Here is a 57671-nt window from a genome sequence, read left to right as displayed (position 1 = left end):
TAGATATGGATAGCAGTAATCTATTCAAAACAGTCTATAGGTTTTTGCTCCAACGATGCGCTGAAGGTGCTACATTGACTGTTGGAGGTCGAAGTTTGCGCCAATTCATTGGCATGCCTTTCGCGTTGTTTTGTCTTTGTAATGGTTGAAATCGGTTTATGTCTCCTTTTCGTGCCAATGAATTGACGCAAACTATGCATTACCTCATCTAAATAAATGTCCACAAAAGGTTGATGCGCAAGAATGAAATACGGATGATATGTCTTAAATTGATCTATACAGATCTATAACATTACATCATAACTAAAAGGCTATTATCCTCTGACTTTCCTTTGAGATGGTTCGTAGTACATTCAAAGTTCATTCGAAGTACATTCATCGATTCTGCTTTTTGAGTGAGAGAACATTGAATATACTTCCAGTGATATTCAAAAGAAGGCAGGGGATTGTAGTATGTTATTCGGGGGAAAGTGGCTTTAAAGGGAAGGTTTTCATTGATATTCGGTCATTTTTTCATCTAGGGTAGTGTAAATTAAACTCTGTCTGGGTTATTTCTGTAGTAATTTTAAATATATGCGTCCATATTTGTCACCATGAACTTATATAAATACAAAAAGCGACCTATTCCAAAGAGATAGATCGCTTTAATTATTATTTCTTTATTTTAATTTTAGATGTTATAATCGTCAGATAGTACCTCATTTTCCCAAACCTTAATGGCATAACTCTTTTTGTAGCCATTGGTTTTATCTTTGTAGTATAGCTCATAAGCTTTTACAAATCTAGGATACTCTCTGTATCTAACCTTTACATACTCCAGAGTGGACATTTTCAAGCATAATACTCCAATGGTTAGCCAAAATAGAGATAACTTCATTATACGAGTAAAAGGAGTTCTTTTGATTTTGAAACTGTATAGAAGGTTTGCAATTACTATTCCAATTTGAATGGTCATACCTGTAATGAGTGTCCATTTGTGTGGACTCCACAATTGAATAGAACGGAAGAGTCCGACAATGATCAATGAATAGCTGATTCCTGCTAATACGTCAAGTAAAAGCTTTGTCTTGTTCATATGTCTATATGCTCTTTTCGTAAAAATATATCTTAGGCTAATGTCTTTAAAGATCATCGCTCCCCACAGGGGATAAATACAAATTAATATAGCAGTTGGTATCGATATTTGAGAGTGATAAGGTATTATGTCATGCAATTTAAGAAATGTCATAATAAGAAATAGGACCCTTAAGACTGCCTCTAGTATTCTCATAGGTTTGGTGTTTGTTATAATGTGTTAAGTCATTTTTGAGATTTTAAATATATGATATTTTGTTAAAAAATGTGCTATTCTGTAACGTTATTTTGTTTAAACCTTGCTTTGAGTTAACATTCTCTTAAACAGGCTAAAGTTATGTTTAATAAACCTATTGTGTAGATATAAGGTATATATTTTTCTTCAACATAGTCGTAATGTAATGTTAAAACGATTGCATTATTATGTTTGTGATGGGTAAAATTCTAAAATTGAACAAGTTTTTAACGCATTTAGAATGAATGTGTTATAAAACATGTAGACCGCAAACGTTTGTGAAAACGTTTGCGGTTGTTTTTTTGATGCCTGTGGTTGCAACATTAATTTTTCTTTAAGAAAAAATGTTTCTTTTGTGAATATGAATTTAAAGTAAACCAAAAAACATCAAACTTTTTTTGTGAGTTGTTTGTTACTGTTTTCAATAAGAACCAGAATTTTAGTCAAATCAAAAAACACAATTTCATTTCAAAGACCCAGAGTTAAATAAGTTGTAGGATTATTATTAAGTAGTTGATAATTAGAACGAACAGAAAAGAGCTTCTTTTCTGAATAGGAATCTTTTGTGCTTTTTTTAAAGAAAAACTCAAGCCATATGAAAGTAAATAGTCTATTTAAATCTATGTTTTTCTTGCTGGTTGCACTTGTAAGTATAGGTGTTGCACAGGCCCAAGAAAAAATGATTACAGGATCGGTAGTCGATAAGTCTACCAGAGAGTTCCTCCCTGGAGTAACCATAGCGGTGGAAGGTACTGCAAGAGGTACTATCACTGATTTTGATGGTAACTTCACACTCAAAGTAAACCAAGGAGAAACATTAAGCATCTCCTATATTGGATATGCAACCCAAAAGGTTGTTGTTGGTTCTCAAACCAATATAGCCATCGAACTTGTAACAGATACTCAAGGATTGGATGAAGTCCTTATTATTGGTTATGGATCGGTTAAAAAAGAAGATGCAACAGGTGCTGTAGAAGCTGTATCATCTAAAGAATTTAATGCTGGTGCCATTTCTTCACCTCAAGACCTATTGGTTGGTAAAGCATCGGGAGTCCAGATTACTTCTACTGGAGGTGCTCCAGGAGCTGGTTCGACAATCCGTATTCGTGGAGGTTCATCGATGGCAGCATCTAATGATCCACTGATAGTAATTGATGGTGTGCCGATGGATACAGAAGGTGTTTCAGGTATGCAGAATCCTTTAAACTCTATTAATCCTGCAGATATTAAGACTTTTACGATTCTTAAGGATGCATCATCTACAGCTATTTATGGTTCAAGAGCATCTAATGGTGTAATCTTAATTACTACAAAAACAGGAAAGAAATCACAAGACATTAAGGTTACCTATAATGGTAATGTTTCTGTTGGTACTCCTTCATACAAAGTAGATGTAATGGATGGACCATCTTATAGCGAGTTTATTAAGAATACATATGGTGCAGATTCAAAAGCCTATTTGAATACGCAGACATATCCTAATCAGAATACCAATTGGCAAGATGAGATATATAGAACATCTGTAAGTACAGATCACAATGTAAGTTTGTCGGGTGGTGTGAAGAATTTACCATACCGTCTGTCTTTAGGTTATACTGACCAAAAAGGTATTGTGAAAACTTCATCTATGCAGAGAGAGACTGTAGGACTAAATTTGAACCCTAGTTTCTTTGAGGATCAATTGAAAGTGTCTGTTTCAGCAAAATATATGCATATTGATAATCGTTTCGCTAATGATGGAGCAGTGGGTAATGCAATTACTTATGATCCAACGAAACCTGTATATGATCCAAATTCAAAATATGGTGGATATACTACTACAATTGATACGAAAGGGAACCCCGTAACGATTGCGCCTAATAACCCTGTCGCTTTACTAGATCAAACGAACAATACGAGTAAAGTAGATCGAGGAATCATTAATGGTAAGTTCGACTATACTCCTCGTTTCTTTTCAGATTTGACTGCTACATTGAGTCTTGGTTTGGATGTTTCTAAATCGAAGGGTACAGATATCACTGATATCACAGCTGCTTGGTCTTCACCAAACGATCCTAATCGTGCTGGTTCATATAAGCCATATACTCAGAATAAAAATAATCAAACTTTAGATTTCTACCTAACATACAATAAGAGTTTAGAGGATCATACTTTTAAAGCGATGGGCGGATATTCATATCAAAAATTTAAAAGAGACGGTACTGATATTACATATAATGCAATGCAGAATAATATCGTTACTCCTGAAAATATTGATAAGAATCTTAACTATCTAATCTCTTTCTTCGGTAGAGTTGAGTATGCATTTAAGCATAAATATTTATTGAATGCGACTTTCCGTTCCGATGCAACATCAAAATTAAAAGAGTCAAATAGATGGGGTTATTTTCCTTCAGTAGGTTTTGCTTGGAAAATTAAAGAAGAGGCTTTCTTAAAAGATGTGGATCCTATTTCGTCGATGAAATTGAGATTGGGATGGGGACAAACAGGACAGCAAGGAGTCAAAGGTGATACTCCTTATTTAGGAACCTATACTGTCTCTAATGCAACTACTCAATATCCATGGGGTGGATCATATATCAACACACAGAGACCTAATGGTTATGATGAAGATCTTAAATGGGAAAGAACAACTACTTATAATGTAGGTCTTGATTTTGGTTTCTTTGAGGAGAAACTTTCAGGTTCATTTGAGTGGTATTATCGCGAGACAACAGACTTATTAAGTGAAGTTCCTGTTCCAGCAGGTGCTAATTTAACAAATCTTCTCTTGACAAATGTGGGTAATCTAACCAACCAAGGAGTTGAGTTTAATCTGTCTTATAATGCTATAACAACACAAGATTGGAACTGGAGAGTTGGTACCAATTTTACTTATAACCAGAATGAGATTACAAAGTTGACAAATAATGATGACCCATCTTTCTTAGGTAATGCGACTGGTGGTATTTCTGGAGGAACAGGTTCTACAATTCAAATGAATTCAGTAGGACATCCAACGAATTCATTCTTTGTTTATGAGCAAGTTTATGATGAGGATGGGCGTCCACTAGAGGGGGTTTATGTTGATCAAAACGGTGATCACCTGATAAATGATAATGACAAGATCCATAAAGGGCAAGCTGCACCAAAATGGATGGTTGGATTGAATACAAGTCTACAGTATAAGAATTGGGATTTCTCGATGTCTGGAAGATTTCAATTTGGTGCGTCGGTTTATAATAACAACGCATCTGCGAATGGTGTAAAACAAGATACGTATAATAGTGGAGGTAATTTCTTGTCTAACAGATTGCCAATAGCAGCAAATAGTTTTGATAAGGTTCAATATTGGTCATCTCATTATGTTGAGAATGCAGATTTCTTTAAACTTGATAATGTCTCATTGGGATATACATTTAACAATATTTCTAGAGCCATTTCAAGTATTAGGATAAATGCAACAGCCCAAAACTTGTTCATTATTTCTAATTACACTGGGGTAGATCCAGAAGTTACAACTATTAACTTGGATGGAACAACAAACGTTGGTATTGACAACAACTTCTATCCACGTTCTAGGACTTATATGTTAGGTGTTAATATTTCTTTCTAAACCTATTCTGATTATGAAGATTCAAAAGATAAAAAATATAGGATTAGGTATTCTTGCATCCACAACGATGTTATTTACATCGTGTCTGAATGACTTGGATGTGTTACCTCAAGATCCAGATAATGTTGTTGCACAACAGTTATATACAACAAAAACTGGCTACGAACAAGTGCTTGCCAAAGTGTACGCTGGATTATCATTAACAGGTCAGAAAGGGCCTGCAGGGGATGGTGATGTTGGTGGAATTGATGAAGGAACTTCATCTTACATTCGTAATCTATGGAATGCACAGGTTTTAGTTACAGATGAAGCAATATGTGCATGGGGTGATTTTGGTGTTTCGGAATTAAACAATCTAAAATTCTCTCCTGCCAACCCATTTATGGAAGGTCTATACTATCGTCTCTACAATGAGATTGCGATGAGTAATGAGTTTCTTCGTCAGTCTACAGATGCAAACCTAGATGCTAGAGGTCAGTCCAATATAAAGGATGATATTAAAGTGTATAGAGCAGAGGCTCGTTTTATTCGTGCTTACTCTTATTGGGTGTTGATGGATGTGTTTGGAAATGTTCCTTTTGTTACTGAAGAGATGGGCGTAGGTACGTATCTCCCTCAGCAGAAAATGAGAGGTGATCTTTATGATTGGTTGATCACTGAAGTAGAAGCTTTTACTCCTGACATGCTAGAGGCAATGACTGCTCCTTATGGTCGTGTGGATAAAGGTGCTGCTTGGATGTTGATGGCAAAGATTTATTTGAATGCCGAGGTTTATAAAGGCACTTCAGTTGCAGGAAATTGGGATAAAGTTGTTGAATATACTACGAAAGTAAATGACGCGTATACTTTCTATACTGGTTCATATAAGCACCTTTTTTATGCCGATAACAACAATGCAACAGTAAGAAGCGGTTTTATCTTTACTATTCCTTATGATGGTGATAAGATGCAGACTTATGGTGGAACGAACTTCCTAGCCTTTAGTGCTACAGGTGGCGAGATAGCTCCTGATGCAATAGGTCTAAGTGGAGGATGGGGTGGTAACCGTGCTCGTCCACAATTGATCGATCGATTTTCAACTGGAGATTTCAGAGGGTATGTAGAACCTAAGACATATAAAACAGTTCAACAGGATGGTAAGGATGTAGAAGTTGTAGATAAAGGTTTTGCAGGTATGTTCTTTGATTCTGGTAAAAAAGCAGTAGATAATCCTGCAAAATATTCTGATGGATATGGTGTAATGAAGTTTAGAAATATTGCACAAGATCCCACAAATAGTCCTTCCAATAAAGATTTCGTGACTACTGATTTTCCAATGTTCAGACTTGCTGATTCTTATTTGATGTATGCAGAGGCTGTTGTTCGTGGAGCCACGTTCGGTACAAGAACTAAAGCTTTAGAGTTGCTAAATAAGATCCGTACACGTGCTTATGGAGATGCTAGTGGGGCTGTTACAGATACAGATCTAAATACTGACTTTATCCTGGATGAAAGAGGACGTGAGTTGTTTTGGGAATGTTCAAGACGTACGGACTTAATTCGTTTCAATAAGTTTACCTCTTCTGATTATGTTTGGGAGTGGAAAGGTGGATCAAAATCAGGTTCTGGTGTAAATAGAAAATATAGACTATTTCCTCTTCCTGGTAAAGATGTTGGAGCAAATACTAATTTAAATCAGAATTCTGGCTACTAAAATCTTGATATAATGAGAAAGAATTTAATATATACTGTTTTTGCTGCATTGATGATCTTCTTCTCTTGCAGTAAAATTGATAGAAGCTTAACTCTAAATGAGGGTGTAGCTCCTGTTTTACAAAGCCCTACAGGTGAAGATAGAGAGTATGTTCTAACAGAAGAGAATCAGAATAATCCTTTTGAAACATTTATCTATACTGCAGCTGATTATGGTACTACTATCGCTGCTAAATATACAATAGAGGTGGATACACTTGGTGGAGACTTCTCGACTCCTGTTGCAAGTTCAACTTCGTCTACTCAATTGTTTCAAACGATAAGTACGAAAGATTTTAATCAGTTGGTTAATATTGCCTTGAAACGAACACCTGAAGTGCAGCATGATGTTCAAGTTCGAATGCGTGCTGAAGGTGAAGATCCAGGTGTGGAGATATTGTACTCTAATGTTGTTACACTTAAAGTAACACCTTATGATGCAACTATTCCTCCTCTATATATTGTAGGAAATGCTGTTTCGGAATGGGAACCATCAGATGGTGTCGAAATGCCTGCAACAGATGTTAATAAGTTCAAAGTTACTGTTGATATAAAAGGGTCTGATCAGAATGATGCTGCTAATAAACTTGCCTATGGATTCCGTTTCCTTTATCAAAATACTGCATGGGATCCAGGTTTATATTACAATAATGATAAAAATACTGGATTTGATGTAATAGAATCAATTCCTGCAGGAAGTGTATCAGGATTGGATAGTGGATTTAATGGTGATTTTAACTTCCAAGTAGCAGTTACTGGTAAGTATACTATCGAGATCAATCTTGATAATGACGGAAAGAAGACCATTAAGTTTACAAAAATTGAAGAGTAGTTTGTGACCATATATTTATTTGATTATGAAATACAGCAAGATATTATTAGGTGTGATGGCGATCTTATTCGCCTTTACATCTTGCGAAAATAAAGATGATGTGGGAACAGTAAAACCTATTACTGCTCCATTGATCCAGAACCCTGATGGTTCTGCTAGTTATGTGCTCGAAGAGGCAGATGCGAATGGCTCATTTGATACATTCCTGTGGACAGATGCATATTTAGGCGAAGGTTTAACACCAACATATGAATTGCAATTTGATTTAGGAACAGGTGATTTTTCTGATCCTAAGAAGATCTCTGATATAGATAAGAACTACTACTCTATAAAAGTTGGAGATATGAATCAGATGCTTCGTGAACTTGGAACTACTGCTGGGGTATTGAGTAATATTCAATGTCGAGTGGTGGCCAAATCAGGTGAAATGGTTCAAACCTCTACAGCAGTAAGCTTTTTGGTGAATAGATATATTTATCAAGATGAGATTATAACGATAGGTCTATATGGAACATCTGTTGGAGAACAAGAGTTCTTGCCAATGGTTCCAAATGTGGATAGAACACAATGGTCTATTATTACACCTCTAGAAGTAGGTAACTTTATTTTTAAAGATAACTCTTATAGACAGACTACTTATGGAGTTGATCCTGATAATGCAGGTATGACTATTGAGAATGGTGGTAATTCAATAACGACAGTAGCTAAAACATACCGAGTAACTTTTGATCTTACCACAAAAGCATACACTATTGAAGACTATACGTTCCCTGATAATTTATATGTTGTAGGTTCATGGAATAATTGGGTTAATAAGACAGTTGCAGGTCCTGGAGAGACATTGCCTGCACTTATGAGGAATGTAAAGATCGGAAACTATGAAGCTTACGTTTATTTTGCAGATAAAGGAGGATTTAAATTTATTACAGAATTAGGTTCTTGGGATACTCAATATGCAGATGATAGTAATAACCCTGCGAATGGTAATTTGACTTTAGGTGGTGGAGATATTCCTGTTGTAGCGGGTGGTATGATCCTTATCACTGCAGATCTAATTGGGATGAAGTGGACTACTACACAAACTAATTGGGGCGTAATTGGTGATGCAACTCCTGGGGGTTGGGACACTGATACTGATTTGGTTGTTGATGAAAACACACATCTTTTAAGTGTTACTCTTGATCTTACTGCAGGAGCAATAAAATTTAGAGCCAATGATGATTGGGCACTAAACTATGGAGATGCAGATATGAATGGTGAGTTAGATCAAGACAATGATAACAACATCACAATTACAGATGCAGGAAACTATACAATCACTGTAAACTTTAATCAGTATCCATATACTTACACGCTTGTCAAGAATTGATATCGTTTAGTTTAGTATATATGATTAATTGAAAATGGCGGTGGGGGAGTTCTCATCGCCATTTTTTATATAACCAATAATATAACTACATATGAAAAGAATTATACTATTAGTACTCTTATGGACAAGTATTGTAGGTGCAGGAGTTGCAGAGAATATTACTGATTTCTCTTTTACTACTGTTCCTGAAGAGTGTACATCAAATGCACCCATTACAATTCGTTTTGATGCCAAGAACTTCGATGTGGAATCAAAGTGGGGAGGTGCTTATGTTTGGATCTGGATTGATGGTGTTGGAAATCCATCAAACCAAGGAGATTGGAGTAATACGAATGATGCTTTTAAGATGACTAGAGAAGGTACTTCTTCTGTTTATACTTATACCTTCACTCCTACTACGCTATGGGCAGGAACAGATTTTAGTTCGATAAGTAGAATAGGATTCCTTGTGAAGGACAAATCAGGAAGTGGTAAAACCTCCGATTTATCAATCTCTTTTGCCGAGAATACGATAAGTGTTACAACTTCACCTGCTTCTTTTAATTCTGCTGATCAAGTGACATTGACAGTAGACACCAAAGGTCAAGATACGTTTGATGGTTGGGGGAATATCTACTTGTGGATTTGGCAAGAAGGTATGACTGGGGTTACGAATCCATCTGATCAAGGAACTTGGGGCGACACCAGTGAAAAGTATAAGATGGAGCATGTTCCAGGAACAACTAAATATAGATATACTTTTACTCCGACGGAGTTATGGCCAGGGATTCCAGGATCATTGATGTCTAAGCTAGGTGTGTTATTTAAAAAGAAGGATGGATCAAAGAGTTCGGATAACTTCTATTTTGATGTGACAAAAGGTGGCTTTATGCTTGATACGGAGGGATTAGATAACGGACAACAAATTTTAGAAGGTTCTACTCTATCGTTTACTTCAACGGCCACTGAATCCGCTTCATTATCCATATACATTGATAATATAAAAGTTAAAGAAGTTTCGGGTAATACAATTAGTTACGACTTTATTCCTAGTGGTGTGAAGTCAGGAACAATAGAGATTCAAGCTGCTAAAGGCGGACAAGTAATTAGCAATAAATTTACTTATTTATCTTATGGTGCAACGGTTTCAGAAGAACGTCCTGAAGGTGCTATTGCAGGGATCTCTTATCCTACAGCCACTTCGGCCAGGTTAGTGCTTTATGCCCCAAATAAACAGAATGTATTTGTTTTAGGAGATTTCAATACATGGGAGGTCTCTTCTCCTTATCAAATGAAAAGAGATGGAGATTACTATTGGTTAGATATCAATGGACTTACGTCAGGTGAAGAGTATGCATTCCAATATTTTATTGATGGAACGATTTTAGTTGCGGACCCTTATACCGATAAGATTCTTGACCCATGGAATGATCAGTACATTACGAATGAAACATATCCAGATTTAAAAGGGTATCCTGTAGGCAAGACAGAAGGCATTGTATCAGTATTGCAGCCTGGACAAACACCTTACAAGTGGAGTGTAAATGACTTTACTGTACCACAGTCGAGCAAGTTAATGATATATGAGTTATTAGTAAGAGATTTTGATTCAAAACATACTTACCAGGGGGTCTTAGATCATTTAGACTATCTGGAAAGCTTAAATGTGAATGTGATTGAATTGATGCCAGTGAATGAGTTCGATGGTAATAGCAGTTGGGGTTATAATCCGAACTTCTACTTTGCACCAGATAAATATTATGGTCCAAAGAATGATCTAAAACGTTTGGTGGATGAGTGTCATAAAAGAGGCATGGCTGTAGTGATTGACCTTGTATTAAATCACTCATGGGGTCAAAGTCCATTTTATCTTATGTATAAGAATGGAGATAAGCCTTCTAGTGATAACCCTTGGTATAATGTGGATCATAACTTTGAAAATCCTGATGCCCAATGGGGTGAAGATTTTAACCATGATAGCGAAGCTACAAGAGCTTTGGTGGATAGTATAAACAGTTATTGGATGTCTGAATATAAGATTGATGGTTTCCGTTTCGATTTTACGAAAGGTTTCTCCAATAACTACAAGCCAAATGATTCAGATCCATGGGGATCTAAGTATGATCAAGATCGAATTGATAACTTAGAACGGATGAGTAGTGAGATTTGGAAGCGAAATTCAGATGCTTTAGTTATATGTGAGCATTTAGCAGAGAACGCAGAGGATAAAGTGTTGGCTGATTATGGTATGTTACTTTGGGGTAATATGAATACTAGTGGATATAAATCATTAGAAGGAAATGGTGGTGATTTTACTGGTGCAGATTACAAGACTCGTGGATTTAGTAACATGAATCTTATTGCATATATGGAGAGTCATGATGAAGAGAGAATTGCATACAAAGCAGAGACTTATGGGGCTATAAATGGCAGTTACAATACTCGTGAGATTCCTACGATGTGTGAACGTTTACGTGCAAATGGAGCTCTATTCTTCTTAATTCCAGGCCCTAAGATGATGTGGCAATTTGGTGAAGTTGGATATGATTATTCTATTGATGAAAATGGAAGGACCGGAGAAAAGCCAATACGTTGGGATTATATTGGAGAGCTTAATAGAAATAAGGTTTATCAAGATTATGCACGCTTTGCTGAATTAAAAAGGAATGATGAGGTGTTTTCAACATCTGATTACGACTACTCATTAAACAATAAAGGTAAATATATTCGTCTACATTTAAATGGAAAAGAGGTTGTTATCGTTGGTAATTTTGATGTAAGTGCAAAGGGTATTACTGTGGATATCCCAACATCAGGAACTTGGCATAATATGGTGACTAAAGAGACGACTCAATTATCTGCTGGTAATAATAGTATTAATCTACAGCCCGGTGAGTATCGTATTCTATCAAATTATGATCCAGATACTAGTACTGGGATCTCTGATAAACTAGTGAATTCAGAAGTGAATGTTTATCCTATTCCTGCATCGGATCGACTATTTGTGGAGAGTAAATCTGATGTAATATCTTACCAAGTATATGACATATTAGGAAATAAAATGTCTTTTTCTGAAATAAAATATACATCGAATGAAGTGTGGAATATCCCATTAAATGGGTTTGATTCAGGGATATACTTCTTGGTGCTGGAATATAAAAATAAGAATATTGAGAAAGTCATGTTTATTGTTCGCTAAAAATGGTTATCTTTAATGAACTTAATGTATTGATACTTTCGATAGTGAGGGTATTGATATTTTAGTTGTGTGTTTATTTTCAGTTTATTAAGGGGTGTCTGCAGTTCTGTAGATCCCCTTTTTTATTGCTCTTCATTGTGATGTTCATTGTACAAAGTATTAAAATTTCAATTATGATCCGATATATACAAACGTTAACTGTAAATAAAAATATGTGATTGTATTTGTCTGTTTACTTCTTTTAGATATCTTTGTTAGGTTTGTGTTTTGAAAAAATACAAGCCTTTTCCGCGCCTGTCGAAAGCAGTTCCATACCACGTAAGTTAGGGGATTCCATCCGACAGATTCATTTTTTTTTTACAATAGAATGAAATACGATGTTATTATTGTGGGTGCAGGGCCCGCGGGGATTTTTGCGGCTTATGAAATAGTTAAGACGCGTAACGATTTGAAAATCTTGATGCTTGAAAAAGGACGAAATATCTACAAAAGGGTATGTCCTAAGCATCACAACGGAGGAACTTGTGTTCACTGTAAGCCATGTAGTATAACTACTGGTTGGGCTGGAGCAGGAGCTTACTCTGATGGTAAATTGTCTCTTTCTCATGAAGTGGGAGGACACCTTCCAGAATATATTGGAGTGGATGAGACACAAGAGATGATCAAATATGTTGATGATATATATCTTGAGATTGGTGCAGATTCTACTGTTGTAGGAGAGGTTGAAACACCAGAGATGAAAGAGGTTCGAAAGAGGTCTATTGATGCTAATCTTAAATTAGTGCATTGTCCTGTTCGACATCTTGGAACGGAAAGAACACAAGATCTATATCGAGAATTGTATGAAAGAGTTATTGCTTCTGGTTGTGTTGAAGTTCTGTTTAATACACCTGTTGAAAATTTGGTAATTGAAGACCATACGATTAAAGGAGTAACGACTCATGATGCTACGTTCTTTGGAGATTATGTGATTGCATCTGTTGGACGTGAAGGTTCTAATTGGTTGTTGTCAGAATGTGAAGCTCATAAAATATCAACAGAAGTTGGTATTGTTGATATCGGAGTTCGTGTAGAGTGTCGAAACGAGGTGATGCAAGAGATTAATGATAATTTCTATGAAGCCAAGATGATTCACTATACAAAGACCTATGATGATAAGGTGAGGACATTTTGTTCCAATCCAGGTGGTTTTGTTGCTTCGGAGTATTATGACAATGGCAAACTAGCAGTAGTGAATGGCCATAGTTATAAAGAACTGAAGAGCGATAATACTAATTTTGCATTATTGGTTTCACAGAAATTTACCGAGCCGTTTAGGTCTCCCATTGAGTTTGGAAAGCATATTGCTGCTTTGGGGAATATGTTGACAAACAATAAGCTATTAGTTCAACGTTTTGGGGATATCATTCGTGGACGTAGAACGACTAAAGAACGTTTATATAGGAATAACATTATTCCGACATTGAAAGATGCTGTACCAGGTGATTTAGGGCTAGTTTTACCTCATCGAATCTTAACAGATTTAATTGAGATGATTGAAGCTTTAGATAAAGTAACTCCAGGTTTAGCAAGTGATGAAACGCTACTTTATGGAACAGAAGTCAAGTTCTATTCAAATGTGATTAAGGTAAAGCCAACATTTGAAACAGAGAGTGTGAAAAACTTGTATGCTGCTGGTGATGGTGCAGGTATAACACGAGGTTTGATGCAAGCATCAGTAAATGGTGTGATGATTGCTCGTGAAATTTGTAAATTGAAAGGGTAACCCCCTTGCGGAGAGTTGTGAAATGGGTATCACTTCTCTCATGCGAAATGGGTAATTAAATATTGGATTAGAAACATGGTAAATCCCTGGCAGTTTTTTTACTGACCAGGGATTGCTATTTTACAACACTTTGTTATTTGTTAGAATCGATATAGAAAACCGAGTGTAAAATCTATATTGAAAGCACCATCATAGTTGTTAATTGTAACAAATGTCGGTCGTATGCTAAAGTCAATATCGAATGGTATCTTGTCGCTACTGTAGGTTATGCCTGCGATACCACCAAGGTTTAATAAGAATCCATAATCTTCATCAATATCCTTATTCCAAGATGCTCCTACTCCTGCTCCTGGTCCAACAAATAGCATGAATTCATCTGAAAGTGTTCCGGTGAACTCATAATATCCATCTACATGCCAACTTCCTGATTTTCCATCAAAGCGGAATGGCATGGTAATGTCGAGTCGATGACTCGTCCCTAAAGGTTTGATATATGTAATATCAAATCCTGATCCATAATTTATGCCTCCTCCTACTCTTACCCCCAATTGGGTTCCTTTGTTGAGAATATCTTGTCCAAATCCCACTAGAGGCAATAGAAATAAAAATAATAGTAATTTCTTCATAAGTGTCCGATTTAATTCTTAACTCTATAATACAAAAGGATTAAAGCGGTGAAATTGTTTAACTAATCATTTTATTTCTTATACTTATCTTGTGTTAAGTCACTTAATGCTTTAAACATTATTACTTAATCTAATGCTTGGGATATTCCGAATTTTGTTAATTTTGTGATTCTGAGATAAAATATTTATTGAGATGTTAGATAAAATCAAGTCGTTATATACTGAAATTGAGTCGCTTAAGGCTTCTTCAAAAGAGGAAGTAGAAGAAGTGCGTGTAAAGTATTTAAGTAAGAAAGGTCTTATAGGACAGCTCTTTGGTGATTTTAAGAATGTAGCTCCAGAACAGAAAAGAGAAGTGGGGGCAAAAATTAATGAGCTAAAAAGCTTTGCTACGACCAAAATTAATGATCTAAAAGAGTCTTTTGAGCAGTCGGATATGGGTGCGCAAGGAGCAGACTTAACTTTACCTGGTGATGCTTTCGAGATGGGAACACGTCATCCCTTAGCTATTGTTAGGAATGAGATTTTAGATATCTTTAATAGACTTGGTTTTACCATTAGTGAAGGGCCAGAAATTGAAGATGATTGGCATGTCTTTTCTGCATTGAACTTCCCAGAAGAGCATCCTGCTCGTGATATGCAGGATACATTTTTCATTGAGAAGAATCCAGATATCTTGCTACGTACACATACCTCTTCTGTTCAGGTACATGAGATGGAAGAACTGAATCCACCTATTAGAACAGTTACACCAGGTCGAGTATTCCGTAACGAAGCTATCTCAGCTCGTGCTCACTGTATGTTCCATCAGATTGAAGCACTTTATATTGATAAAGATGTTTCTTTTGCAGATTTGAAGCAAACGTTGATGTTCTTCGCGAGAGAACTATTTGGTGAGAAGACGGAGATTCGTTTACGCCCATCTTACTTCCCTTTTACTGAACCATCTGCTGAAATGGATGTTTCATGTTTGATCTGTGGAGGTAAAGGATGTAACGTGTGTAAAGGAACAGGTTGGTTAGAAATTCTTGGTTGTGGTATGGTTGACCCTAATGTGTTAGAGTCGTCAAATATCGATAGCAAGAAATACTCTGGTTTTGCATTGGGTATGGGTATTGAACGTATAGCAATGCTTAAATTTGGAGTAAATGATTTAAGACTTTATTTCGAGAATGATGTTCGTTTCTTAAAGCAATTTAAAGGGGCCAATTAATTCTTGAACACATAATACTCTATCAAAAAATAGATAAAAAGCTCACTACTCAAGTGGGCTTTTTTTATGTCTATATGTGATATAATCTTATAATTATTTTCTCGTCTCGAATCTCACCATCATTACTTTCTTTTTGTTAAAGTTAGTTGCAACCTTAGGGGCATTATGTTGTCCTAATGCTCTAAAAAAGATGATATATAAAGATTTAATATGACATATCTATATATGACAATATATGACACATGTAATTAGCCTTATTTGTTTATGCATTGATTTATACTGTTTTATGTATTAGTTGGTGAAGACATATAAGCCTTTTGCTTAAGAATTAGGCCAACTTAGATCATATAATCACTTTACTGTATAAGCAATGTAAAGGTATACTATGACATTCTGGTTGACAAAATGAATGTCATTCAGAAGTCTATTCGATTTTTATAGGTATTATATTATTGATATATAGTGTTTTGTGTGTTGTCATCATATGACACTAACCACGGTCTGTAGAAAAACTATTGATGGAATATTTGTAAAACAATAGATTTGTGTCAGTAAAGTTCTAGTAAAACGAAATGGTTAGAAACTAAGTTTTACGTCTGGAAGTTTTATCATTGGGATTTTAAAAGCCAATGGAATTTATCACTAAAAGAAATAAGGTAACAATATAATACTTTGAGAGATGGGGAAAAGGCAACGTAATTTAGCAATCGTATCACTTTTTGTAGCAGTCGTTGTTGTACTTGCAATAAAGTCTATATATACTGAAGTAAATATATCACAGCAGAAAGATGATGTCGTTAGTATTGCATCAACTGTGGAGGAGACGAGTACAACAAAGAGTCCTTGGGATGTAGAAACAGAAAAAAAGGTTGATCAATCAACTCAAAATATAAAAGAAACTTTAGGGAAAGTAGAGAAAAAAGAGAAGCACAATAGCAAAGATTCTGTTCAGGAATTGAAAATGTATTGTGTGTGTTCAGCTGATGGATGTCATAAATGTGTTGAGATCGAAGAGGCAACAAAATCAATGTATGCAGAAAATGAGAATGTGAATATTCAATTTACCACATTGAACATGAAAGACCGCTCAAACAAAGATTTTGTCGATCAAATGCAAATAAAAGATGAATCCGTTGTTTTAATTAAAGGATGGCGAAAAAAGAAAGTTAAATTGAGCAACTTCAAAGAAGGTGAAGAGTTAGAGAGTGAGGTAAAGAAAGTTGTTGACAATATTTAAGTGTTATTTTAGAGTAATTTCGTTCTCGTAATCCATTTAAAAGGGCTGTCTCTCTCGAGACGGCCCTTCTTATTTTTGGAATACTAATTACATGTTCATATTGCCACATTCATAACGGTTCTATTATTGACTTTATATTGGTTAGTTTGTCATCGCTAATAAGGTAAGAGGTGCTCTCTCTACCCCAATTTACAACAATATTTTGAGTGTCTTAGAAAGTACCAACATCAATATTTCATCGCAGTATCTGAATAAATGATCTTAAATAGTAAGTACTATAAGGCGAACTATTTAAAGTTCTTTTTGACTCTTTGATACCAACTATCTATGGACTTTTTATATTCCCAATTATTCTTTCCCATCTCCTCTACAAGCATATTATAATCTTTTGTATTGAGCTTGATACTTGCGATTTGTTTCTTTATCTCTGGAAAAGAGTCACACCATGATGTGGTGCCATATTTTACAATATTGAACCTCGCACCAACAGACTTTGGATCATCTAAGAATTTTAAGAAGTTAGTATTTAGCATAGGATGAGGATACATTCCTGTGTAACAAAAGTCATTTCGTTTCATATAGAAGTCTTCAAACATCTCTACCGTTAACTCTGCTGGCTTATAAGGCAGGTTGTATGCCTTGATCGTTGTCTCTAGATAGGAATAGACCTTTTTTCTACTCTTGATACTATAAATCTCTCCTTTAAGTTTCTCTTTTATCGTTGGTAGTTCTGAAATAGAGTTGATCTTCATGTACTTTGGAACAACCAATCCGTAGAATGCGTCATCATAAATATTTCCTAAATCAACGAGGGAATCTACCTCTCTATTGCTGTTTATTGGAACCCATTGGCTTAAATATATATCTGCCTGGTTGTCTTTAATTGCTTCGATTCCATCTTTGACTTTAATGATGCTTATATGATACCCTTTTTCTGTAAGGAGACGGCGTGTTAAATAAGCAAATACATCATGAGATCCATCAGTGGTGGCAATCCGAATCTCTATCTTCTTTGCAATATGGGGTTTCTCTTTCGTTTTCGTTTTATTATTACAAGAAAGTAATGATAGGGCGATTAATCCCATAATTAATAAGTTGATCTTCATATCATGTCATGTTTTTATTTAGCATAAAAATATGCCATGATGTGTAACTCTATATATCTCTATTGACTATTTAACCTTTATTTAACTAAAATTTAGTTGGAGTATGATATCTTATAAGTTTCGTATTGTTTCTTGTTGCAATGAGGAGTCTAGCGCATATTCATACTGTGTTTAATATTTACATGGATAGAGTTTTATATCTGTTATGCTCTATCCATGTAAATATTATTGTATCCTCTACAGGGCTACTTGAATGTAGATTAACTAGTAGTTAATAATGATTTTTTTGATTCGTATATCTTCTAAAGGGCGCCAATTGTTTGTAACCTCTACTTTTGCTATTTTATCAACTACATCCATCCCTGATATAATTTCACCAAAAATTGTATACTCCCCATCTAATGTAGGTGCTCCTCCTCTAGTGGAATAAACTTTACGTTGATTATTTGTAAACTTATAGTGGTTCTCTTTTTCAATGTCATCCAACTCTTTGTTATTGTACCTTCTTCCTTGTACGATATAGAATTGACCACCATCCGACCTTTTGTCTGTATTCACATCATTAGGAAGCCTTGGTGATCCAATCATTCCTCGTTGATGAAAATATTTAGGATTAATAAATGCTGGTAGAGTATATCCTGGACCTTTCCAACCAACGATATCATCTTTTCCTGCATCGCGAGTATCTGCTGCCCCACTTTGGATAACAAAACTCTCTATGACGCGGTGAAATAGGAGGTCGTTATAGAATCCTTCATTGATTAGTTTTACAAAATTGTCTCTATACTGAGGCATATTATTGAAAAGCTTCATCTTAATATTACCGACGGTTGTAACTATCGTTATACTTTTGATCTTAGCATTTCTTTTTTGTTCTTTTGTGGAAGTATCTCTTAAACTTGATATACTTTTAGGTTCATGTGCACTCTTTAGTAACGATAGTATAACGTAAGATGGGATAGCATAGAAGCTCTTTTCAAAATCAATATTAAACTGGACCCCCATACCTATAACTTGACCTTTACTATCAATTACAGGAACCCCCTGCTGATATTTAGGAATAAGATTACTGATACGATAATAAGGAGATCCACTTACGGTGTCACACTTGAAATACTTCCCCTTTGAGTAGCGAAAAAGCTTCCCTGTTCTCTTTTTAATGATCTTGGTAATCATTCGCTTAGTAGGTTCTTTTCTCCTTAAAATAAATGGCTTAGAACAGATGGAATCTACTTGTAGAATAATCAGGTCATGGATACGATCAACAGCAATAAATTTATCTACTATGATATCTCGTTTTGTCCCCCAAAGCCTCACTTTTGCGTTATTTGCCCTAGAGAATATTTTATAAGGACAAACCAAAAGGTTCGGAGCGATCATGAAACCAAATCTTTTCTCTAACTTTCTTTGATTATCATAGGTTGTCACATCTACCGAAGCACTATATAGCATCGAGAGGTCTGCCTTTATTATTTTCTTTTTGACCTCTTTGGTGGCTTGAGAATTTGATGATGTCTGTTTATCACCACCACATGAAAAGAATAAGACAGATAGAGCTGTCAATAGAATGGTAAAGATGTGCTTGTTCATGATATACAATTTATTCTAATACAATCACTTTAATATTAATATTACTCCAAGGACGATTGAATTTATCGTATTTTACTTTAGATATTTTATCCAACACGTCAAACCCTGATACAAGCTCCCCAAATATCGTATACTCTCCATCTATCCCTGGATATCCACCTACATGGATATAAGCATCTCTCTGCTCTTTTGTAAATACTAACTTGTTATTGTTCAGTGAATACTCTGTTTTAATCTGATCTTTGACTTGACGAATAAGTTTATTGTATTCTTTTGCCTTTCCCTCTTTCTTTAAAATTGCGGCCTTCGTTTTCACCTCTTTATTCCAATATCTTTTCTTAATACTTTTCTTTATCGGTACGTTCCGAATAAGCTCCAAAGTATCCAACTCTCCTTTTCGATATCTCTTTCCTTGAATAATAAAGAATTGTGAGATATCACTCTGCTTGAAAGGATTCTTCTCATCAGGTTGTCTTGGAGCACAAAGTGCTCCCCTCTTTGCAAAGTGAGTTTTACGTATTTCATCATCTACAGTAAAGTCTGGATCTCCATAACCAATACGTACGGAATGAGATGCTTTTTGGTAGCCCTTTGCACCTGCTTGGATCATAAAGTCTTTAATTACTCGATAGAACATCGCTCCATCATAATATCCCTGATCTGCCTCTTTAATGAACTTGTCTCTATGTTTTGGAGTGTCATTATAGAGTATCGCTTCCATATTTCCTAGGCTGGTCTCTATTTTGACACGACGTATTGTTTGACCTTGAAGAGATAACGAAGTTCCAATATATATTAGGATAGAGAACCATAACTGTTTTTTTATTCTCATAGGATTAAGAATTAGTCGATTAATTCAATTTTCATGACGATATCTTTTAACGGTCGGTCTGATACTCCTGTCTCTACCCCAGCAATGGAATCAATGACACTCAGCCCTTCTGTTACTTCACCAAATACGGTGTAATTTCCATCTAGATGAGGTGTTCCTCCCTCTTGCTTATACACTTTACGATGTTCTTCTGGAATTGTAAAACGATTAGTCATAGCGATACTGTCAGCTTCTTCACGAAGTTTTTCTCGTAATGAATCGATCTTTTCATACAGGTGGTGCTGTTGGTAATACATAAAAGAGTCTTTAAGTATCCATTGTTTTTTCATGAATATCTTCTGCGATTCTTTCATCAGTTTCTCATCTTCAAGGGAATCTAACTCCTCTTCAGTGAAACGCTTTCCCTGAACAATATAGAATTGCGAACCCGAAGACGCTTTTTGAGGATTAGATTTATCCCCTTTTCTTGCAGCAGCTATTACCCCTTTTTTATGAAAAAGTGCTGGATTAAATTCTGCATCAATAGTGTATCCAGGTCCTCCATTTCCCAATTTCTCATCTTCTTCCGCTCCTCTTGAATCAGGATCCCCACCTTGGATCATAAACTCTTTAATGATACGATGAAAAAGTAGATCATTATAGTAGTCACGTTCAACTAGCTTGATGAAGTTATCACGATGTTTCGGGGTTTCATTATATAGTTCCACAACCATATCTCCATATACTGTTTGGATCTTCACATGGTGCTTTTGGTCTGCTCTTCTACAGCTGGTTATGCTAATAAGAATAAGCCCTCCTATAAGAAGTATATTTTTAAAATAGCAGTGGAAGAAAAAGGTCGTTTTTTTCATTATTTACCAGATATTTATGGATTGAATTCTTTCGATCATAGCAAAAATAAAAAATCTTTATGGATTTCTTGGAATTCGAATAATTAGGTAATTTTACTATTGAATATTTAACATCCTTTTTTATGAAACGAATAGTTGTATTAACAGGTGCAGGAATGAGTGCCGAGAGTGGTCTAAAAACCTTCCGTGATAGTGATGGTTTGTGGGAAAACTATGATGTGATGGAGGTTGCTAGCATCGAAGGTTGGGAAAGAGATCCTGTTTTAGTACAACGTTTTTATAATGATAGAAGACGTCAACTATGGGATGCGCAACCCAACCAAGGTCATTCCGATTTAGTGAAACTAGAACAACATTATCATGTCGATATTGTTACACAGAATGTAGATGATCTACATGAGAGAGCTGGGAGCCATAATGTATTGCACCTTCATGGTGAATTAAGGAAGGTCAGAAGTACTCGACATCCTGAATTGGTTTATGAACTTGGCCCACAAGATAAGGATGTTAACATGGGTGATCTTTGTGAAAAAGGATTTCAGCTACGACCTGATATTGTTTGGTTTGGAGAAGCAGTTCCTCGGATGGACCCTGCGATTAACATGCTTCATGAAGCAGATATTGTTCTTGTTGTTGGAACTTCATTAAGTGTCTACCCTGCAGCTAGCTTAGTTCATTATGCACAAATAGGGGTGCCTGTTTATCTAGTGGACCCTAAACGTCCAGATAATCTTCCTGCTGGAGTGAAATTTATCTGTGCAACAGCATCGGAGGGGATATCTATATTTTATGAATTAATTAGTCAACAGTAATGAAGATAGTGGTAGCCATCACAGGTGCAAGTGGAGCAATATATGCACAACGTTTGCTTAAAAAGATCAAAGCACTGACTCCAACTAATGAAGTTGCAGTGGTTTTCTCTAGTAATGCTCAAGATATATGGAAGTATGAGTTAAAAGAACCATGGATAGATGGAAGTTATGGTGTAGACATCTTTGATCGAAAAGACTTTAATGCACCCTTTGCATCTGGATCATCACGTTACGAGTTAATGATCATTGTCCCATGCTCTATGGGTACTTTAGCTCGAATCAGTCATGGCATTTCGGATGACCTTATTACTAGAACAGCTGACGTAATGCTGAAAGAACGTAGAAGATTAGTTATTGTTCCTCGTGAAACACCTTACAATCTTGTCCATCTTCGGAATATGACCTCTTTGACCGAGATGGGGGCAGTGATTGTACCCGCAACTCCGTCATTCTATCGTTGTCCAACTACCATTGAAGAGGTGGTTGATAGTGTTGTCGATCGTATTATGAGTGTGTCAGCCCTTAAAGATGAAGAGAACTCTTGGGGAGAGGGTCCTATGTTGATGAGATAGTCACGATACCAATCTCGATACCTTTTAATTTTGATAACTCCTTAATGAGTGCAAGCATCGTTGCTCCTGTGGTACATACGTCGTCTACAATCAATATACGTCGATAATGTAGCAACGATGGTTTAGTTATTCTAAAGGCCTGCTCCATATTACCACGTCTCTTCTCTTTGTTTAGTGAAGTTTGTGTTTTTGTATAACGAATTCGCTCTACTGCATCTGCCACCATCGGAACTTTCAAGACTTCAGACATACCACACGCAATTAACTCCGATTGATTATACCCCCTATGCCATTTCTTTAAATAATGAAGAGGGATGGGGATGATTACATCCCATGAGTAAGTTGCCCATGTTTCAAATACTCTCTCTCCCAATATACGTCCTAGGTATTTTGCGATATCCTTTCGGTTGGAATATTTCAGTTTGTGAATTAATATGGGAAAGTGGTTCTCATGATGGTAAGAGGTTAAGCAATACATTTGAGTAATCACCATCACTTGAGTAAGCTCTACTTCCTTATACTCTATTTCGGAGCAATTCATCCATGTAATATTCATCCAGCACTCTCGACATAATCCTATGTCATTAAAGACCTGCCGATGGCAATAAAGACAATACTTCGGAGCAATAATATCGATAAGAGGTCTAAAAAGAGACCACCACTTCCTGTCTTGGTCCCTTGTCGATTCGTTACAAATGGGAAACATCCTGTTGTTTTTATGTTTTAAAATCTAACTGATAAGAGGCAATAAAGTTCGTTTAACTACTTTTTTTTGTTAAATTAGCAGTGCAGTTAACGCTGTAGTTGAATAATTAAATAACTATATTACATTTTATTATATATTTCTCTAAAGGGACTGTGAGATACCATTTTCCCATTTTCCTTATCACATCACTTTAAGAACTATAGAAAGAAGTTACCCATAAGGGTAACTTCTTTTTGTATGTAACCAATTTATTATATCATTGAATTATACTTTATTAGGGTGGAAATAGCTACATTAGTATCTCCTATACCAATCAAAATAATATCGCTATGAAATCTGTTCAAAGAGCTATGATAATTTCAAGTCGAAGTTTGTGGAACTATGCAGTGATTGCTATTGTCTCATTGCAATTATTTGCGTGTTCAATGCGATCTTCCGAACGTATATTTACAAAGTCGGAGATCAAGCAACATTTCGTTCCCCAAGTAAATGAAATAAACCTAGAAGAGGGAAGATCATTCTACCTAAGGGATCTTAACTCCATTGGATGTACCAATGAATTGATTCCAACGGCAAACTATTTAGTTGAAAAGCTTTCAAAATTGATGAGAGTTAAAATAGATGTAGCCAATAAGGGGGATATCACACTATGTATAAACCCGTCGCTTTCAAAAGAGGAGTATACACTTCAGGTTAAAGACAATAAAGTTGCTATTGATGGTGGAAGTACTTCAGCCGTCTATTATGGGATACAAACATTTTTGCAACTCTTACCCCCTTCCGTCTTCTCAGATGATACGATAAAGGAGAATGAGCTAAAGTTGGTTACATTGCCATCGGTAACCATAAAGGATAAACCACATTTTGCTTATAGAGGAATGATGTTAGATGTAAGCCGACATTTTATGCCTTTCCCTCTCCTATTAAAATATGTGGATGTACTATCTCAACACAAAATGAACACTTTGCACCTGCATCTTGCAGATAGTCAAGGTTGGAGAATTGAGATCAAATCCCACCCTGAATTAATGAATATTGGTTCCGTGAGAGGTATATCTGAGAAGATATCTCCTTATAGGCATAAAAAGGCAAAAAACTGGCAACCTGAAGATGCTGACCCTTATGGCCCTTTCTATTATACGCAGGAGCAGATAAAAACCCTTGTTAAGTACGCATCATTGAGAGGTGTAAGCATTATTCCAGAGATTGATGTTCCTGGTCATTCAACAGCTCTAAATAGGTCATTGGGACTAGGATGTTGTCCACACCCTTTTGAAGGAGATGTGGTATGTGCGTCAAATCTGAATAGTCTGAAGGTACTTGATGATATATTTACTGAGATCGCGACCATATTCCCCTCTCCATATATCCATTTTGGAGGAGATGAAGTTCGCTTCAGTCAGTGGAAAAAGTGTCCTAAATGCCAAAAATATATGAAGGATCATCAATTGAAAGATGAGAAAGCACTACAGAATGACTTTGTGCATCATATCACAGAAATGCTTCATAGTAAAGGAAAAAATCCTATTGGCTGGAATGAGATCCTTCTTGGAGGTGATCTACCTAAAGGAACGATGATTATGTCTTGGGAAGGGGTCGCCCCAGGAATAGAAGCAGCCCAAAGAGATATAGATGTTATTATGGCACCAGGGCCTTACTGTTATTTCGACATGAAAGAGTCCAACAACAAAAATGAGCCTGGACATACTTGGGCTGGTGTCGTTACATTAGAGGATGTTTATAACTATAATCCTCTGTGGGATATCCCATCTGCTTATCAAAATAATATTAAAGGAGTGTCAGGAGCACTTTGGAGTGAGTTTGTAGTACCCGAAGAGATACAGTTCTGGTATAAAAGCTATCCTCGTATCTGTGCACTTGCGGAAGTAGGATGGACCAACAGTTCAAATAAGGCCTTCCGATCTTTTATGGATAGATTAGGTCTCTACCACTTAAATAGACTAGATTATCAGGATATATCTTATCGTATTCCTCGTGCGATTCCCTATTGGAGGGGTACAGATTCTATATATTTCAAAAAACCATATATAGAAGCAAAAGTGAGATACAGTGAAGATGGCTCCTCTCCTCTTACTAATGGCCTGAAATATACTAAAATGTTTAAGTGTCGTAATCGGAGTAAGTTTGAATACGTGACATATAGTCCAATGGGGCGGGCTTCAGTGTGTACATCTAAAGATATATTTATAGAGCCCATTATTACTTTTACTTACGAAGACCTGAAACTACATTGCACCAAAAAAGGATTAGAGTCTAATACGACATATCAGATAGAGATAGTGATTGACAAGGGGGTGAAGAGTGTCTCTACGTTGACCTACAGAACATCTAATGAATCTAAGGGAAAAACACAGAAACTAACCCTTTATCCGAAGAGAACCAAAAAGATTAAGGTGAAGACAAACCAAGAAGGGATGCTTATTATAGATATGAAGTTTAATAAAGCCCTCAGGTCAAGAGGTAAGGTCTATCTAAAGAAGTCATAATAATAGACTAAATTTGAGTGTTTATTATCATCCGTAATTCTTTTAAAATCAGATGGATTATAAAAAAAAGGTAGTATTTGTGTGATCATACAAATACTACCTTTTTTTATGATATCATTTCATAATTCAATTGGTATAACTGTATGCTGCTATTGGAATATTTTAAAAGTGACTTGTGGAACACGAACTAATTTAATAAAGACATTTCAAGAATCTGCGTGAACCACCTTTGCATTATGCCTCTATAAAATATAACCGTCTAACACATTGTTATGATGCTTAAAGGAATGGCACAATCCATTTAAGATCAGCAGGGGTTGTAACTTTTATGTTCTCTCTATTCCCTTCGACTAAGACCATCTCCACCCCTAGTTTTTCTACAACAGATGCATCATCGGTAAAAAGAGGGTCAAAATTCTGCTTGTATGCATTGGATATGATATCCCATTGAAATGTTTGTGGGGTTTGTACTAAAGCATATTGACTTCTATCCACAGCGGTGGATTTATCTCCTTTAAGCTGCCTTATGGAGTCTACAAGAGCAACTACAGGTACTACCGCACCATTTGTAGTGGCTTCATCAAAGCAGCGATGTAGAGTCAACTGAGAGACACAAGGTCGAACGCCATCATGAATAGCAACTACACCTCTTTTTTTTACCATCGAGAGTCCATTCTTCACGGAGTGAAATCGGCTTTCTCCACCATGGATAACCATATGAGGGATCTCTAGTTTATTCTCTTTACAATATTGTGACCAGATATCGATTTGATCTTTGGGTAGTACGATAATCATCTCCATATTGCGATCAAATTGATAAAAGCAACTCATTGTGTGCTCAAGAATAGCTTTTCCATTTACTTCTAGGAACTGTTTGGGACAATTTGCTCCCATTCTTGTTCCACTGCCTCCTGCTACAATAACGACTGTTCTTTCCATTCTTGATTTATATTATATGATCTTATATACCAAATCAAATCATGAAATGAACTATATCCGATCGTACTTTATTGTTTATCCTTTATTAAAGAATATCACTGTAAGTAAAGCGGTGTTTCCATTTTTGTGGTTTGCCTAAACAAAATATATTCACAAGCTCTGATAGATTATCTCACACTTCAAAGAGTATTGCTTCCATGATAGACTTGGGTTTAAAGCAAATTTATGAAATGATGTTGTATAATATAATATTTACATGAATATTTTTTTGTAGTTGATTATTCAATCCGCTATTGCATTTTTTATCTGAGATAGTCCTAAAGAATTAAGGGGGGTACTGAAGAAAAAGTATAGAATTAACATTGTAGACATATTAAAAAATAGGGCTTTAATAATTTCAAAACGTAGTGTTACCAAATTATTAACAAGGCTGTTTCTTTTAAACAAATCATAAATGTGTGATGGACGAATTTTTACTTTTGCAGCGTTTCTAATCCATTTTTAATTTAATAAAAGCTTAAACAATAAACAATGAAAAAGCTATCTATTTTTATCGCCCTTTTTATTGGAGTTCTATCTGCTAAATCGCAGAACGTGCAGTTACACTATGACTTAGGTGAAGGAAGACAGTATCTTACCTCTACCGTTGAGATGTTCAAATTGGATAAGTGGGGATCTACTTTCTTCTTTATTGACATGGACTATGGTGCGAACGACTTCAATGGTATTAGTCAAGCATACTGGGAGATTGCTCGTAGTTTTAAGATCTCAAAGGATTGTGCATTCGAGCCAAGAGTAGAGTATAATGGTGGAGTTGTAGTTAAACCTACAGATGCTACTAATAGTAGTTACAATGCCTTCGCAATTGAAAACGCTGTTTTAGCTGGGGGTCAATATACTTGGTCTAGCACAGACTTTTCTAAGATCTTTACATTATCGCTTAACTACAAGTGGATTCAAGATAAACATGATGCTTCATTCCAGATTACAGGTGTTTGGAATCTGAATTTCTTTAAGAATAAATTCTCTATGACTGGTTTTGCTGACTTTTGGAAAGAAGATTTCAATATGGGAGATAAGACGACACACTATGTATTTATTACAGAGCCTCAATTCTGGTATAATGTAAATAAAAACTTCTCTGTAGGATCGGAGATTGAGATGAGTTCGAACTTTGCATACAACGAAGGTTTTATGGTTAACCCAACCGTAGCCGTTAAGTGGACATTCTAATTTCGGATTTAATACAAAATCATTACTTTCGCAACCTTCAAAAAAATCATAGAGATGTTAGAGAAGTTTTTTAAGTTAAAAGAGAATGGAACTACTGTTAAAACAGAGATCCTAGCAGGTATTACAACATTTATGACCATGGCCTATATCTTGGCTGTGAACCCAGATATTCTTAGTGCTTGTGGAATGGATAAGGGTGCTGTATTTACAGCTTCTGCTCTATCTGCTGTTGTGGCTACTCTGGTAATGGCATTGGTTGCCAAACTACCTTTTGCTTTGGCTCCAGGTATGGGACTAAATGCATTTTTCGCTTTTGGTGTATGTTTGTCTATGGGACATGATTGGGAATTCGCTTTGACTGCAGTTTTCCTTGAAGGTATCATCTTCCTATTGATGACCGCATTTAATATTCGTGAGTTGATTATTAACTCTATCCCTAAGAATATTAAACATGCCATCTCTGTAGGTATCGGTCTTTTCATTGCTTTGATTGGTATGAAGAACGCAGGTATCGTGGTTGCAAATGATGCAACATTAGTTGGTCTTGGCGATATTACTTCTGCTTCTGCTGTCGTAGCTTTATTAGGAGTGTTTATCACGGGAGTTCTTTTGGCTCGTAACGTAAGGGGAGCTATTCTAATCGGATTGTTCATTGCAACGATTATTGGTATTCCAATGGGCGTTACAATTGTACCTAATGATATCGACTTCTCGGTTCCTTCTCTAGAGCCTATAATGTTTAAGTTCCAGTGGGATTGGTTAAACTCAGCAGAGGGAATCTTCTCAATGGTAACTGTTCTTTTTACGTTCCTTTTTGTGGATATGTTTGATACTGTAGGTACACTAATCGGTGTAACCACCAAAGCAGATATGTTAGATAAAGATGGACGTATTCCAAATGTAAAGCAAGCACTTTTTGCTGACTCTGTAGGTACTACAGTAGGTGCATTCTTAGGAACTTCTACAGTAACTACTTTTGTTGAGAGTGCAGCAGGTGTGGCTGAAGGTGGTCGTACAGGTCTTACGGCATTATCGACAGCAGGTATGTTCTTCATCTCTCTTTTCTTGGCACCTATCTTCTTGATGGTTCCTGGAGCAGCTACTGCACCAGCACTTATCATCGTTGGTGTAATGATGGTCACTCCTATTAAGAGCATTGATTTGGATGATTTTACAGAGGCTATTCCAGCTTTCTTTACCATGGTAATGATGCCATTTACTTACTCTATTGCAGAAGGTATTGTATTTGGTTTGATCTCATATGTTTTCTTGAAAGTTTTCACAGGAAAATATAAGGATGTAAGTATGGTAACGGTAGTTTTAGCTCTATTGTTTATTGGAAAATTTATTGTTGATGCGATGTAATTATCGAGCAATACAATTCATAATATTATAATTCACAAAGGCTACCTCACCCAAAGGTAGCCTTTGTTGTTTTTACTCTATTTAGAATGGCGGTGTTATTTAGAATAATTATCTTTAGGTAATAAATAAAATGAATAATAGTTCAAAATATGGCACATTCTCATTCAGGAGGGGGAAACTCCCATGACCATGCATCTTTACCAGACCGTATTGGCAACGCTTTTAAGTTAGGGATTTTCCTTAATATTGGTTTTACGATAGTTGAATATGCTATTGGAATTTCAACTAATTCTTTGGCTTTGATATCGGACGCTACACATAACTTGTCAGATGTTGGAAGCCTATTATTATCTTGGTTTGGACTTCGTTTAGCACAGAAAGTTCGAACCAATCAATTTACTTATGGGTATAAGAAAGGTACGATATTAGCCTCCTTTATTAATGCTGTGGTCCTCTGCTTTGTTGTTGTAACTATCGCATGGGAGTCGATTGAACGATTTCAATCTCCTGTTGTTATTAATGGAAATGGGGTTATTATTGTGGCTGCTATAGGTGTTTTGATTAATGGAATCTCCGCTTTCTTGTTTTTCAAGGACCAGAAGAAGGATATCAATATTAGAGGAGCTTTTGTACACCTACTTGTGGATGCATTGGTATCTGTAGGGGTTGTAGTTTCTGGTGTAATGATTAAATATACGGGATATACATGGATAGATCCAACCATTAGTTTGGTGATCGCTGCTATCATAGCTATAAGTACCTACAGCCTGTTAAAAGAGAGCATTCGTTTGGTACTTGATGCAGTACCAAGGGATATTGATTATGAAGAGATAAAATCTATTCTAGAGAAAGATCCACGTGTTAAAGAGGCACACCACATCCATATTTGGCCTATTAGTAGCACCTTAGTTTCATTAACAGGACATATTGAGCTGAATAGTTGTGATGCAACAATGGGTGAACTGATTATTCTGCGGAAGGAGATAAAACATGACTTAGAGCATCACGGTATTGGACATGCAACCATTGAGATGGAACTACCTAATATAGGATGTTCTGATTCACACTGTAATTAAATAATTTCATAAAAAAGTGAGGCTGCCCTATTAAAGAAGGCAGCCTCACTTTTTTTATGATTACTTAGTGAGCACATCAAACCTTGCGATGGTTGCTTTGTTCATGTGATCAATCGTTTCTATAGGAACGAACTTGATATAACGTCCCTTCTTGTCTGCCCCTACTCTACTTTGAATGATAGGGTGGTTGCGAATGTTATCGAAACTTCCTTTTAAAACAGGCTTGCCCCAACTCTTACCATTAAGACTTACATAAAACTCATATTTATTGATAAAATTCAAACTCCAACGGTCTTGAATAGGAAGGTATCTAAATCCGCTGACATGATAGACTTGTCCTAAGTCGATAACCATTCCTTGTTTATTATCTTCAATCATTCCATAGTTGTGATCTTGACCGTTAACTATTCTCTCAAAATGAGATACATTATTATCATTAACTATCCATTGTGTGGCAGGAATATCGAAAAGCTTCGAAGTAATAGGACTATATTTCCCACTCTTAGGATCTTTTATCCTTGCACTAACCATGGCTTTGTGATCTAATTTAAAAGGTACTGTATATCTCTTTTCATTTTTGATCGGATTCGAACTATTAACCGTGTAGTATATCTCAGACTCTTGGTCTGGTGCAATGATATAAACCATTCCGTCTTTTGTTCTAAACATACGAGGTTCAACGAGTAGTGCCGGGGCTAAATATAGTGCTGCTTTCGAAAGTGTAATAGCTCCTTTGGACTTCTCAATCATAATACGAACCTTCGTTGTATTCATATTGGGGGTTCTAAGGATACGTTTATACCCTATCGTTGTCTCTTGTGCAATCTCTTTCCAACGATTGTCTTTCCATATTTCCACACTGAACTTCTGTACGCGTTGGCCCAACTGAATATTTTCTTGTAATAAGACACGGTTAAATGTCACCGGTTGGTCAAATGTCATGGTTATTAAAGCAGACGAGATGGTGTCGTCAGTTGCCCAATAGGTATTTAAATCGTTATCAAGCAGTGTTTGTGTTCCAAACGTTTCTGAATTACCTCTAACATTTGAAGCGGTGATAGTTTTTGCTGACTTAGATACTTCATCATGGAAATCTGCCTTAATCTGCTTCCCTAAAGCTACCAATTGCTTTACATCGGTTGGGTGAATCTGCCCTCTTCTATCTAATGGAAGGTTCAGAAGGAATGTACCATTACGACCAATCGAATGATAATAGATATCCATTAAGTGAGGCAATGTCTTCACTTTGTTATCTTCTTTTTTATGATAGAACCACCCTGGGCGAATAGAGGTGTTTACTTCTGCTGGTACCCAGTAGTTACCATCTTCATGTCCTGACCTAAGTTGTACATAGTGAGGCCATCCAGGCCATACTTCGTCTCTTCTTAATGTACTCCAGTTGGTTTTATTGGCAAAGCCTTCTTCAGTACCCACCCATCTTACATCAGGGCCTGCATCACTAAAAAGACATGCATTCGGTTGAAGCTCTCTAACAATCTTATAGGTGTTTTCCCAATCGTAATATGTTTTTCTATCGATCTTTCTCTTCTCTCTTGCGCCACCATAATAACCATCTCCTCCATTAGCACCATCAAACCATACTTCGAATACATCTCCGTATTGCGTAAGCAGTTCTCTTAGCTGATCTCTAAAGATATTGATGTATTCAGGCGTTCCATAGGCTTTATTATTTCTATCCCAAGGGGAAAGATAGATACCTAGTTTTAAACCATATTCGTCGCACGCTTCACGAAGTTCTTTAACCAAATCTCCTTGTCCATCTCTCCATGGAGATTGCTTTATGGAATAGTCTGTTGTATTGGTTGGCCATAAACAAAATCCGTCATGATGTTTTGCCGTAAGAATGATTCCCTTCATTCCTGCCTCTTTACAAACCCGAGCCCACTGTCTACAGTCAAGATCTGTCGGATTAAAGAGTTTAGGACTTTTGTCGCCATAACCCCACTCGTCATCCGTAAATGTGTTCATGCTAAAATGGATAAACGCATAGAATTCCATCTCTTGCCATGCTAACTGCCTAGGTGCGGGTGTAGGCCCTAATTTCTCGGGCGCAGGTGTGTGTGTACACTGTATAAATAGCAGTGCCAATAGAATCGTCGTTAGTTTTCTCATGTATACTTAAATTTAGATGTGTTTTGCAATCAGTTTCAAATCTTTTGATGCAATTAGTTCACCATCAATATAAGTATATAGTTTCCAACTTCCTAATTTATCATATAGAGGTTCCCATATAGAGTCTCCCAAGAAGAATTGATAATTGTTTGTTCGTATAAAGTACTCTCCCGTAAATGGAGGAGCTACCTTACCATTGTCTCCCTTGAATGGCGGATGTTCAATTCTAAATGAGAGCCTTTTGCCTTTTGCTTTTTTTATAATGAGTACATAACCAAACTCTGTTCCAATGTCAGCCTTGATGGTATTGGTTATATCTAATAGCTTCGGTAATGCTTTGCTATCTCTATCCCATGCAGTATACTCTCCATAGCTATACATCTCTACCTCAATCTTTTTCTTTGCCATTACATGAATATGATTTTAAATGAACTAAACAATTCTATTTGACCCGGGTTATATGCAATGATAAAGATAGTTAACCTCCTTTAATCTGTAGTTTTCGTAATAACTTATTTCTTAGATACATAATTTGCATTTATGTTAATAAATGTATACTATTGTATCTGTACAAAATAATAAAACCTAATGAAAACTGTAATTTATTTTACCCTTTTGCTCTTAATATGCTCTTCTTGTGATAAAAAAGAAGATGTAGAGCTAAAAAACAATGATTCTGATTTTGTGTTATTGTCAAAATCATTAGCAAGAGTTGTTAATCAAGACATCGAGGCATATCGTCTAATTATGGACAATGCAAATTATGATGAGAGTGAGAGAAGAGCTGTACTTCTATATCCATTGTTAGAAAAAAAATTCTCATCAACGACCTTGTCACAAGAGCTTTGTAAAGATGAAAATATTGATAAAGTGTCTTTACAGAAGATGTTTGAGGAGTATCCAAAACTTACGATCATTACTTTTGAGGAAAAAGGAGATGTGAAGGACAATAAAGAAGAAATTATTGTAATTGATGCATTATCACAAGATCCGAATAAGGTTAAGGTGGTTAAAGCTTATGACAGCAATGGAAAAGTAAAAAACATTGAGGTAAAAGAGAAACCAACTGAAGAGCGAAATATCATTATTACAATTGGTAATGGTTATCAATTACTTACTAAAGAAGAGATTGCTAAAAAGGAGAAGGATCTTAATATAGAGCTATCTAAGCACCAAATAGCATCACCTATTATAGGTAAATACTATATTTCAAAAAGCATATTCACTTCTAAGAATTAGTAAGTCACCATAGGTCGATTAAATGAAGAATATGAAAAAGGTATTATTATGCCTCGGGATTCTACTCCTTGGAAGTAGTCTGTTTGCACAGAAACATAGCCTCTCTTTTGGAGTTGGTGTCGAGGGACAACAGAAGGGTTATTTTGGCATGGGACCAATATACCAGCTATCCTATAGACATCTGGTACTAGATTGGGTGCAACTTGAGATGGCAGGATCGATTAGTCTATTTGATGATACTGGTTATCCCTCTTTTGAAAAGTGGAAGAGCAATAGTTATAGATCCACAAGTTCCATATCGAATTTAACAAGTCAGTCTTTAGAGTTAAATGCTGTAGTAAGAGCCATCCGACTCGGGGCTTTAGATATTTCATTCACCGTAGGGACCCGATTAAAGCTATACGATTATATCCACGTTGTTATGGATAAACATGGTGTTGATTTGATCGAGAATAAGACTACAGAGATCTCTTTTAGAGAGGGGGATGAATTTCGTGTGAAGGATATCACAGCTTTATCTATTCCTGTTGGATTGGAGGTCTCTTATAATCTTAAGAATCATATGGTACTAAGATTATCGGGTTCTTACGATAAGGATCAATGGTACTCTTCTGATCTAGATTATAAACGAGATAGTTTTAGGGCGATGGCTGCCATTGGATATCGATTCTAACAAATAAAAAATGAAGAGTAGAATAGGAGCTAAATACTCCTTTCTACTCCTCTTTATTAATCCAATTTCACTTCGTTTTTCAATGTCTTGCCATCAAAAAAGTCTTTAATGTTATTTAGTGTGGTATCGGCAATATTCATAAATGCCTCTTTCGTAAAGAAAGCTTGATGAGAGGTTACAATCACATTGTTGAAAGTCAGTAGACGAGCAAGTACATCATCTTCTAATACTTGATCGGATAAGTCCTCAAAAAAGAATTCACTCTCCTCTTCGTATACATCTAAACCTGCAGCAGATACCTTACCCGATTTTAGTCCTTCAATAAGGTCTAATGTTTTGATCAGTTTCCCTCTACCTGTATTGATGATCATCACACCCTCTTTCATCATATCGATGGCATCTTTATCAATGAGCCACTTCGTCTCGCGGGTGAGTGGACAGTTAAGTGAGATGACATCGGATTGCTGGAATATAGTGTCTAAATCGGTATAGGTATATCCTAGTTTCTTGGCCAGCTTATCATCAGGATAAGGATCATAGGCCAATACTTCCATCTCAAACCCTTTAAGGATCTTAATTAATGCCTTACCTATCTTTCCTGTTCCAATCACCCCTGCAGTTTTCCCACTAAGGTTATACCCCATCAGCCCATTAAGTGAGAAGTTGGCATCTCTGGTGCGGAAATATGCACGATGGATCTTTCTGTTTAGCGATAGCATTAACGCAACAGTGTGTTCTGCAATGGCATTAGGAGAGTATGCAGGAACTCGGACTACCTTAATCTTATCTTTCGCAGCACGTATATCGACATTGTTAAAACCAGCACAACGTAGTGCAATTAGTTTTACCCCATAGTTATGAAGCTTGTTAATAACTTTCTCGTTAATGATATCATTAACGAAGATGACCACAACATCGGCATCTTGAGCCAATAGGATATTATCCTCTGTAAGGTGATAGAAGACAAAACGTACATCAAACCCCATCTTTTCAGCTAACGGTTGATATATATCTTTGTCATACGGTTTGGTGTCAAAGAATGTTATCTTGGGTCTCATAATAGATCAAATTGTTTAATATCCTCCTAAACAATTTAACCTACATTTTGTTTTGTGTTTTGGTACGATATTTATCCGTTAAATGCACGCTGTCCAAGCGAAAGGGAAAGTACCTTTTCTATCTCCTTCAGATTTTGAATATCACGTTGTAATGTCATGATCTTCTCAAAATCATCTTGGTGGTTTATATGGGCCATCTCGGTTATCTTATCTTTAATCATCTTTCGAACCCTACTCAATTTATAGTTCTCTACCACTTTCGGAATCAGCGTAAAGAGAATATCCTCTGTATGTTCGATATAGTTACCTTGTTGTACCCACAACTTACTTTCTGTATACTTATTGGTCAAAAGCTTACTTGCCAAGCGACTCATACTCATGTCAGGATGATGAATAAAGTATCTGTTCGGTTCGAAGTTAAACTGATTTAGATGTGCTTTATATTCATCAAACATATCCTGAAAAAGGCGATTCTGAGAGGTGAGGTTGTCTGCCTCTAGTTCGTCAAAGATATAGTTAGCCACCTTAACTGTCCTGGTTCTATTGGTTCCCTCGATAGGCTCTTCCATAAGATCCATTGGACCATACTTTAAAAGAAAACGTAGTATCTCTCTCTCCTCAAGTTCGTAAGGATTCTCCTCTATAAACATATCCATCGGGCCAAAATGTGGAGGCACCACTTGTCGCTGTTTCTTATGTAACTGCTCCGCCTGTTTCTCTTGGAACTTGCGTAGCTCTTGATAAAGATTTTCCTCTCTAATCTGCATCAATCGACTACACTCTCTCATATACCTCATCCTAAGATGATGATATGGAATGATGGAGATGAGACGAACAATTTCAGTAATTGCATTTGCTCGTGAGATAGGGTCATTCTGTGTTTGACTCAATCTCGCAATAGAGGCATACTCAATAAAGTCTTTTTGGTTATCAAGGATGTATTGCTTAAAATTACTGTGGTTGCGTGCAAAGGAATCCGGGTCTTCTCCTTCAGGAAGAGGAACAACTTTAACTTGCATCCCCTCTTGTAGTGTTAGCTCCACACCACGAATGGCAGCTCCAATACCAGCACTATCCCCATCATATATGATGGTAACCGTATTGGTAAATCTTCGTAGAAGGCGTACCTGTTCAATGGTCAAGGAGGTACCAGCAGAGGCCACCACATTCTTAACTCCAGCCATATGCATCGAAACCACATCGGTATACCCCTCTACAATATAGCAGTTCTGTGTGGCTACCACCTCCTCCTTGGCTTGATAAAGGCCATAGAGCACCTGACTCTTGTGATAGATTTCGGTCTCTGGAGAGTTGATATATTTTGCAATTTTTTTATCCTTATTTTCGGCCATCGTACGTCCCCCAAACCCAATGCTCTTACCCGAGATATTGTGAATAGGAAAAATCACTCTCGACTCGAATCGGTCACGTATCCAATTGTCTCTTCTGATGGTTACCCCAATTTGTTCCAGCTCCTCGATATTGGCACCATTTACTTGTGCCGCTTTGGTCATCTCCCCATGAGAACGAGGACAATAACCAATATGAAAAGCTTCAATAGCCTCTTTGTTGATACCTCTCTGGGTAAGATAACTAAGTGCAATACTTTTCCCTTCATCGGTCTCCATTAACTGATGTTGAAAGAACTGTTTACACCACTCTGAGATCTCCATCAACTTTTGCTTCTGAGACTGTGGAATATCGTGTGTATCCGTCCACTCTTTGGGAAGGTCAATATTATATTTTTTGATCACCAAATGAAGGGCCTGCTCAAAACTTAATGTCTCATGCTCCATGATAAATTGAAGTACATTTCCTGCCCTTCCACACTCTAAACATCGATACATCCCAGGGTTATTGTAAACCATCAGGCTCTCCGATGTCCCATGGTGAAAAGGACACATTCCGACCTTGTGATCCCCTCTCTCTTCTAAAACAAGAAATTGTGAAATCACCTGATCTATAGGTGGTAATGACTGGATAATCTTATCGATGTACTTTTGCTCTATCATGAAATTCTTCAAAAAATGTAAACAGCACAAATATACGAAAAGATAAGATCTGTATGCGCTATTACCTCCCCCTATTTCCTATAGACCTCCTTCGTACCTGCTAGGGGGATGATAGGTACCTCCTTCGACCTTTGTCCATGGTTTAGCCATGTTTCGTCCATGGTTCAGCCACCGTAACCCCCGAAATCGATGGACAAACCATGGACAAACCATGGACAAACCATGGATAGACCATGGACAAAGGTAGGAGAAGGTACGAAGGAGATACGGAGAAGGGGCCTATGAACTCCTGTGAATCTTCATGCCACAAAGCATGATTTTGCGAAGTATTGTCTGTAGATATGTACGGATGTTTTTCCATTGTGATGATGAATTAAGTCTCTATATTTAGTGAATGCAGTTTCGTGCGATGCTGCATTCGCTCTATTTAAATATATAAAAACATGGTAATAACTCAAAAATAAAGTGTCTATTTGTTTGAAATGAAGTGAGTTGTGTCTACTTTAGGTTGAAAAGTAGTAATAAGTAATCGCCAATAGCTACCTCTTTTTATCAACAAATCACCTTTGGGTTTGTAACTTCTCTGGTTCTGTGGAATATATCATTCAATGGATACTATTTTTTCGAGAACGTTTTACAACTTGCGATGATCTAAATGATGGTATTTTTCCCAAGATTTATCATCCTTACTTTTGATGTTTTTGGGAGAGGTGAAAACTTCAAAACTATCTATTTTTTGAATATGATCTACAGATGTTTTGATGTTAAAGAAGGTTTGCCACCCTTTTAGATCAAAAGATTTCCCATTTTTAGTGCATATTCCTTTTTGTTGTAATACCAACCTTCCGGAGTCGATAACATACTTTTCATTGTGTTTTTTATATGTAATAGTTTCATATAGAGATAATTCTGTAGTGGTGTCCATTATATTTAGGAACTTGTTAATTTTAGGAATATTGAACTCCCAATGGATATCGATCTTAATTACAGCATAATCCGATGCATTAATGAAAAAGGTTCCTATTACCTTCTCAACATCTAGTCCTTCAGCATAACGATATCTGTATTTACGTTCGAAATCTACCTTGTAGACTTTTTGGCTATCCAATTTACTCGTTCCTGATAGTTTAAGTTTGAGTCTATTTATTTGATCTTTTTTTAAAAGATGTGTGGTACTAATTAAATCAAAATAGGGCATAAAGTAAGTAGCAGTTGCGACAAAGCAAGCACTACTTCTATAAGATTCAATATTATAATTGAAGTCAATTGTATCATAAGCAGCTTGAGTTTGTCTTACATACATATTCTCTTTGTAGTTTACGCCATTTTTATCATATAATAGTGCAAGTAGTTTCGATTGAACCTTTAGTCCATTAGCATCTGCTAGTTGTCCTCTACTGTAGATCTCAATATTGTAGTCCTCTTGGATATAGTTATTGGGGATATTACGAATTGCTTTCTTTAAGATCTCTTTGGGATCTAGGGCTTTGGCTTGAACCATTACTTCGTCGAGAACACGATCTTCTTTTTTTAGAACGACTGTTTCAGGGATATGGTCTATAGGAAGTTCTCTACTGGTATAGCCAATACAGGAGAAAAGAATTGTTTTGGTATCAATATCTTTGGGCATGAAGAGTTCATAGTGGCCATCTTGGTAGCTAACCGTACCAATCAACTCCTCTTTTAGGCCTATATTACAAAATGGGATAGCCTTGTTATTTTGATCTACCACAACCCCTTTTATATGAATCGAATGGTTTTCGTTGTCCGTAGTGGTAACCTCTATCTCTTGGTCTTCATCTGAATTACTTGACGAATTGGCAAGAGAAGTGGGCTCTGTTTTAGGGATATAGATAAATGCATCAAACACATCACTCCATTCCGCACTGAGTCGTGTATGTTCTATTGCATAGGATTCAAATAGTCCTTTGTTATTTAAGTCGATCCATTGATAAGGAGCACCTTCTTTCATCAATTTATATTCTATACTGTTTTCAGATAACCTACCAATATTGCTTTCTTCACCAAATGCTCCATACTCCCCGGAGCCAATGATTGGAGCATAAGAGAAGATACGGTCCTCTAGTTGATTTTTTAAATGTCGCCCCATCGGTTTATATTGAAGTAACTCTTTGTTTTTAGTCGAAGATAGGTCATTCGCAAAATGAGTAGATGCTCCCCAGCAAACCACCTTCTCGTTGGGATGTTGACTTAAGTGAAACAGTAGGTTTTTTGCCATCTGGAGATCTCTATTATTACTCATATAGGCTTTAAACTCTTTAGGACTCACACTGCCTGGGTGGTTTTCATAATAATCCCTTGCCATAGTTTCAGTGCTCTCGATGAACTGTATCCATAGCTCTAAGTCTTCAGACCCCTCTCCTTTTATATTTTTAAGACACTTTGTTATTCGTTTAAGATTTTTGCCAAATGTCCGAAAGTCCTCATGACTTAACTTCGTATCAAAGATTGTTCCAAAATTAGTAAATACTTTCTTTAAAAGCTCATAGTCAATATCTTCCTCTTTATGGTGTTTGTTTAATAGACTTTTAAGATCATTAACAAAGTCATTGGTTGAATAACCTCCTGTGAATTGACTGTCAAAACCAATGATCTGAATTTCAGATTTATTATTCCTAATATATTGGATTAGTTCTTGGAAAATGTCGGTGGAAGCCCATATAGAAAAGACACTATTGGTTATTTCTTCTCCAACCTCTTCTCCCTCATCAATATTCTTCTGCGCTCTGTAAAGATCATATAAGCCACTCTCAAAAGCGATGGTATTATATCCCATCTCTTCGTGTAGAAACTTAATGAAATGAATATTGAACTCCATGACGGCTCTTTCTCCATGGGTTGCATCTCCTATTAGTATGACCTGTTTGTTTTTAAGCTTTTCTGTTAATATTTTTTTATTAACAATAAAGTAATTGTTCAGTGCAGTCGTATCATTTTGTGTAGTACGACCTTTTGTAACTCCTAGACTTAGGAATAATAAACAAAATAGAAGAACTTTCATATGAATGAATTTAGAGTTAAGGTATCGTTTTCATTGACAAGGTTTGATTGAAATAGTGATCTTATAGTCTTTATAGACCTGCTAGTATCAATTAAATAGTCTTGTCTTTAGCTTAAGTAAATGATAAGGACATTTTTGTTCTAAAATAAATTGCATTATTGTAGTATAATTATACCTATAATAACATTAATTAACAAATATGATTGATTGAATCTTTGAATAAATTAGAAGTCTTCTAAAATAAATATTACGATGTGTTTTTATTCTATGCTTGGTTGGATAGGCTTTATATTGTTCCCATGTTTTGGAGTTCTCCCCAGATCATATCTTCGGGGAGGTTAATATGTTTGCTTAATTCGGTTACATATACTCCTTTTACGATAGCATCAGGGATAACATGTATTACTTGAATAATCTTCATAAAGACGGAAGAGTTGTCTAGTCCAAGTTCTTCTTTATTTTTATACATGGTCTTTACTAGGTAGAATAACCAATCTTTGGCTTGTGCTACGTGCTCTTCGAAAGAAGATATTCGCTGTTCTTGAAGATAAGATACTAGGTGTGGTGTGTTGATATCTACAACTCTTACACTTACTCCTTCATGGATAAGTTTAGAGATACGATTGTAAGTCTCCATAATGGATGCAATATCATCACCACTCCATAGTGTGATATTATTAGAGAAGCGTACAATCTGTTTGATGTGTGGTCCTGAGAGTAGATTTCGAGGGATGGATACGCTATTATGTAGTTGGTTTCGATGTAGGTAGATCATCTCTAATGGATGCATGGTAAGATGGCATCCTTTTTTCTTTAGGATATCGCCTTTGGCTTGGTAGATACCTAGAATCTCTTTTTCGGGTTGAAAGCTAGGGGATTCTGGTAGCATACTGAAGCCGTATGAGCTATCCATCTCATTAATTTTGATTCCACTAAATCCTGCAACTCTACCAGCTACGGTCAAGATGGGGAAGATAATATGATTACGAAAGAAGTCTTTTGAGTTCTGACCATCCGAGACGGTTAATGCTGTGGCTTCAACAATCTCTTTTTTGTAGCCTTTGGATGCGATGGCTTTTACCAAAGTGTCTCCTTGGGATAGAGATAAGCCTATTTTGAATGTGTCTATGATATCCGAACTGATACCCCATTGATGTAAGAAAGGTTGAAATTTTGGGTGATCAGAGGCGTCTTGCATCTTCTTTAACTCTTGATGGTAGTACCCTTGTGTCCAAGTCAGAATCAGTTGGCGTGCTTCACGATCTTTTCTACGTTGTGCTGCTTCAGGGGTCTCTTCTTCCTCTTCCACCTCGATATGGTATTTGTTGGCCAACTGTTTGATGGCATCTAAAAAGTTTATTCGATGGTATTTCATCATGAAGCCTACAGAGTCGCCTGCTTCTCCACAGCCAAAGCATTTGAAGATACCTTTGGCCGGAGATACGGTGAAGGAAGGGGTTTTTTCGTTATGAAACGGACATAAGCCAAGAAGGTTCACCCCTCGTTTTCTTAGGTCCACCTCTTCTCCTACTACCTCTTCAATCTTAGCAGTATCGATCACTTTATCTATGGTCGTTTGATCTATCATCGTAAAAAGAATTAACTTTAATACAAAATAACAAAAGAAATCGTCAACTAAAAACCTGTAGTGTAGATCTTTTCTCTTTGAATGGAATCGTCATGAAAAAATAGTACTTTTGAAGTACAATCGTAATTAAAAGTGTTGCATATGTTTTCAGGTATTGTAGAAGGAATGGGAACAGTAGTTGCCATTGAACAAGAAAAAGAGAATTATCACTTCACGCTGTCTTGTAATTTTGTAGACGAGTTGAAAATTGATCAAAGTATTGCACATAATGGTGTATGTTTGACTGTTGTATCTTTAAAAGATTCGACGTATACAGTTACTGCTATTAAGGAGACGTTAGAGAAGACGAATCTACGTACATGGGAAGTAGGCTCAAAAGTTAACTTAGAGCGTAGTATGCCGATGAATGGACGTTTAGATGGACATATTGTACAGGGGCATGTAGACCAGACAGCTATTTGTAAGAAGGTAGAAGAGGTGGATGGAAGTTGGTACTTCACATTCCAGTATGCTTTTGATAAAGAGATGGCTCGTAAAGGTTATATGACTGTGGAGAAAGGTTCTGTTACTGTTAATGGAACGAGTCTTACTGTTGTTAATTCTCAGGATGATTCATTCCAAGTTGCTATTATTCCTTATACTTACGAGTTCACAAACTTCCATACCTTTAAAGAGGGGTCTGTGATTAATATTGAATTTGATATTATAGGTAAGTACTTAAGTAAAATGATGACTTATCAAGCATAATAACAAAAGAGAGAATGTGGTTAGCATTCTCTCTTTTATCTTTCTTACATTATGATTTAAGAGTAACCAGTGAGATTTGTCTAGATGAAGTTATCAGTTGTACCAACTAAATCATTTCATCTGTCCACTTGGAATTATTACTTCTTCTTATCAATAGAGGGAACACCTCTGTAATCTTCTGGTGTGATATCTTTTACATCACAAAAGTCTAAATAGGATTTCCATCCGATACCAACGACTTGATTATTTTCGAAAGTAATTGGGGTTAATTCATTCATATTGATCTGACCATCTGCAGAGATCTTATCCGTGTAGAACCATAGGGTCGAGATAACATCCCCATTCTTAAGTGTGGTAAGCGTTTTGTTGTATGGGTTATTGTATAACTGCCCAAACTCGGTAGTTGATTTCGTTATCTTATTGGTTAATGCCAATACTTCATCTTCACTCATTCCTGCTTGTACTTTCGACAGTCCTATCTTGTTATAGGTTCTTAATTTGCCTGTGGTCGCACAAGATGAAACGATTATCAAAGCAACAAAAGCTACTAGTAAGTGGATTCTTTTCATTTCTTTGTTGTTTTATGCCCTTTATTTAAAAAAATGAAGGTGCTTAATGTAATGTTGATTGTTCGATATTTAGGAAGAGATGATGCTCTTCATTTTTTATGCATAATACAAAGATATACAACAATATATAACTTTGTGCGAATTAAGATAGTAAATGTTTTTTATGAAAATAAAAAACCGTAATACTTTTATCGATTTATCCCACTTCTATAGATTGATCATCATATTCTAGGTTATTACCTGTCGATGAATATATCTGTAGTTTAACAAGCAGGAGAACTGGTGATTGTCTTGTGATAAGCCATCTAATGTAATCTATCTTTAGCTTCCATTATAGGTGGGCAATATTTTTATATAATTGATCTTTCCCTGAGTTGTAGATAGTTGATTATCCGTTTATGCCTTCTCTGAGAAATATATATTCGGAACAGTTTACCCTGCACTTTATGAATAGGTAATAACCATAATAAAGAACGAAGTGAGGGGTTCTTCTCATTCGGATCTGTAACCCGTTATGGGTTGTTGTTATCCAATAAAAACTCCCTTTATACAATAGAATTGGATAGAGGGAGCTTTTATTGATAGGTTTTAAAACCTTATTTTATCTCTAGAGATGTTTCTCCAATGTTGTTACCATCCGTAAATAGATGTACTACATATTTACCTTTAGAAAGAGGTGGTTTATTGGTATTGTCCCAATATATTGCAATTGGTAAAGCTTCTCCTTCGTAATTAACTGATCTAACAGCACTGTACTGTATTTTTGAATCTTCGTATTTGAAAGTGTTGTCTTCCTCTTCGACCAAGAGATTTTCAAATGGATCCATAATACGTATATAGATATTCTTTTCTCCTCTCTTTGCCGTTACATTCTTGGATAAGGTGCAAGTGATCTTCAGTTTTTCAATTTTTCTGGCTTTGTGATTCTCTTTCCCTTTTTTGTTTATCCCGATGGCCTTAATATTTTGAGCTTCTAGAGTCGCAGCAATAGAGATCTGTTCTTTTAGCTCCTCGTTGCTTTGCGAGAGTTTTTCATTCTTTTTACTGACTTTAGCAATTTTTTGCTTCACTTGATTGTTCTCAGCAAGTAGAATGGCATTTCTTTTGTTCAAAGAGTCTATCTGGACAATATAGTTACGCATAATTTTGCGAAGCGTTGTTACCTCTTTTCTGTATCTTGAGATCTGTTTGTAACTTGCTTTTTTTGTCTGCTCTACTTCAGTAAGCAACTGTCTGACTTGCTCAGAAGCCATCTGCAGACTTTGGGTTAGTGTGTCGTTTTCTACAGTTAAAGAATCATAACCAACAGAGATCCGTTGCAGTTCGATCTGTAAAGAGTCCTTCTCTTGCCCCATTTCTGAGAGGACCTCATTGTGTTGACTTCTCTCGGTGAAGTATAGAATAAGCATCACTGCAAGTACTACAGAGAGAGCAATCACTATGATGCTTTTCTTCTTTTCTGTATTGTTGATATTATCTTTCAGCATAACTTCCGATTCCTTTGATGTGATTTCGATTTATACAAAAATAGCAAGAAAAACAACTGAAGCAAATGGATGGTGTATGGGATTATCGAATAAAGAAGCCCTTTTGCAATGATATGCAAAAGGGCTTTGTGTTTTCAGTTGGTAAATTCTTAAAGTAGGTTACCTATTTTAAGACCAAAAAATACGGTTCTTGGTTGACCAGGACCATAAATATATCCTGAATCTCTATCTCCTCCTTTATCAAAGTCAGACTGATAATCGTTAAGAATATTTTTAACGCCACCATCTAATATAATGCTAATACCTCCAGGAAGCATCCATGTTTTAGAGATTTTGAATCCCAAATCGTAGAAGTCTGGACTTTTCTTAACGGTCGTGATATAGTTGCCTTCACTATCTTGTGGGTTGGTATTTCCTGAGTAAGGAACCAACATCGTCCCTGTATATGTTCCATTTGCCGCAAATGTCCAATCTCTTACAGGACTATATGCTAATGTAACGTAACCATAGTTCTCGGGAGTTCTGAAATACTCTTTATATCCTTCTATACTGTTTTCACTAGGGTCTTTAAAATAACTACGTTGAATAGTATAGCCTGATTGAAGCGTTAATTTACGGCCAAGAGCAGCGTTCAGCTCTAGGTTAACCCCTTTAACAACACTACCTTCTTTTGCATTTTTACGAGTGTACTCTACAACCCCTTCAGGTGAAGGAGCTCCATAATCAAATACAAATGTGTCGTTAAGTTTAGTGTAAAACCCTTCTACTAAGAACTGTAAACTATTGTGTTCTCCAATATCCGGTGTGATACTATATGACCCCGTATAACTTACTGAAGATTCTTGTTTAAGATTTGCATCATTAACGTGAACTACTTTACGTGCTTGTGACACTTCGATATGTAGATCCTCATTAAAAACTTGCGGTGCACGATATCCTGTAGATACGCTACCTCTCAATTGAGACCATTTCGTGATATCATACTTAAGTGATATTCTCGGAGAGAGAACATTTCCAGAAGGTACTGTATTCCCTTTCTCTTCTTTATCGGTAATGTTATAATGGTCATATCTTGCTCCCAAACTAAGGGTAGCTCTTGAGGTCTTCAACTCCCATTGTGCAAATGTTCCAAAGATATTTAATGACTGATCTGTAATGTTTGTCTCTTTAGGAGCCCGTGGATCTGTTTTGTCAATCTTGTTGTCCGAGAGCTTGTCTCCTGTGTGTTCTACTCCCACAGTAATATCTGAATCAAAATAGCCTAGTTCGAATTTTTGGTTAAATTGTGTTCCAATGTTATAAGCAAGATCTGTAGTATTTCCGAATGCCGCTGGATCTTGGTTTGCTCCATAATATGAGTCACGGTTAATGTGTTGCATAGAACCGTAGATGTTTAGAACCCCATTGTTACCAGTGAATAGTTTCCACTCCGAAGTTACTGTGTTTAATTGATGTTGAACACTCTCTGCTATATTTGACTCCACCTCTGGTTTGTCTAGCTGGTCTCCACCTCTGCGATCTTCATTAATATGAAAATAATCTAGAGTGAGTTTGCTTCGCATACCCGTTTTATAGAAACTTCTAAAACCGATTGTTTTATTCTTTAGCTCTGCCACTTCAGAAAATCCATCCCCATTTGAATCATATGCCCCTTTGTCTCGATAGAATCCAAATAGAGATATTCCCGCTTTGTTATTGTCAGTAACCATGGATGCATTGAAGTTAACATTGAAATCATTGGCAGGAGTTTCACCTGTTCCTGTTCCAATATTATTGTATGTGGTAGACACCTGAAATGTGTTATCGATAGGGTCTTTTGTAATCATATTGATTGTTCCTGCTATAGCACTTGAACCATATAGCGCTGATCCACCACCTCTTACTACTTCCACTCTTTCAATCATGTTGGTTGGAATCAGTTCTAGTCCATACACCGCAGCAAGACCACTAAAGATGGAACGTCCATTGATGAGGATTTGAGAATAAGCTCCTTCCATACCGTTCATACGTACTTGAGTGAAACCGCAGTTTTGGCAGTCGGTCTCCATACGAACTCCTGGAGAGAAGTTCAACCCTTCACTAAGCGTAACAGCACTTGTCTGTGTGAATAACTTAGGATTAATCGTATTTACAATAACGGCTGCTTCTTTTCTATTGGTTTCATTACGATTCGCCGAAATTACCACTTGGTCTAAACCAATATGGTCCTCTTTCATGTCTAGATTAAGTACTATTGACGTACCTTTCTTAATGTTTATCTCTTTCGTAATTGGTTTATATCCTACCGCTTTACATACAATGGTGTGTTGTCCTTCAGGGAGGTTCTGAAGCTTGTATTTTCCATTTACATCAGATGCAGATCCAATGGTTGTTCCTGAGATAAATATATTTACAAATGGTATCGCTTGGTTTTCACAAGTAACTGCTCCTGAAATGCTATTTGCTGGTGATTTTTTCGTATCAGCATATAAGTTCCCTAATGATATGGTACACATTAGTATACCACATAGTAATATCTTGAATAATTTCATTATTGTAAAATTGTAGTGTATTAAGTAATGTTGTTATACGTTGGTGTACAACAAGTTTCGCATACCATGAAAGAGGTCAAATAGTTGACTTTTTGTGTCGTACGCAAGTGCTAGAGGTCGACTTATGTAAATAACAAGTGTCGAGATCTATTAAAATAATGGATGAAATTCATTTAAGATAATGAGGGAGGTCCTCGGAGTCTAATAGACGGACATTCTGTAAGTACAATTCGATCGATTTGATCACATTTATTGATACTTTGAATGTGTATGGTATCGGGAGGAACGATAGGTTTATCAGCAAGTAACCATGTTATAGATTGCCATGAGAAACCATGGTAGTTGGTACAGTTATTATGTTGATGTCCATTGGTTCCCGATTGATCAGGAGAGCTTAGAGGGTGAAAGTGCCAAATGACTTCACCATTGTCCAAAGTATGCGAGTGCATCGTCACTATGGATAGCATTTGCATCCATAACAACATTCCAAGAATAAATATTCTGGAAGTAATTGCAGCTATTTTCTTTATACATTTGGTCATTTCGCTGCTAAGATAGCTAAATTGGATTAAATAAATCTAATTTTTACTTGTAGTGATCTTTATTTAGACAAAATGATGGGATTGTATTTACTATGGTGTTGTTACTATGCTAAGCATTTAGGGTTGGTTTATAAGATTGTAATGGTAGGTAGCTGAATGTTTAAATTTTAAACATTCAGCTACCTACCATTAATTATTTGAAAGAGGTAATCTCTTGAACCGTTTCTCCATGTACGATATTCCAAAGTACATAACAGAGTTCTCCAGCACCTGAAATCCACTCTAATTTAGGCTTATCTTTTACGCTTGCTCCGCTATAAGCATCAATCTCATATAGCTCATTTTCATTTGCTTTTGCACTGCCAGAGTGAAGCTTGAGTTCAGAGAAACGAGATGCTGGTGCTGTTAGAATCTTGTTTAGCTTCTGAAGTTGCTTCGCATTTAATACTTTTCCATTATACTTCTGGAGTACATAGCCATGAGTACCTTTAATTTCAGAGAATTTACCTTGGCTATCCCAAGTTATTTCTACATCAAAGGATAACTCTTTCTTATTGGCACCAACCATTTTTACTTCACGCTTAAACCACTTCTTAGTGTCTTTTTTAACGACGTTAAGAGTGGAAAACGTAATGTCCCCTAGGTCTTGAGTTGGTATTGGCATCCATGCAATGATGGGTATAATACAACCTAAGATGAAAAGAGTTTTAAGATATTTCATTTTTTACTATTACTTTTTATGATGTAGTCTTACAGAAATATTAAATCCAATCCTTAGATTATCCATGCTGATATCGTAAGGGTTGTTTGCAATATTTTCACCTGTATTAATTCCATACTGATTGGAAACAAAGAACTGAAATTTATGGGTTGGTGTCCCATAGCTTATTCCAGTTGAGAAGCCATCTTTTCCAATCTCCGTGCGCTTGTTTTCGCCTGCTAGTGATCCCAACGCAAAGTTGTGCTGGTAAGTAGCAAATAGACCTAACTTTTTCATTAGTCGATATCCCATTGCTAAAGAGAATGCCCCAGCATCATGTGGTTGCTTGGGTAATGCCGCATTATGATGGGCATAATAGATCCCTGCCATCACATTGGTTTTATATCCAATCTGTTTCTCTGCAACCACTTGATTCAAATAGCTCCAACGATTGGCAGCATGGTAGGTTACTCCATAGTTCTCTTCTCCCATACCACTATAGCTTGTTGTCAAGATATAGGTTAAAGATAATGGCATACTATTATCAGATTTCTGCGTAAGAATTCGATATTTAAGAGATAGGTCATAAAAACGTTTCTCTTTCTCTGCATCAAATATTACGGAGAAATTAGAAGTCACACCATAAGCAAGTCCCATGGTGATATTGCTTGGAGAATAGATTCCAAACATCTCTGATGCACCATCACTTATTGCACCAAATCGATGAAATATGCGTAGTTGCAAATCTCCTTGACGTAATGTTTGTGAGGTTTGTAGATTATTAATATTTGTTCCCCAAAAAAGAGGAAACAACTCTTTACTTCTACTCTCCCTCTTCGCTCGGTTATTTCCTTGGGTCGAAAAAGAGACTAAACAAAGGAGAATATAGAGGCCTAATTTTCCAAAGCGCCTTCTTTTATCCATAATTCAATTTTTTTCAGTTGGTTATCATTTAAACTACTACTTGTTGGATGTCCTTCCTTTAACTTTGTTAATAGAGTCGGATTATTCTTGTTTACTAATTGACGTTGTTTTAGTATCTCATATGCACCTGGTGTTTCTAAAGAGAATGCAGATCCACGATCTTTGTGACACATAATACATTTATCATTAAACAGTGGAACGATATCTTCTTGATATGAAGCCGTCTCTATTTTCTCAAAATCGATCTCATTGTAGGAGCATCCTCCGAGTGTTATTGCTAATAAACAACCAAACATACAAATTTTATGTTTCATTATGTATAGAATTGAATTATGTGAACATATTATTTATATAATTTATGCCAAGATAAATTTAATTATCTAATGCACCCTCATTTATCCACGTTTCAATCATCTTTATTTGTTGCGGTTCCAAGACTTCATATTGATGATCCCATGCAATATTTTTTGTTAGAACCTTAAGGAGAAAACTATTTGAAAGGTCGTTTGGTGTGACTCTTTTCATCTTTGTTTTATGTGCATCGACTTGAACTAGATTTGAATAAGCATCATTTGGGTCTAATGAGAGGTGACCATTTTCACTTGCAAGATTTGCCGTATGGCACATGATGCACTGTTTGAATAGCCCATACTTTAAACGATGGAATGAAGCAAGATTAGCCGAAATATCTATATTTTGAGCTTTTAATGTTACAATAATTTCTTTTTCAAGTATGGATGACTTGATTGATTTCCCTTGTTTGGCCTCAATCTTAAGTGTGTAATTGCCCTCAGGAGCATTATGGAATACACATTGTTGATTTGTTTCCATTTTGAGCTCTATCGTTTCAATAGCACTCGTTTGTTTACCTTTATATAGTGATGCATATAATCTTTGTCTACTAGCTACTAAAGTCGGATTAGAAAGTGATATATCGCACGTTATTGTGCCACCGAGATTTATATCTGGGGTTGTATCGCTAGTATTGGAACACGATGAGCAAAAAGTCATCGTTAGAATAAATAGTATTATTGCGTTTTTCATGATGAAGATAAATGGTTTACCCAAGCAGTAAAGCTTGGGTAAGAGTTTAAGAAAAATGATTAGAATGAAAACTGTAACTGAACCATTGCTTGGTGTTCTGAGAGTCCATTGTCATCATCGTTTGCTTCAAATTCGGTATCATGTCCCATTTTGCTGAGGTGGCGATAGAAAGCCTGTATCTTTAAATTATTATTGAGAATAAAATAATTTAAACCAATAGAGTTTGCCATGAGTGTTCCATTTACTTTAGTTGAATTTCTATCCATAAAATCAATGCGTACTGTTGGTTGTAGTTTCTTTCCAATAAAGTAACCTGCTTGTGCATATGCTCCCCAATAGCTATATAATGGCGCAGTTTTTTGACGCTCTACATAGTTCATGGTCATGGTATAAGCTTCTGCATTGAAGTATAACTTGTTTCTTAGATATGCAAATTCGACTCCAGTCCTGTAGTCATTGCTACTTTCTGCATTCGCTTCAATATTTGCAGATCCAGAGAGAGCGAAAAGCATTTTATGGTTATGCAGATCAGTTGGACTTCCTTGATGAAGAGGCATCTGACCTAATGGCATGTAGGCCAACCTTGCAGCGTATAACAGTGATGGGATATTATAGTCATCACTTAAGGTTTTCGTGGCTTGATTCGTTCCTATGCCTGTGCCATTGAATACACCAATGCGATAGTCCCAAACGTTGTTTACCAACCCGTGCATTTGTACTCCAATATCGAAGCCTGTTGCGATCTTAGGGTTTACACTGTTAAGTCCGAAAGGCATATTAACTGTCGTTTGCATGGACATGGGTGGAACAGGAAAGAGTGTTTGTCCCAGACGAACAAGATAAGCTTGGTTGTAAGGTGTCTTGAATTTTCCGACTCGAAATCGTATCGATGACTTTAAGTTGATATCAATCCATGCTTGATTAAGTAGTGCAGCACCTGATGCCGCAGTGTTTAATGCAATATTATAGGTGATTTTATTAAATGCTGTTCCAGCAAAACCAACTAATGCATATGGAATGGCAAAGCCAGAATTGAGAACATTATCCTGGTCCATTAGGCTTAGACCTTCATCATCGTAGTAATTGAACTGAGCTCTGGTTTGAATTAAAACATAAGGCTTAAATAGGAAGTCGCCTGCACCCGTTTTAAAAGAGATTCCATCTTTTCCATTCAGTGAAATAAGATCGTTCTCAATATAGCTCTCGTTTGTTTTATTGTTTTGTGCATTGGCAGTTAGGATAAACATAACTGCCAATATAAGTGATATATACTTCATGTTCTAGTTTAGAAATTTGCGAAAGTCGGATTATTCATCGACTTTATCGCAATACACTCAATCTCGATCAACCAGCCTGGTCTACATACAGGAGCTAGTACGATTACTTTGGGTGTATTGGGATAGCGTTCGTTATAATAAGTTTCAATAATTGAGTAGTCTGCCACATCTCTTAAGTAGATGATCATTTGCATGATATTATTTGGGCTTGCCTCCTCTTCTTTCAGCAATGCTGAGATATTCTCCATCGCTCTATCAGCTTGTAGAACGATATGGTTGGGATGAACGATCTCACCTTTGTTATCAATACTTGCAGTTCCAGAGATGTAAATATGTTTACGGTCACCGAACTCGATAGCAGTTCCTCTTTCAAATCGGACACCATATTCATGGGTAGGATTTAGATGAGTTAATGCTTGAATGTATCTTACCTGATCTTTACTAAGTCCTTTGACAGCATAAGCATCCATTAGTACATTTTTCTTTACATCAAGATCTCTTCCTTCAATTCCTGTACTTGTTACAAAATGGTTTGATGGAATCAATCCTACGGTATCGAAATAATCATTTCTTGCCTCTACAACTCCTTGATAGTTGGTGTCTACATCCCTTACATAAAGCCATGTACGATGACACATGTCAGAAAAATGATAGCCTTTCCCCTCAAGTAATTTATGGTATTCAGCAAAAATATTCTCTGTTTGTTGGTATGAACTTCCGTTATCTTGAGAAACCAATTTACCACTCCATAGATGGCTATAAGCTCCCTTGTGAATCTCTGTATGATGAGGTGCATTAGAGTGATCGATAACCATCTCTTCTTCCGTCTCGATAAGGTAGGCATATAGAGTACACTTAACATGATTCAATGGAGGTTGTTGTACCCATGAAATGGTTGATTCAATACCATTGTCTTTTAGCATGTCTACATCAGTGATGATTTCACTTTGATTGGTGATATCACTAAAGAAAATACGTTGAAATACAAGATGACAGTTCTTTTTCCCTCTTTCAAGAATAAATGACAGTAGTGCTTCTTTAAGAACTTGATACTGCTCGTAGAAGTTGTTAATACCACGAGGGGTTATCATCATGTGGTGTTCAGATGTCCTCTCTTTTGTAAAAGTAGAGATTGACATTTGACATTTATCACTCCTTTTATTCCACATTACTGGCAACATATTGCTTTCTCTTTTCATCTTTGTTGTATTTTCATTGTTTATTTATTTTACTAAATTACATTTTAAAGAGAATTGACAAAAGCAATTAGTGATTGACGGTCATCTGTATTCATGTTAGAGAATATCTGTCGTGAGACATCTCCTTCTCCTCCATGCCACATAATGGCCTCTAATACGTTTCTTGCTCGTCCATCATGAAGCATATCTGTATGACCATTAACAATTTTTTGTAGTCCTCCTCCCCATAAAGGAGTCGTTCTCCATTCATCTCCAGAAGCATTATACTGAGAAAAGTCATCTCCTAACTTCGGTCCCATGTCGTGAACTAAGAAGTCTGAGTATGGATGAATGGTTTGTCCTCCTAACCATGGAAGATTGGTTCCGTCAATTAGAGTTGCTCCTTCAGGTCTTGTATGTAGTGTCTCTACATGACAAAGGTGACATTTCGCTTTTCGAAACATCTTCTCTCCATACTTGACCATTTCGCTATTAATATTTCGTCGAGAGGGTACCCCCAAACAGTGGAGATAAAGATCTACATCAGCCATGTCGTCAGAGGATATTTCTATTCGTTGTTCTCCTGTTACTTGAGGCTGACCATAAGCAATCTCAAGAGGGTAACGATGATTTGTAATCCCCATATCAGAGAGGAATCCTAATTCAACAGTTAAGTCGGCATGATGTGCTTTATGTCCTGTTAAACCGATTTGTTTTTTTCCTCGTTCAAAAACCCAGTTGATCTCTCCCGATATTCCATATTCTGGATATTGCTTCTTTTCTAAAGATCTAATTTCATCTAAGTCCAATGCCATAATCTGTCCCATTCCTACATGACGTAATGGGGTTCTTACGGTCATCTCCACTTGACTCATGTCAATGTCTTCAGCATAGAAGTCTGTAATCCAATAACGAGGAACTCGAAGAGAGTATTCAGTTCCATCTGGAAGTTTATGTTTCTCTTCTGTATATTCTACATGTACTTTACCTTCAGGTTTCATTCCATATACCGCGTGATCATGAAGAACCCTACCATAGTTACGATGGTATTGATCATTAGGTGTTCTGAAAAATGTAAGAAATGAAGAGAAGTCACCTGGTCCTGTTCCGCCATCTCTAATAAGTGAAGATTTGGTTCGTCCACTGTTGTTATGACAACTTCCACATGATGTTCCACAGAATAGAGGTCCTCGTCCTCCTGTACGTGGGTCGTCGCTCGTATCTCGCGGGTCGTCATAGAGTGCATCCCCATCAAGAAATCGATCATATAGCTTACCTGAAGCCCAGTCGGCATTGGTGTCGTATGCTTTACTTGTCGCAGTAAAGATCGTAGATACTCCAGCCGACAATTCTCTTGCAGATGCCATTTTCACCGTACTATTAATATCCGGTTTGGTGACATCTTTGTTTGCATCCCTTTCGCATGAGAGTAGTATGAGTGCGAAAAGCATAATCTTGAAGTAGTTTTGTAACATTTGGCTATAGAGTTTTAATAAAACCACTTAAAGCGTCCCAGACTCTTTAAGTGGTTTATGTTATTACTTAACAAAGATTGGACGAACCTCTTTTGTGAAGATATCGTTCAATGCATTAAGTTGTTCCATTGCTACAGTAACTTCGTTTGCTGTAAGGTTATTTCTAAATGGGCTTGGTATTGCACCTATTTTACTAATTGCGAGTTCAATATTCTCAAGAACCTTTTTATCCAATTCGGGATTTTTCTTTTTCACGATATCAGATAGAGAAGCACCTGTGTTTTTCGCATCAATACCACCAATATATGAGTGCTTTATACTACGAACATTATCTTGGAAATCAAGTAATGAATTCCAACTGTACCAAGACTCTACATCAAGAGGGTTTCCACTTTTGTGTGGTGAGCCTAACTTTTGATTTCCAACTTCGTCCGCAATATCTAGAATTCCTTGAAGAATCTGGTCTACTGCTGATACTTGAATAGGGTATGCTCCACCAACTTTTCCTGATTTGACAAAACTTGGTCCGTAAGGTACACTGATAGACTTGTCTATTCCTTCAAGAATCTCTGCATCATTGGTTCCTTTTTCTGCTCCTGCCCAACTTGAATAAAGAAGGACACACTCATTACGAAGTACTTCAGTCACTCCTGAAAGGTATTCCATCTCTCTTGCTGTAATTTCTGCTGCAGCACGTGCTTTCCCTTTACGGAACATTAGATATTCAATGGTGTGAAATCCTCGAAGTTGAGCACCTTTAGTATCACTGATATTTGAAGCCGATAAAGTTTCATTACTAGCCAATACTTGCTCTAGTTGTGTTAAATCAAGTGGCCATGAATCTAAATATGGGTCTAGGTTTCGTTCATCAGCAGGTCCAAAAAGGAAAGCCTCACTTTGTTCCCAATATTTTCTTGTAGCCTGCCAAGCTTTACATGCTTCAACGACATTTGCGTCGGTCTTGTTTGTTTGAAGTGCTTTTACCTTTGTTAATAAGTCTTTGGAGTTGTCCTTCATTCCTTTGTAAGTCGGAATAACTGTTTTATTAACGTAGGAGTCAAGAATTCCACCGTAAATATCAGTATTAGTCTGTTCTAAAGTTGTGTCGTCTTTTTTTTCACAACTTGTAGCAATTATCGCTAAAGCAACAAAGGCTAGTTGAATTAATTTTTTCATGATTATATTTGTAGTTGATAAGTGTAATTGAATTTATTTGATTACAAAATGGTGTGGCTACACTTCTGTTGCGGATTGAAGTGTAGCCCTCTTCACCTAAACTATAACCAAATAGATTTTTATTATTTTGAGAAGAACCAGCCAGAGTAGACTATGGCTACTCCAAAAGTGTTCTCTTTTCTAAGATTTTCATTTCCGAATGATCGCTGGGCATAATCCATCTTAAGACCAACTGTTGGTGTTAAAAAGTAGTTAACTCCTACACTCCATTTTGTTCGATTACATCTTTCATCTTTCGTAATGCCTGGGTCTGTTTTAAACATGCTATCAAATTTCTCATACCTTGCGAATGGAATAAGTTTCGATGGGCGCGCTTTACCCCAACCGAAAAGGTTAACTCCAGCCTCTATAGACCAAGCCATAGCATTCCTTGCTACGGGAGTTCTCTTGAACTGACTCTTACTTGAAATACCTGAATTAACTAACGTGATTTTTCCTGCGTTTTCAAGATTTCCATAGAGGAAGTTACCTCTGGCGATGAACTTATTATTATTGAAAGTGAAGTCTGCGGATGTAATGCGTACATTCCCTTTTTCATCATCTTTAAAAAATTCAGGTTTAAGCGTATTCTTTGTGGTATTTCCAGTGTAGAATGAAGCACCTAGAATTAAGTTTTTGATGTGTCTACTTTCTAATCTTGCTACGTACGCGGGAGAGGTCATGATGGTGGTTTCCATCATCTTTTGATTTCCATTTTTGATCCAGCCCTTACGGTCGAAGCCATTCGCTGTGAGACCTGATACGACTTGAAGTTGATAACTCCATTTTCTGTATGCTCCTAATATAGCGATGCCCGTTTCATGCCAAGTTGAAGGTAAAATAGCAGTTTCAGACTCTGGTCTTACTGTTCCGAAAAATTGATGTGGAAGGTGGCGTTGGTTGGTGTTTCCGACTGGAACAATCATATGTCCAGCTCTTACACGAAACCATGGAGCAAATGTCTTAGTGATATGAACTTGTTCTAGCATCACCTCTCCTCCTTTTTCTACCTCTTTTTCATACTCTCCAGCCTCTTCGTATTCCATCTCTAATGCAGAACCTGTTCCAAGGTGTTCAAACTCTATTTCTGTGACAAATTCGATAGAGGGAGTAAACTTATATTCAAAAGAGAAAACTGCCCTAGGGATATCCACTAACCCTCTGTTGGCTGCAATGGCTCCATTTGTACTTGAATTCTGATCCGCATGATAATCCATCTTTTGGTAAAGAAATTCACCATATCCCCCAATACGGATTTTATCATATTGTAAATACGTTAAAGCATCAGGCGCATTTCCATTTTGAGCAAATGTGCACAACGAAGTAACGATTAACACCATTAATATTGATAGTTGTTTCATTTTTCCCTGTTTTCTATTTGATTTCTTTGGTCTTAAGAAATTATAATCTTGGTAGCTATAATATGGGAATCAAAGAAACAGGGTTTTAGTAGTAGTTACAATCCCTAATATATGTGAAAAATTGTAGTCGGTAGTTTTTATATGTAAATGGTTGTGTTGTAGTTTTATATGGACCTGAGGGGTGTCAGGAGAGGGGGGTTATGTCATCCCTATTTGTAGGGATTTAAGATGTGAGCATCTTTTTATTCGCTCGTGATATTTTGCTGTTCAATACTATAGGCATCTTTTGAAATCAATATTTTTAATCTGTTTGATTTCAATTTCTCTTTATAAATATGGATGATAATATATGGGAAGATAGATTCTTCATTCCGTTGTCTAAAAAAATCAGCGATATAGATTTTTAGTTCGATTAATCCGTTTATTTCTGTATTGTCCCATTGATTTATTAC

General features: G+C 36.5%; 45 protein-coding genes (1 of these 45 cut by a window edge). 17 read left to right on the top strand and 28 right to left on the bottom strand.

Going from position 1 to position 57671, the window contains the following annotated elements; translation table 11 throughout:
* Positions 1 to 670 precede the first annotated feature (670 nt).
* Entirely contained in the window at positions 671 to 1075 is a 405-nt protein-coding gene (locus tag K5X82_11790; protein ID QZT35975.1) for a hypothetical protein, read from the bottom strand.
* 829 nt (positions 1076 to 1904) lie between these two features.
* Here K5X82_11790 and K5X82_11785 point away from each other — a divergent pair.
* The 6 genes from K5X82_11785 (at position 1905) to K5X82_11760 (ending at position 13779) form a co-directional block, all read left to right on the top strand.
* A complete protein-coding gene (locus K5X82_11785) occupies positions 1905 to 4904 on the top strand; it encodes a TonB-dependent receptor (protein QZT35974.1) in 3000 nt (999 codons plus the stop codon).
* Between the two features lie 13 nt (positions 4905 to 4917).
* Complete coding sequence (locus K5X82_11780) at positions 4918 to 6597, top strand: RagB/SusD family nutrient uptake outer membrane protein (GenBank protein QZT35973.1); 1680 nt, start codon at positions 4918 to 4920, stop codon at positions 6595 to 6597.
* A gap of 12 nt (positions 6598 to 6609) precedes the next feature.
* Positions 6610 to 7467 carry a SusE domain-containing protein gene (locus K5X82_11775; protein QZT35972.1) on the top strand — a complete coding sequence of 286 codons (858 nt, stop codon included), beginning with the start codon at positions 6610 to 6612 and terminating at the stop codon, positions 7465 to 7467.
* A 25-nt stretch (positions 7468 to 7492) separates the two neighbouring features.
* Positions 7493 to 8836, top strand: coding sequence for a SusE domain-containing protein (locus tag K5X82_11770; protein QZT35971.1), 1344 nt, complete (start codon positions 7493 to 7495; stop codon positions 8834 to 8836).
* A gap of 91 nt (positions 8837 to 8927) precedes the next feature.
* Complete coding sequence (locus tag K5X82_11765) at positions 8928 to 12014, top strand: T9SS type A sorting domain-containing protein (GenBank protein ID QZT35970.1); 3087 nt, start codon at positions 8928 to 8930, stop codon at positions 12012 to 12014.
* A 367-nt stretch (positions 12015 to 12381) separates the two neighbouring features.
* Positions 12382 to 13779 (top strand): FAD-dependent oxidoreductase, encoded by a 1398-nt coding sequence (locus K5X82_11760; GenBank protein ID QZT35969.1) that lies wholly within the window; start codon positions 12382 to 12384, stop codon positions 13777 to 13779.
* A gap of 140 nt (positions 13780 to 13919) precedes the next feature.
* Here the strand turns inward: K5X82_11760 and K5X82_11755 are convergent, their stop codons facing one another.
* Positions 13920 to 14405 carry a hypothetical protein gene (locus K5X82_11755; protein ID QZT35968.1) on the bottom strand — a complete coding sequence of 162 codons (486 nt, stop codon included), beginning with the start codon at positions 14403 to 14405 and terminating at the stop codon, positions 13920 to 13922.
* Positions 14406 to 14598: 193 nt separating this feature from the next.
* Between K5X82_11755 and pheS the strand changes: the two genes are divergently transcribed.
* Complete coding sequence (gene pheS, locus K5X82_11750) at positions 14599 to 15618, top strand: phenylalanine--tRNA ligase subunit alpha (GenBank protein QZT35967.1); 1020 nt, start codon at positions 14599 to 14601, stop codon at positions 15616 to 15618.
* A 679-nt stretch (positions 15619 to 16297) separates the two neighbouring features.
* Positions 16298 to 16855, top strand: coding sequence for a hypothetical protein (locus K5X82_11745; GenBank protein QZT35966.1), 558 nt, complete (start codon positions 16298 to 16300; stop codon positions 16853 to 16855).
* A 287-nt stretch (positions 16856 to 17142) separates the two neighbouring features.
* On the opposite strand, the gene K5X82_11740 is transcribed toward K5X82_11745, so the two are convergent.
* From K5X82_11740 to K5X82_11725, 4 genes are all read right to left on the bottom strand, one after another.
* The gene (locus tag K5X82_11740) at positions 17143 to 17961 is read right to left on the bottom strand and encodes a hypothetical protein (GenBank protein QZT35965.1); all 819 of its coding nucleotides are present in this window, start codon (positions 17959 to 17961) and stop codon (positions 17143 to 17145) included.
* A 264-nt stretch (positions 17962 to 18225) separates the two neighbouring features.
* Positions 18226 to 19551, bottom strand: a complete 1326-nt coding sequence (locus tag K5X82_11735; protein QZT35964.1) for a peptidylprolyl isomerase — start codon at positions 19549 to 19551, stop codon at positions 18226 to 18228.
* Between the two features lie 10 nt (positions 19552 to 19561).
* Complete coding sequence (locus K5X82_11730) at positions 19562 to 20383, bottom strand: peptidylprolyl isomerase (protein QZT35963.1); 822 nt, start codon at positions 20381 to 20383, stop codon at positions 19562 to 19564.
* Between the two features lie 11 nt (positions 20384 to 20394).
* Positions 20395 to 21234 carry a peptidylprolyl isomerase gene (locus tag K5X82_11725; GenBank protein QZT35962.1) on the bottom strand — a complete coding sequence of 280 codons (840 nt, stop codon included), beginning with the start codon at positions 21232 to 21234 and terminating at the stop codon, positions 20395 to 20397.
* A gap of 122 nt (positions 21235 to 21356) precedes the next feature.
* Between K5X82_11725 and K5X82_11720 the strand changes: the two genes are divergently transcribed.
* Positions 21357 to 22046, top strand: a complete 690-nt coding sequence (locus K5X82_11720) for an NAD-dependent deacylase (GenBank protein ID QZT35961.1) — start codon at positions 21357 to 21359, stop codon at positions 22044 to 22046.
* Positions 22046 to 22618: a UbiX family flavin prenyltransferase gene (locus K5X82_11715; protein ID QZT35960.1), complete on the top strand. Its 573-nt coding sequence runs from the start codon at positions 22046 to 22048 to the stop codon at positions 22616 to 22618. Before K5X82_11720 ends, K5X82_11715 begins: the two co-directional genes overlap by 1 nt.
* On the opposite strand, the gene K5X82_11710 is transcribed toward K5X82_11715, so the two are convergent.
* On the bottom strand, positions 22602 to 23159 hold the full coding sequence (locus K5X82_11710; GenBank protein QZT35959.1) for a hypothetical protein: 558 nt from the start codon (positions 23157 to 23159) through the stop codon (positions 22602 to 22604). The genes K5X82_11715 and K5X82_11710 overlap by 17 nt on opposite strands.
* A gap of 494 nt (positions 23160 to 23653) precedes the next feature.
* On the opposite strand from K5X82_11710, the gene K5X82_11705 reads away from it, so the two are divergent.
* A complete protein-coding gene (locus tag K5X82_11705; GenBank protein QZT35958.1) occupies positions 23654 to 25831 on the top strand; it encodes a beta-N-acetylhexosaminidase in 2178 nt (725 codons plus the stop codon).
* 279 nt (positions 25832 to 26110) lie between these two features.
* On the opposite strand, the gene K5X82_11700 is transcribed toward K5X82_11705, so the two are convergent.
* Positions 26111 to 26770 (bottom strand): 2-C-methyl-D-erythritol 4-phosphate cytidylyltransferase, encoded by a 660-nt coding sequence (locus tag K5X82_11700; protein QZT35957.1) that lies wholly within the window; start codon positions 26768 to 26770, stop codon positions 26111 to 26113.
* Positions 26771 to 27301: 531 nt separating this feature from the next.
* Here K5X82_11700 and K5X82_11695 point away from each other — a divergent pair.
* From K5X82_11695 to K5X82_11685, 3 genes are all read left to right on the top strand, one after another.
* Positions 27302 to 28003 carry a DUF5020 family protein gene (locus K5X82_11695; protein QZT35956.1) on the top strand — a complete coding sequence of 234 codons (702 nt, stop codon included), beginning with the start codon at positions 27302 to 27304 and terminating at the stop codon, positions 28001 to 28003.
* Positions 28004 to 28057: 54 nt separating this feature from the next.
* The gene (locus K5X82_11690) at positions 28058 to 29368 is read left to right on the top strand and encodes an NCS2 family permease (GenBank protein QZT35955.1); all 1311 of its coding nucleotides are present in this window, start codon (positions 28058 to 28060) and stop codon (positions 29366 to 29368) included.
* Between the two features lie 149 nt (positions 29369 to 29517).
* Positions 29518 to 30444, top strand: coding sequence for a cation diffusion facilitator family transporter (locus K5X82_11685; GenBank protein QZT35954.1), 927 nt, complete (start codon positions 29518 to 29520; stop codon positions 30442 to 30444).
* A 60-nt stretch (positions 30445 to 30504) separates the two neighbouring features.
* Here K5X82_11685 and K5X82_11680 read toward each other — a convergent pair whose 3' ends face one another.
* Both K5X82_11680 and K5X82_11675 read right to left on the bottom strand, forming a co-directional pair.
* Positions 30505 to 32577 (bottom strand): alpha-L-fucosidase, encoded by a 2073-nt coding sequence (locus tag K5X82_11680; GenBank protein QZT35953.1) that lies wholly within the window; start codon positions 32575 to 32577, stop codon positions 30505 to 30507.
* 12 nt (positions 32578 to 32589) lie between these two features.
* Positions 32590 to 32985 (bottom strand): DUF3859 domain-containing protein, encoded by a 396-nt coding sequence (locus tag K5X82_11675; protein ID QZT35952.1) that lies wholly within the window; start codon positions 32983 to 32985, stop codon positions 32590 to 32592.
* 180 nt (positions 32986 to 33165) lie between these two features.
* Between K5X82_11675 and K5X82_11670 the strand changes: the two genes are divergently transcribed.
* Together K5X82_11670 and K5X82_11665 are read left to right on the top strand one after the other, a co-directional pair.
* Positions 33166 to 33816 (top strand): hypothetical protein, encoded by a 651-nt coding sequence (locus tag K5X82_11670; GenBank protein QZT35951.1) that lies wholly within the window; start codon positions 33166 to 33168, stop codon positions 33814 to 33816.
* Between the two features lie 31 nt (positions 33817 to 33847).
* Positions 33848 to 34489, top strand: a complete 642-nt coding sequence (locus tag K5X82_11665; protein QZT35950.1) for a hypothetical protein — start codon at positions 33848 to 33850, stop codon at positions 34487 to 34489.
* Between the two features lie 56 nt (positions 34490 to 34545).
* Here the strand turns inward: K5X82_11665 and K5X82_11660 are convergent, their stop codons facing one another.
* The 4 genes from K5X82_11660 to K5X82_11645 form a co-directional block, all read right to left on the bottom strand.
* The gene (locus tag K5X82_11660; GenBank protein QZT35949.1) at positions 34546 to 35547 is read right to left on the bottom strand and encodes a 2-hydroxyacid dehydrogenase; all 1002 of its coding nucleotides are present in this window, start codon (positions 35545 to 35547) and stop codon (positions 34546 to 34548) included.
* A 71-nt stretch (positions 35548 to 35618) separates the two neighbouring features.
* The gene (dnaG, locus tag K5X82_11655) at positions 35619 to 37559 is read right to left on the bottom strand and encodes a DNA primase (GenBank protein QZT35948.1); all 1941 of its coding nucleotides are present in this window, start codon (positions 37557 to 37559) and stop codon (positions 35619 to 35621) included.
* Between the two features lie 634 nt (positions 37560 to 38193).
* Entirely contained in the window at positions 38194 to 40581 is a 2388-nt protein-coding gene (locus tag K5X82_11650) for an erythromycin esterase family protein (protein ID QZT35947.1), read from the bottom strand.
* A gap of 286 nt (positions 40582 to 40867) precedes the next feature.
* The gene (locus K5X82_11645) at positions 40868 to 42169 is read right to left on the bottom strand and encodes a hypothetical protein (GenBank protein ID QZT35946.1); all 1302 of its coding nucleotides are present in this window, start codon (positions 42167 to 42169) and stop codon (positions 40868 to 40870) included.
* A gap of 141 nt (positions 42170 to 42310) precedes the next feature.
* Between K5X82_11645 and K5X82_11640 the strand changes: the two genes are divergently transcribed.
* Positions 42311 to 42916, top strand: a complete 606-nt coding sequence (locus K5X82_11640) for a riboflavin synthase (protein QZT35945.1) — start codon at positions 42311 to 42313, stop codon at positions 42914 to 42916.
* Between the two features lie 137 nt (positions 42917 to 43053).
* On the opposite strand, the gene K5X82_11635 is transcribed toward K5X82_11640, so the two are convergent.
* The 14 genes from K5X82_11635 to K5X82_11570 form a co-directional block, all read right to left on the bottom strand.
* Positions 43054 to 43485, bottom strand: a complete 432-nt coding sequence (locus K5X82_11635) for a DUF3192 domain-containing protein (protein ID QZT35944.1) — start codon at positions 43483 to 43485, stop codon at positions 43054 to 43056.
* A 596-nt stretch (positions 43486 to 44081) separates the two neighbouring features.
* Complete coding sequence (locus K5X82_11630; protein ID QZT35943.1) at positions 44082 to 44972, bottom strand: hypothetical protein; 891 nt, start codon at positions 44970 to 44972, stop codon at positions 44082 to 44084.
* Between the two features lie 149 nt (positions 44973 to 45121).
* Positions 45122 to 47503, bottom strand: coding sequence for a TonB-dependent receptor (locus K5X82_11625; GenBank protein ID QZT35942.1), 2382 nt, complete (start codon positions 47501 to 47503; stop codon positions 45122 to 45124).
* A gap of 173 nt (positions 47504 to 47676) precedes the next feature.
* Positions 47677 to 48045: a hypothetical protein gene (locus tag K5X82_11620; GenBank protein ID QZT35941.1), complete on the bottom strand. Its 369-nt coding sequence runs from the start codon at positions 48043 to 48045 to the stop codon at positions 47677 to 47679.
* A 193-nt stretch (positions 48046 to 48238) separates the two neighbouring features.
* Complete coding sequence (locus K5X82_11615) at positions 48239 to 48766, bottom strand: hypothetical protein (GenBank protein QZT35940.1); 528 nt, start codon at positions 48764 to 48766, stop codon at positions 48239 to 48241.
* Positions 48767 to 48775: 9 nt separating this feature from the next.
* The gene (locus K5X82_11610; protein QZT35939.1) at positions 48776 to 49669 is read right to left on the bottom strand and encodes a DUF5777 family beta-barrel protein; all 894 of its coding nucleotides are present in this window, start codon (positions 49667 to 49669) and stop codon (positions 48776 to 48778) included.
* Positions 49639 to 49983: a hypothetical protein gene (locus K5X82_11605; GenBank protein ID QZT35938.1), complete on the bottom strand. Its 345-nt coding sequence runs from the start codon at positions 49981 to 49983 to the stop codon at positions 49639 to 49641. The genes K5X82_11610 and K5X82_11605 overlap by 31 nt, the downstream gene beginning before the upstream one ends.
* Before the next feature lie 58 nt (positions 49984 to 50041).
* Positions 50042 to 50500, bottom strand: coding sequence for a hypothetical protein (locus K5X82_11600; protein ID QZT35937.1), 459 nt, complete (start codon positions 50498 to 50500; stop codon positions 50042 to 50044).
* Between the two features lie 272 nt (positions 50501 to 50772).
* Entirely contained in the window at positions 50773 to 51990 is a 1218-nt protein-coding gene (locus K5X82_11595; GenBank protein ID QZT35936.1) for an OprO/OprP family phosphate-selective porin, read from the bottom strand.
* A gap of 8 nt (positions 51991 to 51998) precedes the next feature.
* Positions 51999 to 53189 (bottom strand): hypothetical protein, encoded by a 1191-nt coding sequence (locus tag K5X82_11590; GenBank protein ID QZT35935.1) that lies wholly within the window; start codon positions 53187 to 53189, stop codon positions 51999 to 52001.
* A gap of 44 nt (positions 53190 to 53233) precedes the next feature.
* Positions 53234 to 54643 carry a thiol oxidoreductase gene (locus tag K5X82_11585; protein QZT35934.1) on the bottom strand — a complete coding sequence of 470 codons (1410 nt, stop codon included), beginning with the start codon at positions 54641 to 54643 and terminating at the stop codon, positions 53234 to 53236.
* Between the two features lie 63 nt (positions 54644 to 54706).
* Positions 54707 to 55819 carry a hypothetical protein gene (locus K5X82_11580; GenBank protein ID QZT35933.1) on the bottom strand — a complete coding sequence of 371 codons (1113 nt, stop codon included), beginning with the start codon at positions 55817 to 55819 and terminating at the stop codon, positions 54707 to 54709.
* A gap of 122 nt (positions 55820 to 55941) precedes the next feature.
* Positions 55942 to 57219: a hypothetical protein gene (locus tag K5X82_11575; GenBank protein QZT35932.1), complete on the bottom strand. Its 1278-nt coding sequence runs from the start codon at positions 57217 to 57219 to the stop codon at positions 55942 to 55944.
* A 242-nt stretch (positions 57220 to 57461) separates the two neighbouring features.
* On the bottom strand, positions 57462 to 57671 hold the 3' end of the coding sequence (locus K5X82_11570) for a hydroxyisourate hydrolase (GenBank protein ID QZT35931.1). It continues 225 nt past the right edge of the window; 210 of the gene's 435 nt are visible here — the last part of the coding sequence; its start codon lies off the right edge, out of view — the gene reads right to left on this strand; its stop codon occupies positions 57462 to 57464.

This window comes from Prolixibacteraceae bacterium, assembly GCA_019856515.1.
Lineage (GTDB): Bacteria > Bacteroidota > Bacteroidia > Bacteroidales > Prolixibacteraceae > Halosquirtibacter > Halosquirtibacter xylanolyticus.
The sequence above is the reverse complement of the archived record's forward strand: the minus strand, read 5'-3'. Positions and strand labels throughout refer to the sequence as shown.

Bases quoted from the DNA above. Each gene is read 5' to 3' on its own strand.
- K5X82_11790 (QZT35975.1), bottom strand. From the start codon at position 1,075: ATGAACAAGACAAAGCTTTTACTTGACGTATTAGCAGGAATCAGCTAT.
- K5X82_11785 (QZT35974.1), top strand. From the start codon at position 1,905: ATGAAAGTAAATAGTCTATTTAAATCTATGTTTTTCTTGCTGGTTGCA.
- K5X82_11780 (QZT35973.1), top strand. From the start codon at position 4,918: ATGAAGATTCAAAAGATAAAAAATATAGGATTAGGTATTCTTGCATCC.
- K5X82_11775 (QZT35972.1), top strand. From the start codon at position 6,610: ATGAGAAAGAATTTAATATATACTGTTTTTGCTGCATTGATGATCTTC.
- K5X82_11770 (QZT35971.1), top strand. From the start codon at position 7,493: ATGAAATACAGCAAGATATTATTAGGTGTGATGGCGATCTTATTCGCC.
- K5X82_11765 (QZT35970.1), top strand. From the start codon at position 8,928: ATGAAAAGAATTATACTATTAGTACTCTTATGGACAAGTATTGTAGGT.
- K5X82_11760 (QZT35969.1), top strand. From the start codon at position 12,382: ATGAAATACGATGTTATTATTGTGGGTGCAGGGCCCGCGGGGATTTTT.
- K5X82_11755 (QZT35968.1), bottom strand. From the start codon at position 14,405: ATGAAGAAATTACTATTATTTTTATTTCTATTGCCTCTAGTGGGATTT.
- pheS (QZT35967.1), top strand. From the start codon at position 14,599: ATGTTAGATAAAATCAAGTCGTTATATACTGAAATTGAGTCGCTTAAG.
- K5X82_11745 (QZT35966.1), top strand. From the start codon at position 16,298: ATGGGGAAAAGGCAACGTAATTTAGCAATCGTATCACTTTTTGTAGCA.
- K5X82_11740 (QZT35965.1), bottom strand. From the start codon at position 17,961: ATGAAGATCAACTTATTAATTATGGGATTAATCGCCCTATCATTACTT.
- K5X82_11735 (QZT35964.1), bottom strand. From the start codon at position 19,551: ATGAACAAGCACATCTTTACCATTCTATTGACAGCTCTATCTGTCTTA.
- K5X82_11730 (QZT35963.1), bottom strand. From the start codon at position 20,383: ATGAGAATAAAAAAACAGTTATGGTTCTCTATCCTAATATATATTGGA.
- K5X82_11725 (QZT35962.1), bottom strand. From the start codon at position 21,234: ATGAAAAAAACGACCTTTTTCTTCCACTGCTATTTTAAAAATATACTT.
- K5X82_11720 (QZT35961.1), top strand. From the start codon at position 21,357: ATGAAACGAATAGTTGTATTAACAGGTGCAGGAATGAGTGCCGAGAGT.
- K5X82_11715 (QZT35960.1), top strand. From the start codon at position 22,046: ATGAAGATAGTGGTAGCCATCACAGGTGCAAGTGGAGCAATATATGCA.
- K5X82_11710 (QZT35959.1), bottom strand. From the start codon at position 23,159: ATGAATTGCTCCGAAATAGAGTATAAGGAAGTAGAGCTTACTCAAGTG.
- K5X82_11705 (QZT35958.1), top strand. From the start codon at position 23,654: ATGAAATCTGTTCAAAGAGCTATGATAATTTCAAGTCGAAGTTTGTGG.
- K5X82_11700 (QZT35957.1), bottom strand. From the start codon at position 26,770: ATGGAAAGAACAGTCGTTATTGTAGCAGGAGGCAGTGGAACAAGAATG.
- K5X82_11695 (QZT35956.1), top strand. From the start codon at position 27,302: ATGAAAAAGCTATCTATTTTTATCGCCCTTTTTATTGGAGTTCTATCT.
- K5X82_11690 (QZT35955.1), top strand. From the start codon at position 28,058: ATGTTAGAGAAGTTTTTTAAGTTAAAAGAGAATGGAACTACTGTTAAA.
- K5X82_11685 (QZT35954.1), top strand. From the start codon at position 29,518: ATGGCACATTCTCATTCAGGAGGGGGAAACTCCCATGACCATGCATCT.
- K5X82_11680 (QZT35953.1), bottom strand. From the start codon at position 32,577: ATGAGAAAACTAACGACGATTCTATTGGCACTGCTATTTATACAGTGT.
- K5X82_11675 (QZT35952.1), bottom strand. From the start codon at position 32,985: ATGGCAAAGAAAAAGATTGAGGTAGAGATGTATAGCTATGGAGAGTAT.
- K5X82_11670 (QZT35951.1), top strand. From the start codon at position 33,166: ATGAAAACTGTAATTTATTTTACCCTTTTGCTCTTAATATGCTCTTCT.
- K5X82_11665 (QZT35950.1), top strand. From the start codon at position 33,848: ATGAAAAAGGTATTATTATGCCTCGGGATTCTACTCCTTGGAAGTAGT.
- K5X82_11660 (QZT35949.1), bottom strand. From the start codon at position 35,547: ATGAGACCCAAGATAACATTCTTTGACACCAAACCGTATGACAAAGAT.
- dnaG (QZT35948.1), bottom strand. From the start codon at position 37,559: ATGATAGAGCAAAAGTACATCGATAAGATTATCCAGTCATTACCACCT.
- K5X82_11650 (QZT35947.1), bottom strand. From the start codon at position 40,581: ATGAAAGTTCTTCTATTTTGTTTATTATTCCTAAGTCTAGGAGTTACA.
- K5X82_11645 (QZT35946.1), bottom strand. From the start codon at position 42,169: ATGATAGATCAAACGACCATAGATAAAGTGATCGATACTGCTAAGATT.
- K5X82_11640 (QZT35945.1), top strand. From the start codon at position 42,311: ATGTTTTCAGGTATTGTAGAAGGAATGGGAACAGTAGTTGCCATTGAA.
- K5X82_11635 (QZT35944.1), bottom strand. From the start codon at position 43,485: ATGAAAAGAATCCACTTACTAGTAGCTTTTGTTGCTTTGATAATCGTT.
- K5X82_11630 (QZT35943.1), bottom strand. From the start codon at position 44,972: ATGCTGAAAGATAATATCAACAATACAGAAAAGAAGAAAAGCATCATA.
- K5X82_11625 (QZT35942.1), bottom strand. From the start codon at position 47,503: ATGAAATTATTCAAGATATTACTATGTGGTATACTAATGTGTACCATA.
- K5X82_11620 (QZT35941.1), bottom strand. From the start codon at position 48,045: ATGACCAAATGTATAAAGAAAATAGCTGCAATTACTTCCAGAATATTT.
- K5X82_11615 (QZT35940.1), bottom strand. From the start codon at position 48,766: ATGAAATATCTTAAAACTCTTTTCATCTTAGGTTGTATTATACCCATC.
- K5X82_11610 (QZT35939.1), bottom strand. From the start codon at position 49,669: ATGGATAAAAGAAGGCGCTTTGGAAAATTAGGCCTCTATATTCTCCTT.
- K5X82_11605 (QZT35938.1), bottom strand. From the start codon at position 49,983: ATGAAACATAAAATTTGTATGTTTGGTTGTTTATTAGCAATAACACTC.
- K5X82_11600 (QZT35937.1), bottom strand. From the start codon at position 50,500: ATGGAAACAAATCAACAATGTGTATTCCATAATGCTCCTGAGGGCAAT.
- K5X82_11595 (QZT35936.1), bottom strand. From the start codon at position 51,990: ATGAAGTATATATCACTTATATTGGCAGTTATGTTTATCCTAACTGCC.
- K5X82_11590 (QZT35935.1), bottom strand. From the start codon at position 53,189: ATGAAAAGAGAAAGCAATATGTTGCCAGTAATGTGGAATAAAAGGAGT.
- K5X82_11585 (QZT35934.1), bottom strand. From the start codon at position 54,643: ATGTTACAAAACTACTTCAAGATTATGCTTTTCGCACTCATACTACTC.
- K5X82_11580 (QZT35933.1), bottom strand. From the start codon at position 55,819: ATGAAAAAATTAATTCAACTAGCCTTTGTTGCTTTAGCGATAATTGCT.
- K5X82_11575 (QZT35932.1), bottom strand. From the start codon at position 57,219: ATGAAACAACTATCAATATTAATGGTGTTAATCGTTACTTCGTTGTGC.